Raw genomic sequence first — 50,264 nt, 5'->3', positions numbered from 1 at the left:
GGCACGGGCGCCGCCCTCGCCCCCGGCCGCGGGGGGGCCGGTGGCGAGGGCGGCGCGGGCCTGCGCCAGGGCGGCGGGGGCGCGGTCGAGGGCGGAGCGGGACCGCAGCCGGTCGGCCACGGCGACGCCGGTGGCGGCGGCGACCGCGGCGGCGCAGGCCAGCGCGCCGGCGAGCAACCAGCCGGACCCCAGGTCGGTGCCGGCGCCCAGGCCGTGCGCGAACGCCAGCGGCCAGAGGGCGTAGGACGTCAGGTGCACCGCCCGCCACGCCCGGACGGGCAGCCGGCCGCGGAGCAGGCTGGTGGCGACCACGACCAGCAGGACGTCGACGGCCAGCGTGCCCAGCCCCACCCACAGCGACTCGTAGCCGGCCACGAAGGGCACCACGGTGTCCAGCCAGCCGATGCTCACGTAGCCGTCCACGACGGCGCTGGCCACGTGCACGACCAGCAGCACCGTCGAGACCAGCGAGACGTTGCGGTGCAGGCCCACGACGCCGTAGCGGGCCAGCCCGGGCAGCCGGCCGCGGCGCCGGACGACGACGCCCAGCACGACGGTCAGGGTCATCAGCAGCAGGGCGACCAGGCCGGTGGAGCGGTTGAGGTACCAGAGGAACCCGCCGTCGGAGAGCACGCTCACGCCGGCCACCCCCCGGTGGTGAGGACGTCGCCGTGCTCGCTGACCAGCCGGGCCGGCAGGCCCAGCCGGCCCAACCACGGCACCGCGGCCTGCCCGAGGACGACGGCGGCGGTGCTCGCGGCGTTGGCGCCGGCGCAGCTGTCGGCCGCGACGCCCACGGTGCGCCAGAACGGTGCCGCGGGCAGCCCGGTCCGCGGGTCCAGCAGGTGGTGCACCTCGACGCCGCCGTGCAGCCAGCGCCGGGCGCGGGTGCCGGAGGTGGCCAGGCCGCCGTCGGTGAGGGACACCACCGCCGAACCGGGGGACCCGGGGTCGGTCGGGTCGCCGGCGACGTCCTCCACCCGGACCCGCCACCCGCCGACCGGGGCGGGCCCGGCCACGGCGACGTCCCCGCCGATGGAGACCAGGGCCCCGGCGCCGGCCGCCCGGGCGACGGCGGCCGCTGCCCGGTCGGCGGTCCACGCCTTGGCGGTCGCGCCCAGGTCGAGCCGGACGCCGTAGGGCACCCGTACCCGACCGGCGTCGACGTCCAGCTCCACGGTCTGCCACCCGGCCACCGGGGCGAGCACCGGCGGCACGGACCCGGGGTCGACGGCGTCCAGGTCCCGGTCGTAGCCGAGCGCCACCATCGCCCCGCCGACGGTGGGGTCGACGGCGCCGCCGGTCAGCCGGGCCGCCCGCAGCGCCACCGCCAACGCCTGCGCCAGCAGCGGGCCCACCGTCGTCCAGCGCCCGGCAGCGGCGTCGACGGCGGCGAGCTCGGAGTCGGGCCGGAACCGGCTGCAGGCCAGGTCCACCGCGTCGAGTTCGGCGCGGACGAGAGCCGTCGCGGGAGCCAGCGCTGCCGGGTCGGTGACGGCCAGCCGGACCCGGCAGGTCCAGGCGGTCCAGTCGGCGGTGGCGACGGCCCGCTCCCGGACCGCGGTCACGAGGCGCCGCTCGAGGCGTCGGCGTCCCCGGAGGCGTGCCCGAGCCCGCTGGGTGCGCCCGGGGCCGGCTCGACGGCGGAGGAGCCGCCGAACGCGGACTCCGCCGACGTGGCGGCGGCAGGGTGGGCCTGGGCGACCACGACGGTCAGCGCCGCGGTGCCCACCAGGGCGCTGCCGGCGACCGCGACGGTGGTCAGCCGCAGCCGGCGGATGCCGGTGCGGCGGGGGTCGATCGGGTCCACGGGTCCTCCTCGGGGTGAGGAGGAGGACTGTCCCGGCCGGGACCATTGGGGGCCGGTGCGCGGACTGTGCCGTCGCTGTGACCGGGGGAATGCAGGGAGGGTGTGGCCAGGGGCGGGGTCGAACCGCCGACCTCTCGCTTTTCAGGCGAGCGCTCGTACCGACTGAGCTACCTGGCCCGCTGCCGGCATCCCCGGGTGTGATCCGTGGACATCGGTCGGCGACCCTGACGGGACTCGAACCCGCGACCTCCGCCGTGACAGGGCGGCGCGCTAACCAACTGCGCTACAGGGCCTTGCTTGTGCTGCTGTGGTGCGTGCCCCCAACGGGGTTCGAACCCGTGCTACCGCCTTGAAAGGGCGGCGTCCTGGACCACTAGACGATGAGGGCTCGTGCTCGCTGGAGGCATGGAGAACCATACATGCCCGGTGCGGCCCCCCGTGACAGGGGGGCCGCGCGGGTCGCGGGGACGTCAGCCGTGGGTCACCGAGGTGGCCGCCACCGGGTGGTCGACCGGGTCGGCGACCGGGTGCGCCCGGTACTCCGCGATGTAGGCCTCGGGGTCCTTGTCGTAGGTGATCCCCTCGCCGGAGTCGTGCGCGTAGCGCCAGTCCAGCCAGCGCAGCGCCAGCTCCGCGCGCAGCTCGACGGAGGCGTTGCGGCGGAAGTCCGGCAGCGCGTCGTGCTCCTCCTCGGCCAGGTGGTCGTCGTTCTCCTCGCGGGCCTTGCGCACCGCTGTCCACCAGGCCTCGGTGCCCGGCTCCTCCTTGCCTGCAGCGGCCACGGCGTCCCGGATCTCGTCGTGGTCGCCGATCGCGTCGTCGGTCTCGTCGACGACGTCGCCCTCGGTGCTGTCGTCGTCGCCGGAGTCGCCGTACTTCAGCAGGTAGGGGTAGAACACCTCCTCCTCGCACGCGGCGTGCACGTCGAGCAGGCGGGCCAGGCCCTTCCAGACCAGGCCCAGCGCGCGCGGGTCGTCCCAGACGTCGTCGAGCAGGGCGAACTGGCGGCGCATGGTGTGGTGGTCCTCGAGGATGAAGTCGGTGACGTCGAGCACGGGGGACCTTCCGGTGGGCGGGCGGGACGCCGGGGGCACTCCCCGGTGGTGGCCCGGCCGAAACGGCAGGGCAGCCTCACCTGTCCGGGCGAGCCGACCGCGCGCCGGTCTCCCGTCCCGCGCGCCGGGGCTGCCACTGTGGGCGCATGCGCCGCTCCGCTCTGGCCCGAGGCATGGCCGCCGTCCCGCTGTCCGCCCTGGTCCTGCTGGCCGGGTGCGGCGGAGGGGACGCCGAGGAGGCCGGCGCCACGTCGTCGGCCGCGGCGACGTCGGCGACGTCGACCTCCGCACCGGGCACGGCGACGCCCAGCGGCAGCGACCCCGAGGGCGCCGGCGGTGCGCAGCCGTCGACCTTCCCGGCCGACACCTCCCCGGACACCGGCGAGGCGACCGCCGGCGAGGGACCGACCGTGGTCACCGCACTCCGGGTGGGGGACCAGGACGGCTTCGACCGGGTCGTGTTCGAGGTGTCGGGCAGCGCGGCCCCGGGCTGGGACGTCGCCTACGTCGACGCCGCGACGGCCGAGGGCAGCGGCGAGCCGGTCGACGTGCCCGGGACGACGTTCCTGCGGGTCACGTTGACCGGGATCACCAACCCCTACGAGGCGCCGGAGGTCACCGAGGTGGGCCGGGGCGCCTACCCGGGCCAGGGCGGTCCGGTGCAGGGCGTCTGGTTCGACTCGACGTTCGAGGGCCAGGCGCTGGCCTACGTCGGGCTGGACGCGGAGCGGCCGTTCCGGGTCTACGCGCTGACCGGCCCGAGCCGCATCGTCGTCGACGTGCAGGACTAGCCGAGGCTGGCGGTCAGCTCCACGCTGTCGTCCTCCACCGAGGTGCAGGTCAGCGACAGCGGGCCGGCGGTGACGGACTCCCCGGCCGCGCAGGAGACCTCGGCGTCGCCGACGGACAGCGTGGCCCGGCCGTCCTGCGTGCCGGCGAAGACCAGGGAGTTGCCCAGGATCGTCGCCTCGCTGCCCGAGCCGGTGAGGGTCGCCGTGCACTCGTTGCCCGAGCAGCTCACGTTGTTCGACGTGAGCGAGCAGCCGGCCACGGCGACGGCGGCGAGCAGCGGGACGGCGAACCGGGCGGCGCGGAGGGGCGTCATGCCCGGCAGCGTAGGGGTCAGCCGGTCGGCTGCGCGGGACCTTGCGTGGGCCCGTCCGAGGGCGTGGGCTCGCCGTCCTCGTCCCCGCCGTCCTCGTCGTCGCCGGTGGGCAGGGGGTCGACGTAGGTCCGCTGGATGGTGACCTCGGACTGGCCGAGCCCACCGAGGGTGATCTCGTCGTAGGCGGTGAGCTCGCCGGTGGCCGGGTCCAGGTACAGCACGGTGCACGACAGCGGCGTCGGGTCCTCGCCCTGCAGGCCGCGCAGCCCCGCACCGCCGGTGGAGCCCTCGACCATCAGCCGGGTGCCGTCGTCGAGCACCGAGACCTCGCGCTCGTGGGTGTGCCCGGCCAGCACCAGGTCGACCAGGCCGTCCAGCGGCGGGGCCTGCTTCGGGTCGTGGACCAGCGCGATCGACGGCGGCTCGTCGAGGGTGTCGACGAGGTCGGCGAGCTGCTCGCCGGACTCCTCGAGCGTCTCGGTGGCCCCGGTGGCGTCCTTGTCCGGGGTGAACCGGGGGTCCGGTGCGCCCACGACCTCGATGCCGGCGACGGTGGTCGCGGTGTCGTCGAGGACCACGGCGTTCGGCTGGGCCGCGACCGCGGCGGCGGTCACGGCGGAGTCGTGGTTGCCCCGGATGTAGACGTAGGGGACGTCGAGGTCGCCGATCCAGCCGAAGGTCTGGTTCTCCGCGGGGCTGCCCCAGTCGACGATGTCGCCGGTGTCCAGCACGCCGTCGACGTCGAACTGGGTGACGACCTGGCTGATCAGGTCGGCCCCGGCCGGGTTCAGGTGGATGTCGGAGACGTGCAGCAGGGCGACGCTCTCGCCGGTGCCGCTGGGGTCGGGCAGCGTGGAGACTGCGGAGTACAGCGTGCTGACGTTGGTGACCAGGTCCTCCAGGGAGGCTCGGTAGGCGTCGTAGCGGGCCACGATGTCCTGGGCGCTCCCGATCAGGCTGTTCGCGTTGACCAGCAGGCCGGTGTAGGTCGGCTGGCTGAGCGCCTCGGGCCGCCAGGTCGCGGCGCCCAGCCCGGCGGTGCCGGCCAGCAGGACGGTGGACATGCCGACGGCGATCAGCGGCTCCCGTCGGCGGCGCAGGGCCACCAGGGAGAACAGCGCAGCTCCGCCGATCCCGGCGGCGGCGGTCCGCCACGCCAGCTCGGTGACGGCGTCCCTCAGGTCCGCGCTGACCCGGTCGACCACGCCGTCGAGCTGGCTGGGGTCGGTGGCCAGCGCCTGCGCCCGCAGCTGGTCCACCCGGCGCAGCTGGACGTCGAGGCGGAGCGGGCCGTCGTAGGCGTCGACGGCCAGGGCGCCCAGCGGGGGGATCTCCAGCTCGGCGCCGCCGGTGGTCGCCGGGGTGAAGGCGACGGTGGCGTCGAAGGGACCGATGGGCGCCTCGACGCGACCCAGCAGCAGCACGCCGAGGGTGGCGCCGACCAGCGCCACGACGATGCGCTGCAACCAGCGGACCGTGGTCCGCAGCGCGGTGCGCGGACGGCGCTCGACGGTCTCGACCGGGGTCTCGTCCGCGTCCTCGTCCGGGGTGGCGGGCGTCGGGTCGGTCACCGGGGAGACGGTAGCGAGGCCCCGGTGGGGCCGCGCATCAGCTGTGGCGCAGCTGGCGGGAGGTGAAGACCCAGGCCCGCAGGGCGACGAACCGGACGGCGCCGATGGCCCCGGTGACGGCGCCGATCAGCAGCACCTGCACCTGCCAGGACGCCTCGCCGACCAGGTGGTCCAGGCCGGCCAGCGCGAGGGAGGTGGCCACCAGGCCGACGACGGCCAGGCCGCCGCCCTCCCACTGGGCGGTGAACCAGCCGACGCGGTCGCCGGCGTGGAAGGTGAGCCGGCGGTGCAGCTCGTTGGCCAGCAGGGTGGAGGCGATCGCGCCGACGAGGTTGGCCGGCTGGTCGCCGATGCCGTCGAAGGCGACGAACAGGGCGGCGTAGAGCACGCTGGACAGCAGGCCGACGAAGGCGAACCGGACGAACTGGGCGCTGCCCTGGTCGCCGTCCCGCAGCCGCTGCACCAGCCGGGCGGCGCGGTGCTCCGACTGCGCCCGGAGACCCTCGGCCGCCTCGGAGACGACCTCCACCGCGGGGTGGCGGCGGAGCAGGCTCGGGCAGGTCACGGTGACTCCAGGTTCGCGGTGGTGGTGCGGAGAACTCTTCGCACTCCGTTCGTGGGTAACCCAGGAGACGGATGTGCATTCCCCGTGCGGGACGGTAGTCCGGTGATGGTTGTCACAGGCAACCGACACGGCGCTCTAGGGTGCGCGGCATGAGGTCCGGGCTGCCTTCCCTCGCCGTCCTCCTGGTGGTGCTGGCGGGGTGCTCGGCACCGGCCGACGCGCCGGCCGCCGCGCCGACGACGGACACCCCCGCGGTGACCCTGCCCGCGGTGCCCGGCGTCGAGGGCGAGGTGGTGCTGCTGCGCACCGACGCCGCGGTCGGCGGGCAGGTCCACGTGCGGCTGACCGACACCGGGGACGCCGGCTTCACCCTGACCTCGGTGGCCCTGTCCAGCCCGGCCTTCGCGCCGCAGCCGGCGAGCGCGCAGACGGCGGTCTACGCCCCGCGGCGGACGATCGACCTGCCGGTGCCGTTCGGCGCCGTCGACTGCGCCGCCGCCGTCCAGCCGGTCGCCGCGGTGGTCGAGCTCGACCGGGGGAGCGGGCCGGAGCAGGTCACGGTGCCGCTGGCCGGGGACGACCTGGAGCTGGTGTTCGACGCGGAGTGCGCCGCCCAGCGGCTGGCCGAGCACGTCACGCTCTCCGTCGAGGGCCTCGTGCCCGACGGCGACCGGGTCAGCGGGTCCGTCGTCCTCACCCGGGTGGACGACGGCGGGGACGTCGTCGTCTCGTCGGTGGGGCGCAGCGTGCTGCTGGAGCCGGCGGTGCCCGACCTGCCGGCGACGCTGGCCGACGGGGACGACGAGTTGACCCTGCCGCTCACGGTCGGGCTGGCCACCTGCGACCCGCACGTGCTGGCCGAGACCAAGAAGCCGTTCGTGTTCGCCGTGGCCGTCGAGGCGGCGGGGGAGTCCGCGGTGGTGGACCTGCCGCTGTCCGACGACCAACGGGCGCAGCTGCAGGAGCTGGTGGACCGGGTCTGCGGCTAGTGGGGAGGGGGGCCGGAGGGGGAGCCGGCCACCCCGGATCAGGGGGTGCGNTCTTCCGACTGTGCCCTCCATCGCCTACGTGTCCTACTCCTTCTTACGCTGCGGGCTCAGGTCCCCAGATCTGTCTGCTGTGTTTGTTTGTGTATGTGTGCCACGCCCCCAGAGTGCTGCGAAGAGAGGGGGGTAAGAAGCGGGAGAAGGATAGGAGAGACAGGGTGCGGGGACGGCCGCGGAGCACCTGCAGCCAGGCGCCGGCGGTGCCGGTGACCCGCAGCCAGAAGTCCAGCTCCGCCGGGACCAGCAGCAGCCCGCCGAGGACGTCGGCGACGGTGCGGTGCGGCGCCCGCAGTGCCCGGACGGTCCCGGCGACCGCGCCGACGGCCAGCGGCAGCGCCCAGGACCACGGCGCGAACGGGACCACCCCGACCAGCGCGCCGAGCACGACGAGCCGGACGGCGAGGCCGGCCAGCAGGGTCAGCTGGGGTCGGTGCAGCCCGGCCGCGGTGCTGCGCCGGAAGCGGGTGCGCAGCGCGAGGGCGGTCCGCACCTCGCCGGCCCGCCGGTGGCCGGCGAGGGTGCGCAGGGTGAGCACCGGACCGGCGTGCGCCCGGGCGCCCGCGGAGGTGCGGGGGTCGCGGCCGGCCCGGCGCAGGGCGCGGACCAGCTGGTCGTCGGTGCCGGTCCAGGGTCCCGGGGTGCCCTGCTCGGCGGTCAGGTCGCGGAGGGCCTGGGCGTCGAGCACGGCGACCTGCCCGCCGAGGGCGTGGTCGGACCGGTCGCCGGCCAGCCCACGGGTGATCCAGGCGGTGTGCTCGCGGTGGTGGCGGCGGACGAGCAGGCGGGCGACGGGGGTCGAGCCCAGGCCCTGGTCGAACCCGAAGCGGGCGGTCGCGGCACCCGGTCGGGGCGCGGTGGCCAGGTCGGCGACGAGCAGCTCGAGGCAGTCGGGGGCCAGCACGGTGTCGGCGTCGACGACGGCGACCAGGTCGTGGCCGGTCTGCCAGCGGCGCCAGCCCTGGGTCAGCGCGCCGGCGCGACCGCCGGTGTTCTCGACGGTGCGCATGACCGTGACCCCGGGGAACCGGCGGGCGACCTGCTCGGTGTCGTCGGTGCAGCCGTCGGCGAGCAGGACGACGCGGTGCGGCACCCGGGTCTGCGCCTGCAGCGAGGCGAGGGTGTCGGCGACGGTCGCAGCGGCGTCGTGCGCGGGGACGAGCACCAGCAGCTTCGGGCCCGAGGGCGCCGGGGCGGGACGGCGACGGCGCAGGCGGGCGCGCAGCGGTCGGCCCCCGGTGCGCTGGGGCAGCACGCTGCCGCGGACGAGCGGCCGGGTCGTGACGACCTGGTCCTTGCCGGTCATGGCGTGCTCGCTTCCTGCAGGGTGCACCGGGACTCCGCCGACGCTAGGTGACCCTGCGTGGTCGCGGCATCCCTCGATCGGTGCCGACCGGGCCCTGAACGGGTGACCACCGACCCCGGCGGCTGCGTTCGGTCACCGCGGCCGCAGTCGGTCACCCGGCAGGGATCCGGTCACGGCACGCGGTGACCGGATCCCTCCCCGGTGACCGGGCGCGGCACGGGATCGCCGGGCCGTCGCGCCGCGGGACCGTAGGCTCGTCGGGCGGCGATCCGTCGCGGGCCTCTAGCTCAACTGGCAGAGCAGCGGACTTTTAATCCGCGGGTTGTGGGTTCGATCCCCACGGGGCCCACTCCCGTCGCGGCGTCCCCCGGTCGAGCTCTACGCCGATCGCGCGTCGTGGTCGATGATCACCCCGTGACCACGTCCGGACCGGATGCCGCCCGACCGGACGACCGCCCACCGTCGGGGGTGCGGGCGGTGGTCCGCCTGGTCGTCGCCGGCACGATCGCGTCGGTCGTCATCACGCACCTGGCCTACCTCGCGCTCGGGCTCACCTTCGACGCGCTGCCGGTGAAGCTGGTCGCGCACGGGCTGCCGTTCCTGATGCCGCTGGTCATCGCGCCGATCACGGCCATCCCGTGGGTCCGGCTGCAGAACCGGTTGGCCGCCGCGAACGCGCGCCTGGCGCAGGAGGTGGACCGGCGCACCGCGCTGCAGGACGAGCTGGAGCACCAGGCACGCACCGACCCGCTGACCGCGATCGCCAACCGGCGCGGGTTCTTCGAGGCCGCCGAGGCGATCGCGGTCGAGGGCGCCGTCGTCGTGCTGCTGGACCTGGACGACTTCAAGTCCGTCAACGACACCCTGGGCCACGCCGCCGGGGACGTCGTCCTGCAGGCGGTGGTCCGGGTCGTGGAGGGCGTGTGCCGGCCGCCCGGCGGGGTCGTCGGCCGGCTGGGCGGCGACGAGTTCGTCGCGCTGCTCCCGCCGGGCTGCGGACCCGTGGCCGCCCGGCTGCGGCAGCGGTTGGCCCGGCTGGAGGTGCCCGTCCCCGGACGCGGGACGGCGATCACCTCGGCCTCGGTCGGCGTGGTGGTCATGGCCGCCGGCCAGTCGGTCGACGAGGCGCTGGCCGTCGTCGACACCGGGATGTACGAGCGCAAGCGGGCCGTGCGCGGCCTCGCCTGACCAGCATCGGCTGATCACCCGGCCGTGGCGTCGGCCAGCGGTTCCGGGCACTCGCCGCCGCGCGAGGTCGCCAGCTCGACGTGCCACGCCTCGTTGGCGTAGGTGCGGCACAGCCCGTAGTCCGACCCGAACCGGCTCAACCAGTCCATCGCCTCGTAGGGCGCGACGTCGACGGCGCGGCCGGTGACGTGCTGGGAGTGCTCGGGGCTCAGCACGAACCGGCGGGCCTCCTCCACGCTGCCGTGCTCGGCCACGGCCTGGTCGAACAGCGACTGCTGCAGCGCGGCGCTGCGCCAGCCGCTGGTCACCTGCACCTGGACGCCGTCCCCGGCCGCCGCGGTGGTGGCGTCCTGCAGGGCGTCCAGCAGCGCCCGCTCCAGGTTCGACACCGCGGCCTGGCTGGTGTCGAACGGCGACAGCGAGGTGCCGTCGGGCAGGTAGCCGTCCTCGGGGCCGATCACCGTGCCCTCCGGGGTGGTCATGGTGGGGGACGGCGAACCGGCCACGGCGGTGCTGGCGCAGGCGGCCAGCACCAGCGACGACAGGAGCAGGGCCAGGGGACGGCGGGTGCGGGGCATGCAGCCACGCTCGCCGCCCAGGGCCCCGGCCACCTCCACCCGCGGTGCCGGGATCGGGCCGCCGGTGCCGACCGACCGGTACCCCAGGGGGATGTCCGATCGGCCGCGGGCAGCGATGCTCGTGCTGTGCAGCCACCCCCGGACGGCCCCGCCCCCCGCGGCTGGCTGGTCGACGCCCTGCCGGCGCTGGTCGTCGCCGGTGTCGGGCTGGTCGACGTCGTCCGGCTGTTGCCGTTCCTGCCCGGCCAGGGGGCGCAGCTGGCCGCCGTGGTGCTGGGCACCGTGGCCGCCGTCCTCACCTGGCGGCGGCTGCCGTCGCTGGGCATCGGGCTGGCCTGGCTGACCTGCGCGCTGCAGGTGGTCACCTACGTGCCGCCGCTGGTCACCCAGGTCGCCCTGGCCCTCGTCGCGTTCGGCGCGGCCCGCTGGGGCCGGCCGGCCACCGTCGCGGTCGCCGGCATCTCGTTGCCGCTGGGCGTGCTGATCGGCCTGCTGCTGTTCCGCGACGGCTGGTTCCCCGGCAGCGGCGGCAGCTTCCGCGAGGCCCTGGCCCCGCTCATCTCCAGCAGCACCACGCTGCAGGTCGGCGTCGTCGGTCTCGGGCTGGGCACGCTGGCGCTGCCGTGGCTGGCCGGGCTCGCCGTCCGGTTCCTGGTGCGGGCGCGGACCTCGCAGCAGCAGCAGCTGGCCGCCGAGGCCCGCGAGCAGGAGAGCGCCGAGGTCGCCCGGCTGCGCAGCGACCAGGCCCGGCTGGCCGCCGACGTGCACGACGTCGTCGGGCACTCCCTGGCGGTGATCCTGGCCCAGGCCGAGTCCGGCCAGTACCTGCCCGACGACGACCCGGCCCGCCTCAAGCAGACCCTGGCGGTGATCGCGACGTCGGCCCGCAGCTCGCTGCAGGACGTGCGCACCGTGCTGCAGGCCACCCGGTCCGACGGCCGGACGCCGGACGTCGTGCTCGCCGACCTCGACGACCTGGTGGAGGGCGTGCGGCGCAGCGGCCGGGAGGTCGTCGACGCGCAGACCGGGCGGCCGCAGCCGTTGCCGCCGGAGCTGGCGCAGGTGGCCTACCGGGTGCTGCAGGAGATGGTCACCAACGCCCTGCGGCACGGCCGGCGGGACGCCCCGGTGCAGGTCGACCGGATCTGGGACGACGGCCTGTGCCTGCGGGTGGCCAACGGCACCGACGGCGCCGCGCCGTCCCCGGGTGGGCGCGGCCTGGTCGGCATGCGGGACCGCCTCGCCTCGGTCGGCGGCCGGCTGGACGTCGAGCCCGGACCCGACCGCTTCGCCGTCACCGCCCGGCTGCCGGTCCGCCGGTGACGCAGGATGCCGGTGTGGACGACGACATCCGGGTGCTGCTCGTCGACGACCAGGAGCTCTTCCGCGCCGGCGTGCAGGTGATCGTCGATGCCCAGGAGGGCATGCGCGTGGTCGGCGTGGCCGGCGACGGCCACGAGGCGGTCCGCGCGGTCGAGGAGCTGGCGCCCGACGTCGTCCTGATGGACCTGCGGATGCCCGAGCTGGACGGCGTGGAGGCCACCCGCCGGATCCTGGCCCCGGACGCGGTGGCCGCCCGGGCCCGCCCGGTCCGGGTGGTGGTGCTGACCACCTTCGACCTGGACGACCGGGCGGCGACGGCGATCCGGCACGGCGCCAGCGGGTTCCTGCTCAAGGACACGACGCCGCTGCAGCTGCGCGACGCGATCCGTACGGTGCACGCCGGCAACGCCGTGCTGGCCCCGCGCGACCTGGCCACCCTGCTGGACAGCCGGCCGCCGGCGCGGTCGCCGGTGCCGCGGGTGTTCGGTGATCTGACGGAGAAGGAGCGCGAGGTGTTCGCCGCGGTGGCGCAGGGGTTGTCCAACGGCGAGATCGCGCGGGCGGCCTACCTGTCGGAGTCCACCGTGAAGACCCACGTCGGCGCGGTGCTGCGCAAGCTCGGCCTGCGCGACCGGGTGCAGGTCGTCGTCTTCGCCCACGAGCACGGCCTGGTCTGACCCACCCGGGCGACACGGGTGGGAAGCGATTGACTTTCGATAGGTATCTATCGAGACTCGATGCATGTCGCGCCGTGTCGGGGTCGTCCCGCTGCTCCGGATCGCCCTCGTCCTGCTGTTCGTCCTGCTGGTGTTCCTGCAGACCTTCGCCTTCCCGGGCCAGTTCGCCGCCCTGGCCCGCGAGGACGCCGACCTGGCCTGGGCGCGCTGGCCGCTGACCGCGGTCGCCGTGGGCACCCTGCTCGGGTTCGAGGTGGTCGTGGTGGCCACCTGGAAGCTGCTGGGCATGGTCGAGCGCGACCGCATCTTCACCACCGACGCCCTGCCCTGGGTGGACCTCATCGTGCGGGCCACCGCCGCCGGGGGTGCGGTCTTCGCGGTCGGCTTCGTGCTCGTCGGGTTCGCCGCCGAGGACCCCGGCCTGCCGCTGCTGCTCTTCCTGGTGCTCGTCGGCATCGTGGTCGTCGAGCTTGTCGTGCTGGTGCTGCGCTCGCTGCTGCGCCAGGCCACCGCGCTGCGCAGCGACCTGGACGGGGTCATCTGATGCCGATCCGGGTGCGCATCGACGTGGCGCTGGCGCAGCGCGGGCTGGGGGTGACCGAGTTCGCCGAGCTGGTCGGCCTGACCCCGGCCAACGTGGCGGTGCTGAAGAACGGCCGGGCCAAGGCGGTGCGGTTCAGCACCCTGGAGGCGATGTGCCGGGTGCTGGACTGCCAGCCCGGCGACCTGCTCGAGTGGGTCCCCGACACCGCCGACCGCACGTGACCGCCGTCGACGTCCTCGTGGTCGGTGCCGGCCTGGCCGGGCTGCACACCGCCACCGGGCTGGCCCGGCAGGGGCACGACGTCGTGCTGGTGGACCGGCGGGCCGCCCTGGACGGCGCGATCCGCACCACCGGCATCTTCGTGGCCAAGACCCTGGCCGACTTCGACCTGCCCGAGGACTGCCTCGGCCCACCGATCCACCGGGTGGTGCTCTACCCGCCGGGGCTGCGCGGTCCGGTGACGCTGGACAGCCCGCGGGAGGAGTTCCGGGTCGGTGACATGGGCCCGCTCTACCTCGCCGCCGCCCGCGACGCCGTCGACGCCGGCGTGCTGCTCGCCCTGGGCACCCGCTACGACGGGTGGGACGACGGCACCGCCACCCTGGTCGGCCCGGGCGGCACCAGCCGGGTCCGGGCCCGCTTCCTGGTCGGTGCCGACGGCGCCCGCTCCCGGGTCGCCGCGGACCTCGGGCTGGACCGCAACCGGCTGCTGCTGGCCGGCGCCGAGGAGGTCTACCCGGTGCCGCGGCACGACCGGCCGCCGACCTTCCACTGCGTGCTGGACCCCACGGTGGCGCCGGGCTACCTGGCCTGGGTGGTCGACGACGGCGAGCACGCCCACGTCGGGGTCGCCGGGCACGCCGACCGCTTCCCGCGCGGCATGCGGGCGGCGCTGCAGGAGTTCGCCGCCACCGCGCCGGGGCTCGCCGACGTCCCGCGCCCGGACGACGTGGAGAAGCGCGGCGGCCCGATCCCGGTCGGCGGGCTGCTCCGCCGGATCGCCGGGCCGGCCGGGCTGCTGGTCGGCGACGCCGCCGGGGCGGTCTCCCCGCTCACCGCCGGTGGCCTGGACCCCTGCCTGCGGCAGGCCGCGCTGGCCGTCGAGGTGCTGGACCGCGCGCTGCGCACGTCGTCCCGGGAGGTGCTGGCCGGCTACGACGGCGCGGCGCTGCCGGAGCGGTTCCGCGGCCGCCTGCTGCTGCGCCGGGGCCTGTCCGCGGTCCGCTCGCCGGCGCTGGTGAGCGCCGGGTTCCCGCTGCTGCGGACCCCGCCGGGGCGGGCGGTGGCCCGCGCCGTCCTCTTCGGGGACCGGTCGTTCCCCGACCGGGTCAGCGGCGGCCGCGGAGCCGGGGAGCCAGCACGACGCCCAGCAGGACCAGCGCGACGACCAGGATGACGATGTCGCCCCAGGGCCAGATCGAGCCGGTGTCGCCCTGCGCCAGCCCGTAGACCGCGTAGGCGCCCACGAGCACCGGGACCGCCGTCCACCAGACGGGGGTCTTCGGCTTCTCGGGGGTCGCGCCGGGGTCGGGATCGGCCACGCGGTCGGGGTCGGGAGCGGGGTCGGTCATGCCTGCACGGTAGTCAGCCCAGGACCGCCGACACGCGATCGGCGGCGGACACCAGCACCGGGCCGATCTGGCCGTCGTCCACGGCCTGGTCCACGAAGATGACGGCCAGCGCACCGGCGGCCGAGCCGTCGGGACGTCGCACCGGCGCGGCCACCGACCGCATGCCGGCGATGACCTCGCCCAGCGACGACACCCAGCCCCGCTCGCGCGCGGCCAGCAGCACCGGCCGGTCGTCGTCGCCGGGGGGCTCGGGGATGAGCAGGGCCAGCCCGGTCGCGCCCAGGTGGACCGGGTGCCGGTTGCCGGGGCGGAACGCCACGTGCGCGGGGGAGTCGCGGGGTTCCACGGCGTTCACCGTCACCGCCTCGTCGCCGTCCCGGACCACCAGGAACGCGGTCATGCCGAGCTCCCGCACCAGGCGGGCGAGCTCGGGGGTAGCGGCGGCCTGCAGGGTGCGCCGCACCGACCGGGACAGCCCGACGACGCCCAGGCCGACCCCGTAGCTGCCCTCGGCGTCCCGCTCGACCAGCCGGTGCGCCTCCAGCGTGCGCAGCAGCCGGTAGGCGATCGAGCGGTGCACGCCCACGGCGGCGGCCACGGTGGCGATGGACTGCGGTTCGCGGGTCGCCGCCAGGTGCTCGAGCACCCGGATGCCGCGGTCCAGCGTCTGGGACGCCGGGACCGCGTCGCTGTCCTCGCTCACCCGCCACCCTCCACGCCCGTGCCTGTTCGGGGATCAAACCATCCCGGACCCGTCCGGACGGCGTCGGCCGCGCGGTGATCGGATGCACACTGGGCAACGTTGCACAGTGTGCAGCGAAGGTGTCTGATGTCGTCGGTGACCACCACCGGGCTCCGCGAGCGCAAGAAGGCCGACACCCGGGCCGCGCTGGCGGCCGCGGTGCTCCGGCTGTCCTCCGAGCGCGGCTTCGACCACGTCACCGTCGAGGACGTCACCCGGGCCGCCGACGTGTCCTACCGGACGTTCTTCAACCACTTCGCCTCCAAGGAGGAGGCGCTGCTGCAGCCCGAGGGCGCCGGCCGGCCGGGCCTGGCGGAGCGGCTGGCCGAGCAGGACCCGGCGCTGCACCTGCTGGACGCCGTCCGGGCCGCGCTGCGCACCGAGCTCGAGCGGTTCGAGGCCGACGCCGGCACCTGGCGCGCGCGGTTCGCCGTCTTCGCCGCGACCCCGGCGCTGCTGCCCCGGCTGGTCGAGCTGTCGGCCAGCGACGAGCGGTCGATCGCCGGCGCGGTCGCGGCCCGCACGGGCACCGACGTCGACGCCGACCTCTACCCGGCCCTCGTCGCGGCCGTGCTGACCGCGGCGACCCGGGTGGCCGTCATGCGCTGGCACCGGATGCCCGACACCCCGCTGGCCGCCGTCGTCGACGAGGCGCTGGACGCCCTCGCCGCCGGCCTGCCCACCCCCTGACCCACCCCGTCGCGAACCAGAACAGGAAGGCACACCCGTGACCACCACCCAGGACCCGGCCGCCGGGACCGCTGCCAGCACCCGGGCGGTGATGGACCGCCGCCAGGTGCTGCAGGCCCTGTCCGGCCTGATGATGGGCGTGTTCGTGGCGATCCTCGCCGGGACCGTCGTGTCCAACGCGCTGCCCACGATCATCGCCGACCTCGGCGGCAGCCAGTCCGTCTACACCTGGGTGGTCACCGCCGAGCTGCTGGCGATGACCACGACCGTCCCGCTGTGGGGCAAGCTCGCCGACCTGTTCAGCCAGAAGCTGCTGGTGCAGTCCTCGCTGGGCCTGTTCGTCGTCGGCTCGCTGGCCTCGGGCCTCGCTCAGGACACCACCATGCTCATCGCCGCCCGGGTGGTGCAGGGCATCGGCGCCGGTGGTCTGACCGCGCTGGTGCAGATCGTGATGGCCGCGATGATCCCGCCGCGCGAGCTGGGCCGGTACGCCGGCATCTTCGGCGCCGTCTTCGCCGTCGGCACCGTCGCCGGACCGCTGATCGGCGGCGTCCTGGTGGACACCTCCTGGCTGGGCTGGCGCTGGTGCTTCTTCATCGGCGTGCCGTTCGCGCTGCTGGCGATCGTGCTGCTGCAGAAGACGCTGAAGCTCACCCAGGTCACGCGCGAGGGCGTCCGGGTCGACTGGCTCGGCGCGCTGCTGATCACCGCCGGCGTCTCGACGCTGCTGATCTGGGTGACCCTGGCGGGGAACAGCTACGACTGGGTGTCGGTGCCCAGTGCGCTGCTGGTGGCCGGCGGCCTGGTCGTGCTGGCCCTCGCCGTCTGGGTCGAGTCCCGGGTGTCGGACCCCGTCGTGCCGCTCACGATCTTCCGCAACCGCACCGTCGCCCTCACCGTCGTCGCCAGCGCCCTGGTCGGCATCGCGCTGTTCGGCGGGACGGTGTTCCTGAGCCAGTACTTCCAGATCTCGCTGGGCTACTCGCCGACCGCCGCCGGGCTGCTCTCGCTGCCGATGATCTTCGGTCTGCTGGTCTCCTCCACCGTCGCCGGCCAGCTGATCACCCGGACCGCCGTCTGGAAGCGCTACCTGGTCGTCGGCGCCGCGCTGATGACGCTGGGCTTCGGGGCGCTGGCCACCATCTCGGCGGACACCTCGATCGTGCTCATCGGGGTCTACATGCTGGTCATGGGCGCCGGGGTCGGCATGCTCATGCAGAACCTGGTGCTCGCCGCGCAGAACGACGTCCCCGCCGCGCAGCTGGGCTCGGCCACCTCGGTGCTGAGCTTCTTCCGCAGCCTGGGCGGCACCATCGGCGTCAGCGTCCTCGGCGCCGTGCTGGCCGCCCGGGTCGCCTCCGACCTGGGTGCCCTCGGTGGCGGATCGGGCTCCGGCGAGGCCGCGGTCCCGGACGTCTCCACGCTGCCGGCCGAGGTGCGCACCCTGGTGCAGGACGCCTACGGCAACGCCACCGCCGAGCTGTTCCTCATCGCGACCCCGCTGGCCGCGCTGGCCCTGATCGTCGTCCTGTTCATCAAGGAGAAGGCGCTCAAGACCACCACCGGCGCCCAGCGGCTGGAGGAGGAGCGCACCGCTCCCTGAGCGGCATGGTCTGATCACAGGGCCCCGGCAGAGCTGCCGGGGCCCTGTCCCGTGGAGGTACGAGTGCCCGAGGTCCTGCTCGAGGTCGCCGACGGCGTCGCCGTGGTCACCCTCAACGCGCCCGACCGGCGCAACGCCCTGACCCCGGCGATGGCCGCGGAGTTCATCGCGGTGCTGGACGAGGTCGACGGCCGGTCCGACGTCGGCGCGCTGGTGCTGACCGCGGTCGGCAAGAGCTTCTGCGCCGGCGGCGACGTGCAGACCCTGCTGGACGCCGGCCAGGACCCCGCCGCCGAGGCCGCCTGGGACGGCATGGGCGCGATCTACGACTCGTTCTACCGGCTGGGCCAGGTCGCCGTCCCGACCGTGGCCGCGGTCCGGGGGTCCGCCGTGGGTGCCGGGATGAACATGCTGCTGGCCGCGGACCTGCGGGTCGTGGCCACCGACGCCCGGCTGATCTGCGGGTTCCTCAAGCGCGGGCTGCACCCCGGTGGCGGTCACTTCGTGCTGCTGTCCCGGCTGGTCGGGCGCGAGGCCGCCGCCGCGATGGCGCTGTTCGGCGAGGAGGTCAGCGGTGCGCGGGCGGCCGAGCTCGGCCTGGCCTGGGCCGCGCTGCCGGCCGAGGACGTCGAGCCCCGCGCGCGGGAGCTGGCCGCCCGGGTCGCCGCCGACCCCGCACTGGCCCGGGTCGCCGTCGGCAACTTCCGCAAGGAGACCGGCCCGCCGCACGTCAGCTGGGAGATCGCCACCCAGTTCGAGCGGCCGGCGCAGATGTGGTCGATGCGCCGGTCCGCCGAACAGGGCTGACCCTCAGGTCGTCTTCTGCTCCTCGGGCTCCGCGCGGGCGTCGAGCTGGATCTCCTTGTCCGCGCGGGGCACGCCCTCGCGCAGCTCGATGGTCCGCTCGCGCTCGGCGTCGAGCTCCAGGCCGATCAGCAGGACCAGGTTGGTGATCCACAGCCAGACCAGGAAGACCACGACGCCGGCCAGCGCGCCGTAGGTCTTGTTGTAGCTGCCGAAGTTGGCCACGTAGAAGGCGAACAGCGCCGAAGCGACGATCCAGACGACCAGCGCGAACGCCGCACCCGGGGAGACCCAGCGGAAGCCGCGCAGCCGGACGTTGGGCGTCGACCAGTACAGGACGGCGATCATGATCGCGACGATGACCACCATCACCGGCCACTTGGCGATGTCCCAGACCGTGGTCGCGGTGCTGCCCAGGCCCAGGGCGTTGCCGATGGCGTCGGTGAGCGGGCCGGTCGCCACCACCGACAGCGCGATGAGCACCACGAAGAGGATGCCGATCAGGGTGATCAGCAGCTGCAGCGGCTTGAGGACGTAGAACTTCCGTCCCTCGGGCGTCTCCCAGATGACGTTGGCCGCGCGGGTGAACGCCCCGACGTAGCCCGAGGCCGACCACAGCGCCCCGGCCAGGCCGACGACCAGGCCGATGCCGGCGGTCGACGTGCTGCCGGCGACCTGCTCGATGACCCCGCTGAAGGTGTCCGCCGCGGTCCCGGGCGCCACCTGGTTCAGCACCTGGGTCAGCGCGTCGGTGACCTGCTGCGGGTCGAACACCAGCCCGACGATCGAGACCAGCGCGATCAGCGCCGGGAACATCGCCAGCACGAAGTAGTAGGTGAGCGAGGCGGCCCAGTCGGTGAGGTTGTCCTCGCTGGTCTCGCTGAGCAGCCGGCGGAAGGTGCCACCGGTGGTGGCCTTCCCCGGTGCGCCGGTCGGGGCGTGGTCGGCCCGGCCGCCGGCGGAGATCTGCTCGTCGCCGGGGGCCGGGTCGGCGGTGCGGGGTCGGCCGGTGTGTGCGCTGCTGGACATCGGTGCTCCGGGCGGTCGGTGTGGGCGGTGGTCTGCTTCCCCGTCCATGCCGCCGTGCCCCGCCCGTGCGCCCGGGAACCACGGACCGGTCCGGCGGGGGACGCAGCCCCCGCCGGGACCGGTCAGGCCGCCTGGCGGACCGAGGTCAGCCGGCGGCCGTGCTCGGCGGCCTCGACCTCGGCGGCCTCCTTGAGCTCGGCGGCCATCTCGGTGAAGTCGTCCAGCGCCGGGTTGACCCCGACCAGGGTGAACTCCCGGGTGACCACGGTGAGGTCGAGCTGCCAGACGTCGGCCAGGATGCGGCGCAGCCAGCCGGTGGCGTGGTCCCAGTCCTCGCGCGGGGTGCCGGCGCTGTAGTTGCCGCCGTGCACGGTCACCAGGACGGCGGGCTTGCCGGCCAGTGCGGGCTCGGCCCGCGGGCCCATGCGGGGGTCGGTGATGACCAGGTCGACCCAGGTCTTCACGTGCTGGGAGACGCCGAAGTTGTACAGCGGGACGGCGAGCAGCAGTGCCTCGGCGTCGACCAGCTCGTCGGTCAGCGTGGCAGCCAGGGCGAGGGCCCCGGCCTGCTCAGGGGTGCGCTGGTCGGCCGGCAGGTAGGAGCCGGCGACCGCGGCGCCCCAGGCGTCGGCCGGGAGCGGCTCGGTGCCCACGTGCCGGCGGGTGACGGGGGCGTCGGCGTTCCCGGCCTGCCACTTCGCCTCCACGATGTCGGCGATGGCGCGGCTGGCGGAGCCCTCGGTGCGGATGCTGGCGTCCAGGCGGAACAGGGACATGGCTACCTCGCTAGGTTCGTAGAGGTCGCTAGGAAAAACAGAGCGACGCCGCAGAAGCTAGCACGAGTACGCTCCACCCGTGGTCGACGACGTGCAGCACGAGCCCCGCGCCTGCGACGCGGCGCTGGCGCACGCGTTCGGCTTCCTGGGCAAGCGCTGGAACGGCATGGTGCTGGGGGTGCTCAGCGGCGGCCCCGCCACGTTCAGCGAGCTGCGCCGGGCGGTGGGCGGCATCAGCGACTCGGTGCTGTCCGACCGGCTCTCCGAGCTGGCGACGGCCGGTCTGGTGCAGCGCACGGTGGACGAGGGCCCTCCGGTCGGGGTGACCTACGCGCTCACCGCGACGGGCAGCTCGTTGACCCCGGTGCTGGACCAGCTGGCCGGGTGGGCGGCGCAGAACCTGCCCCCGCGCTGCCCGTCGGCGGGCTGACCCGCCTCAGCGGATCCCGCTGACCGGGGACCACTCCCCGGCGCACGCGGTGGCCCGCTCGACGTCCTCGAGCTCATCGGGTCGCCGTCCCCCGGCGCGCCGCTCGCCGGCCCGGCCCCACAGCGCCGCGGCTGCGGTGACCAGCGCGCTGCCGCCGCCGAGGATCGCCACCACGGTGAAGGACCCGCTGCTGGGCAACCCGGTGGCGTCGGCCGACCCGGCGACCACGGTGATGATCAGCGCGCTGGCCAGGGCGCTGCCCACCGAGCGGGTGATCGAGTTGACCCCGTTGGCCACGCCGGTCTCCGCCGGCTCCACGGCCTGCACGACCAGGGCCGGCAGCGCGGCGAAGGCCACGGTGACCGCGAGCTGGGTGAGCAGGCCGACCAGCACGACCACCCAGGGCGTGGCCCGCGCGGTGGCGAACAGGGTGAACCCGACCAGCCCGGACCCGGCGCCGATCAGCAGCGTGGTCAACCCGCCGATCCGGGCGACCACCTGCCCGGCGAACGGGGCCAGCACGATGCCCGCGACGCCGCCGGGCAGCAGGTAGACCACGGCCGCCTCGAGCGTCGACGCCCCGAACCCGTAACCCGCGGCGGCCGGCACCTGGACGAACTGGGTGACCGCGAGGAAGGAGGCGAACAGCCCGAACCCGGTCATCAGCCCGGCGATGTTGGGCACCAGCATCCGCCGGTCGGTGAGCAGCTGCGGGCGCACGAGCGGGTGGGTCCGGCGGCGCTGCAGCACGACCCAGCCGGCCAGCACGACGACCGCGCCGACCAGGCAGCCGATGGTGCCGGGGGAGCCCCAGCCCCAGGTGTGGCCCTGGGACAGCGGCAGCAGGAGCAGCACGAGCCCGGCCCCGAGGACGACGGCGCCCCACCAGTCGACGCCGCCGGTGGCGCTGGCCGGCCGGTCGGGCAGGGCCCAGGCGGCCAGCGCGAGGGCCACCAGGGCGATGCCCAGCCCCAGCCAGAACGGGCGGTGGTAGTCCCCGCCGTCGGAGGTGAGCAGGCCGGTGACCACCAGGCCGATGACGCCGCCGACGGCCAGCGTGCTCGACACGATCGACATGGCCACGGTCAGCCGGGCGGCGGGCAGCTCGCGGCGCAGGATCGAGATGGACAGCGGGAACAGCCCGTAGGAGGCCCCCTGCAGCACCCGGGCGACCAGCAGCAGCGGCAGCGAGGTGGTCAGGACGGCCAGCAGCGTGCCGACGCTGATGACGACGAGGACGCCGAGCACGACCCGGCGCTCGCCGAGCGTGTCGCCCAGCCGGCCGATCACCGGGGTGAGCACCGCCGCGGCCAGCAGGTTCGCCGTCAGCACCCACCCGGCGGCGCCGGCGCCCACCCCCAGCTGCTCGGCGATGACCGGCAGCATCGGGACGACGAGGGACTGCAGCAGGGACAGCGTGGTGACGGCGAGTGCCAGCGTGAGCACCAGCAGCCCGGCCGCGGGGGTGCGGGTGCGCACGGGTCCTCCTGGGGGTGGGTCGACGACGGAGACGGTTGCATCAGACCACGACCGCGCGGGCCGTGAGGAGCGTTACCCAACGTTCACCTGGGTTCCTGCAGGAACGGGGTTCAGATGCCGAAGATGCGGGCAGGACGGTTTCGGACGTCGCGCCGGTGACTGCTGGTGCTTGTTCGACAGGATGGGGAGACAGACCCGATGGTGTTGTGGCCGCTCGTGACCCTCGTGGGGTTCCTGCTGCTGACCGGAGTGGTGATCATGATGGGGACCCACTCGACCTCCCGCTACGAGGCCGAGAAGCGCACCGCCTCCGCCCCCCGGGCCCGGCACGCCGCCGAGCCCGCCTCGGCCCCGGTCTCGGCCTAGCTCAGAACCAGCCGGGCTGCGCCTCCAGCGTCGTCCGGTCCAGGCTGGCCAGCAGGTCCAGCTGCGGCCCCGTGCGGGGCAGCTCGTACCGCTGGAAGTACCGCGCCGCGGCGCGCTTGCCGGCGTAGAAGTCACCGGTCGCGTCACCCGCGGCCAGCACCTGCTCCAGCCAGAGCCAGGCCACGACGACGTGCCCCACGGCCTCCAGGTAGACCGTCGCGTTGGCGAGGGTGACGTCGGGGTCGCCGGCCGCCCAGAGCGCCGCCGTCACCTCGCCCACCCGGGTCACCGCGGCGTCGACCTCCGCGGCGAACCCCGCCCACTCGGTGCCGGCCGCCCGGGCCGTCGTCGCGGTGATGGTCTCGGCCAGCACCCGCAGCCCCTCGCCGCCGCCGGCCACCACCTTGCGGCCGAGCAGGTCCAGGCCCTGGATGCCGACGGTGCCCTCGTGGATGGGGTTGAGCCGGTTGTCCCGGTAGAACTGCTCGACCGGGAAGTCGCGGGTGTAGCCGTAGCCGCCGTGCACCTGGATGGCCAGGTCGTTGGCGACCAGCCCCCACTGGGACGGCCAGCTCTTGGCGATCGGGGTGAGCACCTCGAGCAGCGTGTGCGCCCGGGCCCGCGCGTCCTCGGTGTCGGCGGTCGTCTCCTCGTCCACCAGCTTGGCGCAGTAGAGGCCCAACGCCAGGCCGCCCTCGACGTAGCTCTTGGCGGCCAGCAGCATCCGGCGCACGTCGCTGTGCTCGACGATCGGCACCGGGGGAGCGGCCGGGTCCTTGCCCGCCGGCGGGCGGCCCTGCGTGCGGGTGCGGGCGTACTCCACGGCGTGCAGGTAGCCGGTGTAGCCCAGCGCCGTCGCGCCCAGGCCGACGCCGACCCGGGCCTCGTTCATCATGTGGAACATGGCCGCCAGGCCGCGGTTCTCGCTGCCGACCAGCCAGCCGACTGCACCGGGGGCGCCACCGGGGGTGTGCACGCCCTCGCCGAAGTTCAGCAGGGTGTTCGTCGTCCCGCGGTAGCCCATCTTGTGGTTCAGGCCGGCCAGCACGACGTCGTTGCGCTCGCCCAGGCCGTCCCCCTCGGGCAGGAACTTCGGGACGACGAACAGCGAGATGCCCTTCACCCCGGCCGGTCCGCCCGGGACCTTGGCCAGCACCAGGTGGACGATGTTCTCGCTGAGCTCGTGGTCCCCGCCGGAGATCCACATCTTGGTGCCGGTGAGCCGGTAGGTGCCGTCGTCCTGGGGCACGGCCTTGGTGGTGATGTCGGCCAGCGAGGAGCCCGCCTGCGGCTCGGACAGCGCCATCGTGCCGAACCAGCGGCCCTCGGCCATCGGCCGGACGTAGGTGTCGATCTGCTCCTGGCTGCCGTGGGCGAGCAGCAGGTGGGCGTTGGCCATGGTGAGGAACGGGTAGGCCGAACTGCCCACGTTGGCCGCCTGGAACCACGCGGTGGCGGCCTTGCTGACCACCTGGGGCAGCTGCATGCCGCCGAGCTCCTCGGGCAGCGTGCCCGCGGCCAGCCCGGCCTCGCCGAACACCTTGAGCGCCGCGGCCACCTCGGGGATCAACACCACCTTGCCGTCGACGACGTGCGGCTCGTTCTCGTCGGCCTTGCGGTTGTGCGGCGCGAAGTGCTCCGTGGCGATCTCGGCGGCCAGGTCCAGGACGGCGTCGAAGGTCTCCCGGTCGTGCCCGGCGAACCGCTCCCGCTCCGTCAGGGTCTCCACCTGCAGCCACTCGTGCAGCAGGAAGTCCAGGTCGCGACGGGACAGGATCAGGGAGTCGGCCACGCCCGCCACGGTAGGCCGGGCGTCAGAGGAAGGCGCGCAGGGCGGCCACGGTCTCGGCCGGGCGCTCGTCGACCAGGAAGTGCCCGGCGTCGACGGCCTGGCCGGTCACGTCGTCGGCGCGCTCCCGCCAGACCGCCAGGACGTCGTCCGGGCCGGTGCCGACGACGCCCTTCGACCCCCACAGCACCAGCAGCGGGCAGGTGACCCGGCGCCCGGCGGCGGCGTCGGCCTCGTCGTGCTCCAGGTCGACCGAGGCGCCGGCCCGGTAGTCCTCGAGCATGGCGTGCCGGGTGGCGGGGTCGGCGAAGCAGCGTTCGTACTCGGCGGGCTGGGCCGGGGAGTAGGCGTCCAGCGCCGCGCTGCCCCAGCCGCCGAGCAGGCTGTGCAGGTAGCCGACCGGGTCGCCGGCGATCAGCCGCTCGGGCACCGGCTCGGGCTGCAGGTAGAAGAACCAGTGGTAGTAGGCGGTGGCCAGCCGGCGGTCGACGTGGCCGTAGACGTGGGTGGTCGGCAGCACGTCGAGGACGGCGGCCCGCTCGACGGCACCCGCGTGGTCCAGGGCCAGCCGATGGGTGACCCGGGCGCCGCGGTCGTGGCCCACCACGGCGTAGCGCTCGTGGCCCAGCTCCCGCATCAGCGCGGCGACGTCGGCGGCCATCGCGCGGAAGGAGTGCCCGGCGTGGCCCTCGCCGTCGGCGGGCTTGCCGGAGTCGCCGTAGCCGCGCAGGTCCGGGACCACCAGGGTGTGGTCGCGGGCCAGGTCCGGGGCGACCGAGGACCACATGACGTGGGTCTGCGGGTAGCCGTGCAGCAGCAGGAGCGGCGGCCCCTCGCCCAAGGTGACCGCGTGCACCGTCGTCCCGCCGTGCTCGTGCTCCACGTCGGTGTGCACGACGGCGGAGCCGGGGAACAGCGGGTCGGTGGCCATGCGCCCACCCTGCCCCTCCGGGCCCGTGCACGCACGAGGCCCCCGGCCGCGGGGTGCGGTCGGGGGCCTCGGTGCGGTGCTGGTCGATCAGCTGTCGCGGCGGTCACCGGGCAGGTGGTCGGCCGGGATGCTGGCCAGGCCGGTCGGGGTGTCGCCGTCCCCCTCGTGCTTGCCGTGGTCGGCCGCGGCGGTGTCCTCGTGCCGGCCCAGCGGCTGGTCGGCCACCCGGGCGTGCCGACCGGTGTCGGTCAGCGTGTCCGTGTCCTGCGCGGGGTCCGCGGTCGGGGCGCCGTCCTGGGAGGGAGCGCCCGTGGCGGCGGCCGAGGTGGGTGCCGCGGCGCCGGCGGCGTTGGCCGACCGGGTGGCGGCGTCCGCGGAACCCTCGCCCTCGGCCTGGCCCTGCATGCCCGAGGTGGTGCGCAGCTCGAGCTGGGGCAGGAAGACCAGGACCAGGAAGCCCAGGGCGACGACGCCCGCGGCGATGAGGAACACCAGGTCGATGGAGCTGGAGAACCCGTCCTTGAACGGGGCCGCCAGCGTCGCGTCGATGCGCTGGAAGATCGACGTGTCGGCCAGGTCCGTGCCCGCACCCTGCAGCTGCGCCGCCTGGTCCGGGTTCGCGGCCGCCGCGGCCTGGAAGGCCTCGGTGCCCTGTGCCTGGGCGTAGGCCGCCGGCACCTTGTCGCCCAGCGCGGAGAACAGCACCGACAGGAACGCCGCGGTGCCCAGGGTCCCGCCCATCTGGCGGAAGAAGGTCACCGAGGAGGTGGCCACGCCGATCTCGCGGGGGCTGACGGCGTTCTGCACGGCCAGGATGATCGGCTGGAAGTTCCAGCCCAGGCCGACGCCCAGCAGGACCATGAACGGCACCAGCGACCACACCGAGGTGTCGGAGTCGACGATGAACGACAGGCTCACCAGCGCGATCACCATGAGCACGACGCCGACCATGGGGAACAGCCGGTACTTGCCGGTGCGGGCGATGATCTGGCCGGCCGAGATCGAGCCGAGCATGATGCCGCCGACCAGCGGGATCATCTGCAGGCCGGCCACGGTCGGGCTGGAGCCGTGCACGATCTGCAGGTACTGCGGGAGCAGCAGGATGCCGCCGAACATGCCGGCGCCCAGCACGATCGAGGACAGCGCGCTGATCGTGAAGGTGCGGTTCTTGAACATCCGGATGGGCAGCAGGGCGTCGTCGCCGTAGGAGCGCTCGGCGAGGAAGAACCAGACGAAGCCCAGGGCGCCGACGACGTAGGCGATCAGGGCCTTCGGGTCGGTCCAGCCCCAGGTGCGGCCCTGCTCGGCGACGATCAGCAGCGGGACCAGGAAGACGATCAGGCCCAGCGCACCCGGCCAGTCGATCTTGTGCCGGTTGCTGCGCACGGGCAGGTGCAGGTTCTTGAAGACGACGGCCAGCGCGATGGCGCCCAGCGGGACGTTGACCCAGAAGATCCAGCGCCAGCCGGCGAGGCCCAGGATCGAGTCCTGACCGGCGAGGAAGCCGCCGATGACCGGGCCCAGCACCGAGGAGGTGCCGAAGACGGCCATGAAGTAGCCCTGGTACTTGGCGCGCTGCCGGGGCGGCACGATGTCGGCGATGATCGTCAGCGCCAGCGACATCAGGCCACCGGCGCCGATGCCCTGCAGGGCGCGGAACGCGGCGAGCTCGTACATCGAGGTCGAGATGCCGCAGAGGAACGACCCGACGACGAAGACGCTGATCGCGAAGATGAAGAACGGCCGGCGGCCGTACATGTCGCTCAGCTTGCCGTAGAGCGGCGTGGCGATCGTCGAGGTGATGAGGAAGGCGGTCGTCGCCCAGGCCTGCAGGTCGTAGCCCTGCAGGTCGTCGGCGATGGTCCGGATGGCCGTGGAGACCACGGTCTGGTCCAGTGCGGCCAGGAACATGCCCAGCAGCAGGCCGACCAGGATGGTCATGATCTGCCGGTGGGTGAAGGCCCCGGAGGCGTCCGGTGCCGCGGCGGCCGCGCGGGCGTCGCGCTTGTCGGCTGCCGCGCCTGCGCGGTCGGTGGTCTGGGTCATCGGTCCTTCTCGGGGGTGGGGAGGGAGGGATCGGGCTGGGCGATCGTGGTCAGCTCGGGGAGGACGGCGGTGAGGTCGTCGACGAACCGGTGCAGGTGGCTGGTGAAGGTGCCCAGCTCCTCGGCGGTCCAGTCGTTGGTGACCCGGTCGAAGAGGGCTTCGCGCTCGGCGCGCATCGTGGCGGTCACGGCCTCGCCGGCGTCGGTGACGACGAGGTTGCTGGCCCGGCCGTCGGTGGCGTCGGCGACGCGCCGGACGAGGCCGCGCTCGACGAGCAGCGCGACGTGCCGGCTGACGGTGGAGGGGTCGGCGTGCACCATCTCGGCCAGCGCGCTCTGCCGCTGCGGGCCGTAGCGGACCAGCGGGAAGAGCAGCACGTGCGCGGCGCGCTCGCGGGCGGCGTCGTCCTGGCCGGCGATGGTGGTCTTCAGGGCGTGCACCACGCGCATGAGGCGGGACACCTCGTCGGACAGTGCGTGGGCACCCGCGTCGTGCACCTGGCAGGGCGCCATGGTGAGGGAGTCGGTCATGCGGTCCTCGGGGAGGGAGGTACGGCTCCGCGGTGGCGGAACGGTTGGACGATACAACTCGTTGCGCGGTACATGCAATCAGTTGCAGGGTGCATGTTGATGTGATGTGCGCAACCCGTTGCGCGGCGCAACCGGGACGACCGGGTGGCCGGCGGGTGGGACCCTGGGGGAGCGACCCCGGTACCGGCGGGTCGCGATCCCCGCACGAGAGGACGACGGCACCGCCGTGAGCACCGAGCACGACGAGCTGCGGTCCCGGCTGCCCGCGCTGACCCTCGAGGACGAGCACCGGCTGCGCCGCCGTCTGGACCAGCTCCGCGGGGTGCGCGACCCGGCGGCCCGCGCCCGCAAGCACGAGCAGATCGCCGCCGACGTCGTCCGCGCCGAGGCCCGGATCGCGGCGCGCGCGGCCGCCGTCCCGGTGGTCACCTACCCCGAGCAGCTGCCGGTCAGCCAGCGCAAGGACGACATCGCCGATGCGATCCGCGACGCCCAGGTCGTCGTGGTCGCCGGCGAGACCGGGTCGGGCAAGACCACCCAGCTGCCCAAGATCCTGCTGGAGCTCGGCCGCGGCGTGCGTGGCCGGATCGGGCACACCCAGCCGCGCCGGATCGCCGCCCGCACCGTGGCCGAGCGGATCGCCGAGGAGCTGGGTTCCTCGCTGGGCGAGGTGGTCGGCTACAAGGTGCGCTTCACCGACCAGGTGAGCGACACCAGCCTGGTCAAGCTGATGACCGACGGCGTGCTGCTGGCCGAGGTGCAGCGCGACCGGCTGCTGCGCCAGTACGACACGATCATCGTCGACGAGGCGCACGAGCGGTCGCTGAACATCGACTTCCTGCTCGGCTACCTGGCCCAGCTGCTGCCCCGCCGTCCCGACCTGAAGATCATCATCACGTCAGCGACGATCGACGTCGACCGGATCGCCAAGCACTTCGGCGACGCACCCGTCGTCGAGGTCTCGGGCCGGACCTTCCCCGTCGAGGTCCGCTACCGGCCGGTCGTGGACCCCGACGACCCCGAGGCAGACCCCGACCGGGACCAGACGACGGCGATCGTCGACGCCTGCCGCGAGCTCGTGGCCGAGGGGCCGGGCGACGTGCTGGTGTTCCTGGCCGGCGAGCGGGACATCCGGGACACCGCCGACGCCCTCGGCGAGGCGGCCCTGGGCAGCACCGAGATCCTGCCGCTCTACTCGCGGCTGTCCGCGGCCGACCAGCACAAGGTCTTCCAGGCGCACACCGGACGGCGGATCGTGCTGGCCACCAACGTGGCCGAGACGTCGCTGACCGTGCCCGGCATCCGCTACGTGGTGGACCCCGGGACGGCGCGGATCAGCCGCTACAGCCATCGCACCAAGGTGCAGCGGCTGCCGATCGAGGCGATCAGCCAGGCCTCGGCCCGGCAGCGCTCGGGCCGCTGCGGGCGCACCTCGGACGGCATCGCCATCCGGCTGTACTCGCAGGAGGACTTCGAGGGCCGCCCGGAGTTCACCGACCCGGAGATCCTGCGCACCAACCTGGCCTCGGTGCTGCTGCAGATGGCCTCGCTGGGCCTGGGCGAGGTCGAGGACTTCCCGTTCCTCGACCCGCCGGACCGCCGCTCGGTCGCCGACGGCATCGCGCTGCTGGAGGAGCTCGGCGCGCTGACGCCCGAGGGGAAGCTGACCGAGACCGGGCGGGCGCTGGCCGCGCTGCCGCTGGACCCGCGGTTGGCCCGGATGGTCGTGGAGGCCGACCGGCGCGGGGTGCTGGAGGAGGTGCTGGTCATCGCCGCCGGGCTCACCGTGCAGGACGTGCGCGAGCGGCCCGCCGACGCGCAGGCCGCCGCCGACCAGAGCCACGCCCGCTTCGCCGCCGAGGACTCCGACTTCACCTCGATCCTCAACCTGTGGCGCTACCTCGGCGAGAAGCAGGCCGAGCTGTCGGGCAACCAGTTCCGCCGGACCGTCAAGCGCGAGTACCTGCACTGGCTGCGGATCCGGGAGTGGCAGGACCTGCACGGCCAGCTGCGCGGCACCGCCCGCCGGCTGGGCATGACCACCGGCGAGCTGGCCGCCGAGCCCGACGAGCGCGGGGTGCACACCGCGCTGCTGTCCGGGCTGCTGTCCCAGGTGGGGCTGCAGCAGGACCTGGGGAAGGACGCCTCGCCCGGGGACAAGCGGCGGGGCTCCCGGGAGTACCTGGGTGCCCGCGGCGCGAGGTTCGTCATCGCGCCCGGGTCGGTGCTGACCCGCAGGCCGCCGCGGTGGGTGGTCGCCGGGGAGCTGGTCGAGACCAGCCGGCTCTTCGCCCGCCGGGTGGCCCGGGTCGACCCGGAGACCATCGAGAAGCTGGCCGACCACCTGGTCAAGCGGCAGTACAGCGAGCCGCGGTGGGACGCCAAGCGCGGTTCCGTCGTCGCCACCGAGGGGGTCACGCTCTACGGGATCCCGCTGGTGGTCGGCCGCCGGGTGCAGTACGGCTCGATCGACCCCGTCGTGAGCCGGGAGCTGTTCATCCGGCACGCGCTGGTGCAGGGGGAGTGGCAGACCAACCACCGGTTCTGGGCGCACAACCAGGCGGTGATCTCCCAGGTCACCGAGCTGGAGGAGCGGGCCCGCCGGCGCGACCTGCGGGTCGACGACGAGACGGTGTTCGAGCTGTACGACGCCCGGGTCGGCGCCGAGGTGGTCAGCGCCCGGCACTTCGACACCTGGTGGAAGCAGGCCCGCCGCCAGCACCCGCACCTGCTGGACTTCACCCCGGCGATGGTCACCGACGCCGCGGTCGCCGAGCAGGTCGCGGCCGGCGACTTCCCCGACGAGGTGCACCTGACCCAGGGCCTGGTGCTGCCGCTGAGCTACGCCTTCGACCCGGGTGCGGCCGAGGACGGCGTCACCGTCGACGTCCCGCTCGGCGTGCTGGACACCGTGGCCGAGCAGACCTCGGGCGCCTCGCTGGCCTGGACGGTGCCCGGCCAGCGCGAGGAGCTGGTGACCGCGCTGCTGCGCGGGCTGCCCAAGCAGCTGCGCCGCGGACTGGTGCCCATCCCGGACCGGGTGCGCGAGGTGCTGCCGCACGTCGAGCCCACCGAGCCGCTGCTGCCGGCGCTGGAGCGGGAGATCCGCCGCGCGGTGGCGGTGCAGGTGCCGCACGACGCGTGGGCGCCGGACAGCGTGCCCGACCACCTGCGGGCCACGTTCCGGGTGCTCGACGACCGGGACCGGCCGCTGGCCACCGGCAAGGACCTGGCGGCGCTGCGTCGCCAGGTGGCCGGGGAGTCCCGGAGGTCGCTGGCCCGGGCGTCGGCCGACGTGTCCCGCACCGGGCTGACCTCGTGGACGCTGGGCACGCTGCCCGAGACCGTGCAGGTCGACCGGCAGGGCCACCTGGTGACGGCGTACCCGGCGCTGGTCGACGAGGGCGCCACGGTCGGCGTCCGGGTGGTGCCGACCGCGGCCGAGGCCTCCCGGCTGACCTGGCTGGGCGCCCGCCGGATGCTGCTGCTGGCCGTCGGGTCGCCGGCGACCAAGGTGGTCAAGTCCCTGCAGCCGCGCACCCGGTTGGCGCTGCAGTTCAACCCCGACGGCGAGATCCCCGCGCTGGTGGCCGACTGCGTGGACGCGTCGGCCGACGAGCTGATCGCGCTGCACGGCGGTCCGCCGCGGACATCGGAGGCGTTCGCCGCGCTGGTGGAGGCCTCGCGGACCCAGCTGCACACGCTCACCGCCGAGACCGTGCGCCGGGTCGAGGCCGTGCTGACCCAGGCGCGCGAGACCGCGATCGCGATCGGTGCGGCACCGGGTCGCGGCGTGCCGGCCGCGGTGGTGGCCGACCTGCGGGCGCAGATGACCGGGCTGCTGCACCGTGGCTTCGTGGCCACCCTCGGCCACCGGCGGCTGCGCGACGCCGTCCGGTACCTGGCGGCGATGGCCGTGCGGCTGGAGAAGCTGCCGGCCAACGCCGGGCGGGACGCGGTCTGGCAGGCCCAGGTGGAGGCGGCCGCCGACGAGTACCGCCGGCTGCGCACCCGGGTGCCCTCGGTCGGCGGGCCCGACGACCCGGTCGCCCGGATCCGGTGGATGGTGGAGGAGCTGCGGGTGTCGCTGTTCGCACCGTCGGTGGGCACACCCCGCTCCATCAGCGAGCAGCGCATCCACAAGGCGATCGACGCCCTCGGCTGACCGGGACTGTTTGTGATCGCCCGACTTCGGGGACGGCACACGGGACCGTCCATCGACGAAGGGTCCAGAACACGATGAGCAAGCACAGTGCCGAGGGCCAGCTCGAGTCGCACACCGAGGCGGCCGGCGAGGGCCTCAGCGACCGCGAGATGGTCGAGACCGTCGCGGAGCAGACCGACAGTGCGTCGGAGAACGCCCAGAACGCGGGCAAGGACTGGGACGGCGACCCCTCGGACGCCCCGAAGCCGACCGAGTAGGGCTCAGGCCCGCGACGGCTCCGGCAGGACGACGTCGCGGGCCGCCCCCCACCCCGCCCACGCCATGGGCACCAGCAGCACGAGCAGCAGGCCCAGCGACCACGACCAGCCACCGGTGAGGTCGTGCAGCGCACCCAGCACGACCGGGCCGGTGGCGGCCACCAGGTAGCCCAGGCACTGCGCCACCCCGCCCAGCCGGGCCGCGGTCAGCGGCGTCGCGCTGCGCAGCACGATCAGCGTCAGGGCCAGGGCGAACCCGCCGCCCTGGGCCACCCCGAACAGCGACACCCACACCAGGGTCCCGGTCGCCGGCAGCACCAGCAGCCCGGCCAGCCCCGCGGCGTAGCAGGCCAGCAGCAGCACCACGAGCGGCCGCTGCCCCCGGGAGCCCTGCTGCAGCCGCCCGGCCAGCGTCGGCGCCAGGAACGCGCCCACGGCGCCGGTCACCGTGGCCACGGCCAGCAGCAGCCCGCCCTCCGCGGTCGGCAGGCCGGCGTCGGTCAGCAGCGTCGGCAGCCAGGCGGACAGGCCGTAGAACTGCGTGCTCTGCATGCCCAGGAACAGCGTCACCCGCCGGCCCAGGTCGTGCCGGAGCAGGCCCCACGACGCACCGGGGGCGGCCACCGCACCGCGGGCGGCCCGGCCGGTCCCGGCGACCGGCAGCCAGACCGCCAGGGCCAGGACGGCCAGCACGCCCCACATGGCCAGCGCGTCCCGCCAGTCCAGGCCCAGCGCCCGGCCCAGCGGCACGGTGAGCCCGGCGGCCAGCGCCGCGCCGATGTTCAGCGCGGCGGAGTAGACGCCCATCACCAGACCGGGCTGGGCGAACTCGCGCTTGACGTAGGCGGGCACCAGGACGTTGGCCACCGCGATCGCGCCGCCGGCGACCACGGTGCCGCCGTAGAGCGCGCCGACCGGGGTGAGCAGCCGCAGCGCCGTCCCGACGGCCAGCAGCACCAGCGAGGCGGCCACGGCGGTCTCCAGGCCGACCTTGCGGGCCAGCCGCGGCGCGACCGGGGCGAAGGCGCCGAAGCACAGCACGGGCAGGGAGGTCAGCAGCCCGCCGAGCGCGCTGGACAGGCCGGTGTCGGCCCGCAGGTCGCCGAGCAGGGGGGCCACGCCCACCACCGCCGGCCGCTGGTTCAGCGCGACGACGACCACCGCCACCACCAGCAACCAGGGTGCGACCCGGGCCGTCGTGGACGTCGCGACCGGACCCTGTGCACCCACCCGGCCAGCAGACCACGCCGCCCGGGCGGGGACGTCGACCGGGGTCGGTGGCACTCGGTGCCCACAGGGGTGGTCCCGCTCACACGCGCCGTGCGACAGTGACCGGGAGCACCCCGTCCGAGCTGTCGGTCGGGGCGCGTTCCACCCCCTCGTCCAGCAGCGGAAGCGAGCGCATGAGCATCCTCGGCACCAGGGTCGTCCGCACGGAGGACCCCCTCTTCCTCACCCGTGGGGCGGTCTACACCGACGACCTCACCGACCCCCGTCTCGCCGGCGCGGTGCACGCCACGTTCGTGCGCTCCACCGTCGCGCACGGCACCGTCACCTCCGTGGACACCTCGGCGGCCGCCGAGGCCCCCGGTGTGGTCGGCGTCTACACCGCCGCCGAGCTGGGCGACCTGCCCCCGGTGGCCCCGCCGCTGCCCTTCCTCGACGCCGGCTTCTCCCGGCCGTGGCTGGTCGGGGTCGGCGAGCGCGTGCACTTCGTCGGCGACCTGGTGGCCGTCGTCCTCACCGAGGAGCGCTACCAGGGCGAGGACGCCGCCGAGATGGTGGTCGTCGACATCGACCCGCTGCCGGCCGTCGTCGGCACCGCCGCGGCCAAGACCGACGGCACGATCCTGTTCCCCGCGGTCGGCACCAACAAGGTCGCCGCGTTCGGCGAGCCGGCGCCCGAGGACTTCTTCGCCGACTGCGAGGTCGTCGTCCGCCGCGAGATCGTCAACCAGCGGGTGGCCGCCGCGCCGCTGGAGACCCGGGCCGCCTCGGCCGCCTGGGGCGAGGACGGCCGGGTGACCATCTGGTGCACCAACCAGGGCGCCCAGCAGGCCAAGGGCCAGATCGCCGGCTGGCTGGGCCTGGACCCCGCGCTGGTGCACCTGATCACCCCCGACGTGGGTGGTGGCTTCGGCGCGAAGATCGGCGCCGACCAGGAGTACGCCTTCGTGGCCTGGCTGGCCCAGCAGTCCGGTCGGCCGGTCCGCTGGACCGAGAGCCGCTCGGAGAACATGACCGGGATGCTTCAGGGCCGCGCGCAGGACCAGGTCGTCACCATCGGCGGCAGCCGCGACGGCCGGGTGCAGGCCTACAGCCTCGAGGTGTCGCAGGACTGCGGCGCCTACCCGCGGATCGGGACCGTGCTGCCGACGCTGACCATGCTGATGGCCGCCGCGGTCTACGACATCCCCAAGGTGCACGCGCAGGCCACCTGCTACGTCACCAACGGCACCTCGATCGGGGCCTACCGCGGCGCCGGCCGGCCCGAGGCGACCGCCGCCGTCGAGCGGGCCATGGACCTGTTCGCCGCCGAGATCGGCATGGACCCCGCCGACGTCCGCCGGAAGAACTTCATCCCGACGTTCACCGAGCCCACCCAGACCTCCTCGGGCGCCACCTACGACAGCGGCGACTACGAGGCCGCCCTGGACCGGGTGCTGCAGGCGGCCGGGTACGACGAGCTGCGGGCCGAGCAGGCCCGCCGCCGCGAGCGCGGCGACACCCGCCAGCTGGGCATCGGCGTCTCGGCCTACGTCGAGATCACCGGGGCCGACTCCGGCCACGGGACGTCGGAGAACGCCGAGCTCGAGGTGCACGCCGACGGCACGGCGACCGTGCTCACCGGCACGTCGCCGCACGGCCAGGGTCACGCCACGACCTGGGCGATGCTGGCCAGCGAGCAGCTGGGCATCCCGGTGGAGAAGATCACCGTGCTGCACGGCGACACCGACCGGATCCCCGACGGCGGCGGGACCATGGGCTCCCGCTCGCTGCAGCAGGGCGGGGCCGCGGTGCACCAGGCCGCCGTCGAGCTGGTCGAGGTGGCCCGCAAGCGGGCCGCCGAGCTGCTGGAGGCCAACCCCGACGACCTCGAGGTCGACCTGGCCAACGCCGGTCTGTCGGTCAAGGGCACGCCCGGGGTCGGGGTGACCTGGGCGCAGCTGGCCGCCGACGAGCAGCTCATCGTGCAGACCACGTTCACCGCGAACGCCCCGACGTTCCCCTTCGGCGCGCACGTGGCCGTCGTGGAGACCGACGTCGAGTCCGGCAAGGCGGTCGTCACCCGGTTGGTCACCGTCGACGACGCCGGCACGATCATCAACCCGCTGCTGGCCGAGGGCCAGCGGCACGGCGGGATCGCGCAGGGCGTCGGGCAGGCGCTGCTGGAGGAGATCCTCTACGACGAGGACGGCAACCCGCAGACGTCGACCTTCGCCGACTACCCGTTCGTCTCGGCGACCGAGCTGCCGAGCTTCGAGCTGGTCGAGATGGCCACGCCCACCCCGATGAACCCGCTGGGTGCCAAGGGGATCGGCGAGGCCGGGACCATCGGGTCCACCCCGGCCGTGCAGTCCGCGGTCGTCGACTCGGTCGCCCACCTCGGCGTCCGACACGTCGACATGCCCGCCACCTCCATGCGCGTCTGGCGCGCGATCCAGGAAGCCCAGAAGGGGAGCACCAACTGATGCAGGTCTCGATGACCGTCAACGGGCAGCAGCGGACCGACGAGGTCGAGCCGCGGATGCTGCTGGCGCACCACCTGCGCGACAACCTGGGGCTGACCGCCACCAACATCGGCTGCGACTCGACGTCCTGCGGTGCGTGCACCGTGATCGTCGACGGGCTGACCGTGAAGAGCTGCACGGTGCTCGCCCTGCAGGCCGAGGGGTCGGAGGTCACCACGCTGGAGGGGCTGTCCACCGACGGCGAGATGCACCCGGTGCAGGCCGCCTTCCGCTCCGAGCACGGCCTGCAGTGCGGGTTCTGCACCTCGGGCATGGTCATGGCCTCGATCGGGGTGCTGGCCGACAACCCGAACCCGACCGACCGCGAGGTCCGCGAGGGCCTGGAGGGCAACCTCTGCCGCTGCACCGGCTACCACAACATCGTGCAGGCGGTCCTCAAGGCCGCCGAGGCCGGTCCGGCCGCGGGCCAGGTCCCCTCGTCGCAGCAGGAGGTCAGCGCGTGATCCCGTCGCAGTTCGACTACGTGCGGGTGTCCACCGTCGACGAGGCAGTAGCGGCCCTGGCCGAGCACGGCGAGGACGCGAAGATCCTGGCCGGCGGGCACTCGCTGCTGCCGATCATGAAGCTGCGGCTGGCCGTGCCGACCGTGCTGATCGACATCTCCGGGGCGCAGGAGCTGAACTACGTCCGCGTGGACGGCGACCAGGTCGCCATCGGGGCGGGCACCCGGCACCACGACCTGGAGAAGTCCGAGGTCGCGCAGGCCGAGGTCCCGCTGCTGCCGCACGTGGCCTCCCGGGTCGGCGACCCGCAGGTCCGGCACCGCGGCACCCTGGGCGGCACCGTCGCGCACTGCGACCCCGCCTCGGACCTGCCGACCGCGCTGCTCGCGCTCGGTGCCACCGTGGTGGTCGCAGGGCCGAACGGGCGCCGGGAGATCCCGATCACCGCGTTCTTCCTCGGCTTCTTCGAGACCGCGATGGAGGAGGGGGAGCTGATCGTCGAGCTGCGGGTGCCGCGCACCGGCAGCGCCGGCTGGGGCTACGAGAAGTTCACCCGCCGGGAGAACGACTGGCCGATCGTGGCCGCCGCGGCGGTGCACCTGCCCGACGGCTCCGTGGGCGTGGCGCTGGCCAACATGGGCGGCGTCGTCCTGCGGGCCGAGGCCGTCGAGGCCGCGCTGGCCGAGGGGAAGAGCATCGAGGAGGCCGCCGCGCTGGCCGCCGAGGGCACCTCGCCCTCGTCGGACATGCACGCCGACGTCGAGTACCGCTCCCACCTGGCCCGCCTGCTCACCCAGCGGGCGCTGAAGGTGGCCGCCGGCGAGACCGAGGCGAGCACCGCGGAGTCCACCGCCGCGTAGCACTGCGGACCACGCTCCTGGCCTCGTCGCGAGGCCGGGAGCGTGACCACGGTGACCGCGAGGAGGGGGCCCGGAGGCAGAAGGACCCGACTGCCTCCCGCGACGTGCTCCGCACGCCGCGGGTCCCTGCAGCCGGGCCGGACGAGCCGGTGCTACAGCATGCCGGCGCCGACCGTGGCGTTGGTGGCCTCGTCGACCAGGATGAAGCGGCCGGTGGCGCGGTTGCGGGCGTAGTCGTCGACGAACAGCGGCTGTGTGGTGCGCAGGGTGACCCGGCCGATGTCGTTGAGCCCGAGCTGGTCGGCCTCGACGTCGTGGTCCAGGGTGTTCACGTCCAGCCAGTGGTGCACCGACTTCACGACCGCCCGCACGGAGCGGGTGGTGTGCTTGAGCACCAGCTTCTGCCGGACCCGCAGCGGCTCGTCGGTCATCCAGGCCACCACCGCCTCGACGTCCTGGGTGACCGTGGGCGCGCCATCCGGGCGGCAGAGCAGGTCGCCGCGGGAGACGTCGACGTCGTCGGCCAGCCGGATCGTCACCGCCATGGGCGGGAACGCGGCTTCGACGGGGCCGGACGGTCCGTCGATCGCGGACACGGTCGTGGTGAGACCGCTGGGCAGCACCTGCACCTCGTCGCCGACCCGGAACACCCCGCCGGCGACGGTGCCGGCGTAGCCGCGGTAGTCGCGGTGCGCGTCGGACTGCGGCCGGATGACGTACTGCACCGGGAACCGGGCGTCGTCGAGGTTCACGTCGCTGGCCACCTCGACGTGCTCGAGGTGGTGCAGCAGGCAGGGCCCGTCGTACCAGGGCATCCGCCCCGACGGCGTGACCACGTTGTCCCCGGCCAGCGCGGAGATCGGGACGACGGTCAGGTCGGGGACGTCGAGCTTGGAGGCGAACGCGGTGAACTCGTCGCGGATCGCGGTGAACACGTCCTCCGACCAGTCGACCAGGTCCATCTTGTTCACCGCGACCACCAGGTGCGGCACCCGCAGCAGCGAGGCCAGGAACGCGTGCCGGCGGGACTGCTCGAGCATCCCCTTGCGGGCGTCGACCAGCACGATCGCCAGGTCGGCGGTGGAGGCGCCGGTGACCATGTTCCGGGTGTACTGCACGTGCCCGGGGGTGTCGGCCAGGATGAAGGTGCGCCGCGGGGTGGTGAAGTACCGGTAGGCGACGTCGATGGTGATGCCCTGCTCCCGCTCGGCGCGCAGGCCGTCGGTGAGCAGCGACAGGTCGACGTGGTCGCCCCGGCTGGCCCGGGAGATCGCCTCGTACTGGTCCTCGAAGACCGCCTTGGAGTCGTAGAGCAGCCGGCCGATCAGCGTGGACTTGCCGTCGTCCACGGAGCCGGCGGTGGCGATCCGCAGCATGTCCTTGCGGGCGGTGGCGATCTCGGCGGCCGCGGCGGCCAGCTCGTCGTGGATCTCGGGGGCGCTCACGCGGCCACCTCCTGGGAGTCGGGTTGGCGGGCGAGGTGCAACGGGCGGACGCTCACCGGGTGTTCTTCGCCCCGCTGGTCCCCGGACTGCTGGTCGTCCTGGTGGGCTACCTGGTCGGCTACGGCCTCACCGTGCTGCTCAGCCGGGGGCTGGACGCCGCGTTCGGTGCCCCGCTGGGCGCCGGCGTCCCGGAGGTCGTGGGCTGGCTGCTCGGGGTGGCCCTGCTGGTCGCCCTGGTGCGCTGGCTCGTGGTCCGCCGCCGCAGGCGCCATCAGAAGTAGCCCTCCTTCTTGCGGTCCTCCATGGCGGCGTCGCTGACCTTGTCGTCGCCCCGGGTGGCGCCGCGCTCGGTCAGCCGGGTCACCGCGATCTCGGCGATGACCTCCTCGACCGTCGAGGCGGTGGACGGCACCGCCGCGGTGAGGTTGGCGTCGCCGACGGTCCGGTAGCGCACCGACCGGCGCTCGACCTGCTCGCCGTCCTTGGGGGTGATGAACTCGTTGACCGCGTAGAGCATGCCGCCGCGGTCGACGACGTCGCGCTCGGCGGCCAGGTACAGGTCGGGGATCGCGATCTGCTCCTGGGCGATGTAGGACCAGATGTCCAGCTCGGTCCAGTTCGACAGCGGGAACACCCGGATCGACTCACCGAGGTGGATGCGGCCGTTGTAGAGGTCCCAGAGCTCGGGGCGCTGGTTCTTCGGGTCCCACTGGCCGAACTCGTCGCGGAAGCTGAACACCCGCTCCTTGGCCCGCGCCTTGTCCTCGTCCCGGCGGGCCCCGCCGAACAGCGCGGTGAAGCCGTGCTCCTCGACGGCGTCCAGCAGCACCGGGGTCTGGATCCGGTTGCGCGAGCCGTTGGGCTCCTGCTTCACCGTCCCCGCGGCGATCGCGTCGGGCACCGAGGCGATCACCAGCTCGACGCCGAGCTCGGCGACCCGCCGGTCGCGGAAGGCCAGCACCTCGGGGAAGTTCAGCCCGGTGTCCACGTGCATCACCGGGAACGGGATGCGGGCCGGCGCGAACGCCTTGCGGGCCAGCTCCAGCATGACGATGGAGTCCTTGCCGCCGCTGAACAGCAGCACCGGGCGCTCCAGCTCGGCGGCGACCTCCCGCAGCACGTGCACGGACTCGGCCTCGAGCGTCTGCAGCTGGGTCAGGTGCAGGTCGGGGGTGCTCACGCGCGGGTGCTCCGGGGTGCTCGGCGACGGCGGTCGAACCGCCCAACCACACCGGTGTGGTGGGGATTCCGGCGACCAGTCTCCGCCATGCCGGTCAGCGGACCGCAGCCAGCACCCGTCCGGCCAGCTCGGGGCGGCAGACGACCAGGTCGGGCAGCCAGGTGTCGGCCGCGTTGTAGACCAGCGGGGACCCGTCCAGCCGCGAGGTGAACAGGCCTGCGGCCCGGGCGACGGCGACCGGCGCGGCCGAGTCCCACTGGTACATGCCGCCGGCGTGCACGTAGGCGTCGGCCTCGCCGCGGACGACGGCCAGCGTCTTGTAGCCCGCCGACCCCATCGGGACCAGGACGGCGTCCAGCGCGGCCGCGGCGGCCCGGGCGACCTCCGGTGGGCGGGACCGGGACACCGCGACCCGCAGCGGCCCGGCGGGCACCGGCGGGACGACGGGTGCGGGATGCGTGGTCAGCACCTCGCCCAGCGCCGGCAACCCCACCGCCCCGACGGTGAGGTCGCCGGCTGCGCGCTCCCACAGCGCGACGTGCACCGCCCAGTCGTGCCGGTCGCCGGCCCGGTACTCCTTGGTGCCGTCCAGCGGGTCGACGATCCAGACCCGGTCGGCGCCCAGCCGCTGAGCGGTGTCGGTCGCCTCCTCGCTGAGCACGGCGTCCCCGGGCCGGTGCTCGGCGAGCAGCGCGGCGATCGCCCGCTGCGCCGCGGCGTCCCCGGCGTCCCCGAGCGCGCCGTCGCGCAGCTGACCGCCGCGGAGGGGGAGCAGCACGTCGGCGGCGGCCCGGGCGGCCGCGGCGGCGAGCTGGACGTCGTCCACTACCGGTCCTCGTGCAGCGCGGTGGCGTCGGTGGCGCGGCCCGGCGGGCGGTGCTGCCCGGAGGCGTCGACGACGTCGCCGAAGTAGGTGGCCAGCGTGTCCTCGCGCGGGGTGACGAAGACGCCGGTCACCTCGACCAGCACCCGCTCCGGCTCGGCGGCCAGCGCGATCGAGCCGGCCATCGTCGTCCGGCGGCCGTGCTCCTCGGCGACCCAGCCGCGCAGCACGACCGGGGTGTCCAGCGGCACCGGCCCGCGGTAGTCCAGCTCCAGGTGGGCGGTCATGCCCCACCGGCCGGCGCGGATGGCCGCCGTCCCCAGCATCTGGTCCATGAGCAGGCCGCTCATCCCGCCGTGCAGGAACCCGGGCGGCCCCTCGTACTGCAGCCCGAAGGATGCCTCGGCCACGACGCCCGGCCCGTCGGCGTCCGGCCGGATCTGCAGGGGCGGGGCGACCGCGCTGCCCACCCCGGTGACCGGCGAGTACACCCGGCGGAAGGCGATCGGGTCGTCCAGCTCCGGCAGCTGGTGCCGCTCGCGGGTCCGGGTGCCCAGCCGCTCGGCGAGCTCCCGGGCGGTCGCGGCGACCTGCACCAGCTCCGCCGGCGGCACGGTGGTGCGCACGGAGGCGGCCACCAACCCGCGCAGCGCACTCCCGAGCTCGGTCACCGCGGCCATCAACTCCGGGTCGTACCCGGTCTCCGTGCTCACCCGCGGACCGTAACCCGCGGCCGGTCAGTCCTGACCGGCCGGACCCGACCGGGGCAGCCGGACGGCGAAGGCGGCCCCCTCGCCGGGTGCCGTCGTCAGCGTGACCGTGCCGTGGTGCGCGGCGACCAGCGACGAGACGATCGACAGGCCCAGGCCGGTGCCGCCGGCCGCACGGGTGCGCGAGGCGTCGGCCCGGTAGAAGCGCTCGAACACCCGCTCGGCGTCCTCGGCGGACATGCCCGGGCCCTGGTCGGCGACGGTGACGGTGACGGCGTCCGGGTCGCCGGGCTCCTCGGAGAGCCGCACGGTGACCGGCGTGCCGGGCGGGGTGTGGGTGAGGGCGTTGGTGACCAGGTTGCCGATGACCTGCCGCAGCCGGCCCTCGTCGCCCAGCACGACCGGGACGTCGGTCAGGGAGTCGGTGAGGTCCAGCTCGACGGACCGGTCGGGCTGCACGGCACGGGCGTCGTGCACGGCGTCGGCGGCCAGCTCGCCCAGGTCGACGGGCAGCGACTCCACCGGGCGGTGCTGGTCCAGGCGGGCCAGCTGCAGGAGGTCCTCGACCAGGGCGCCCATGCGGGTGGCCTCGGCCTCGATCCGGCCCATCATCCGGCCGGTCTCCGGATTGTCCCCACCCGCCCCGCCGGAGGCCCCGTGCCGGTAGAGCTCGGCGAACCCGCGGATGGAGGTCAGCGGGGTGCGCAGCTCGTGGCTGGCGTCGGCGACGAAGCGGCGCATCCGGCCCTCGGACGTGCGGGCCTGCTCCTCGGAGGCGGCCTGCGCCTGGAAGGCCCCCTCGATCCGGGCGAGCATGCCGTTCAGCGCCCGGCCCAGCCGGCCGACCTCGGTGCGGTCGTCGCCCTCGGGCACGCGGCGGGAGAGGTCACCGGCCGCGATCGCCGCCGCGGTGTGCTCGACCTCGACGAGGGGCTGCAGGGAGTTGCGCACCAGCACGTAGCCGGCGACGCCGAGCAGCACCAGGACCAGCGCGCCGACGACCAGCTGCACCAGGATGAGGCGGGCCAGGATGCGCTGGTCGTCGGACAGGTCGATGCCGACCGTGATGACCGTGCTGTCGGTCAGGTCGGCGGAGATCAGCAGCCAGGACGTCGTGCCGTCGCGCGAGGGCAGGGTGAAGGGTGCGTCGTCGTAGGAGCCGATGGAGGACGGCGTGATCCCGGAGACGTCGGGGAGCGATCCGTCCCCGCCCCCGCCCTGGACGATCGCCGAGGTGTCGTCGTTCGCGCAGGCGATCAGGGTGGGCCCGGGGTACCGGATGTCGGTGTTGCACAGCTGGATCGTGTTGGCGATCCGCTCGCCCAGCGAGCGCACCTGGTCCTGCAGCTGGGTCTGCTGCTGCCCGATGAGGTACTGGCGCAGCTGCGACGTGGCCACGTAGCCGGTGACCGCCAGCGCCACCGCGACGAGCACGACCAGCAGCGCGACCAGCCGCAGCCGCAGCGGGACCCGGGGCTGGGACCTCCTGGACGCCGGGACGGGCGGGGAGGTGTCCTCCCCGCCCGTCGGCGACGTCGTCGTGTCGGTGCTGGAGATGTCAGCTCCCGCGCGGCAGCCGGAGCGAGTAGCCCACGCCGCGCAGGGTGTGCAGCAGGCGGGGCTCGGTGGTGTCGATCTTGCGGCGCAGGTAGGAGATGTAGGACTCCACGACGTTGGCCTCGCCGTTGAAGTCGTAGTTCCAGACGTGGTCCAGGATCTGCGCCTTGGACAGCACCCGGCCCGGGTTGCTCATCAGGTAGCGCAGCAGCTTGAACTCCGTGGGCGACAGGCTGATCAGCTCACCGGCCTTGAGGACCTCGTGCGACTCCTCGTCGAGCTCGATGTCGGCGAAGGTCAGCCGCGGGGCCTCCTCCACCTTCCGGGCGCCCTGGGTGCGGCGGAGCACCGCGCGGATGCGGGCCAGCACCTCGTCGAGGCTGAACGGCTTGGTGACGTAGTCGTCGCCGCCCAGCGTCAGCCCGGAGACCTTGTCCTCGGCCGCGTCGCGCGCGGTCAGGAACAGCACCGGGGTGTGGGTCCCGTTCTGGCGCAGCCGGCGGACGACGCCGAAGCCGTCCAGCCCCGGCATCATCACGTCGAGCACCAGCAGGTCGGGGCGGAACTGGGCGGCCGCGGCGAGGGCCTGCTGGCCGTCGGCCGCGGTGGCCACCTCGAAGCCGGCATAGCGCAGGCTGGCCGACAGCAGCTCGCGGATGTTGGGCTCGTCGTCCACGACCAGGAGTCGTGCCTCGGGCGCTCGCTGCCCCGTGCTGCCGGACATCTGTCCTCCCAGGGACCGCTCGGGCGCCGTCGTCGTCATGGTGCACACGATCGGGACAGCTGCTGAGGTCGCCCTGGACGCTACCTGTGAGGTCGCTGCGAAGACCTCACCCGGCGGGTGACATCGCGCGGCCGCGCCGCCAGTACCCGATCGCGTGGTGCTGGGTGCGGCCCAGCCCCCAGCGCCCGCGGAGGTCGGCGCGCACGGCCCGGACGGCGGCGGACTCCGCGCCGACCCAGGCGAAGACGTCGTCGGTGCCCGGGTGGTCCAGGCCGGCGACCGCGTCGACCAGCAGGGTGGAGGCGCCGGGCTCGACGTCGCCGCGGTGCAGCCAGCGCACCTCGACACCGGGCGGCGCGACCAGCGGCTGCTCCTCCGCCGGCCCGGCGACCTCGAGCAGGGCCAGCCCCCGGGTGCCGGGGTCGGCCGCGGCCAGGATGCGGGCGACGGCGGGGACGGCGGTCTCGTCCGCGACCAGCAGCAGCCAGCCGGCCGTGGCGGCCCCCAGCGGGGCGGTGCTGGCCACCCCGAGCACCGCACCGGGCGCCGCCGCGGTCGCCCACGCAGCGGCCGGGCCGTCCCCGTGCAGCACGAAGTCGACGTCCACCTCGCCGGTGACCGGGTCCTGCCGGCGGGCGGTGTAGCTGCGCAGGCTGACCCCGTGGCTGCCCTGCGGCCAGACGATCCGGCCGTCCCGGGCGACGTCGGGCCAGCGCGGGGCGGTGTCGTCGACCCGGGGGACCAGCAGGGCCAGCGTCGGGCCGGCGGCCGCGACCACCTCCGGCGCCCCGCGCAGGGTGACCCGCCGGACGGCCGGGGTCACGGACGCGGCGGACACGACGGTCAGCACGTCGACGGGGCGGGTTCCCTGCGGGGCGGTCACGACCAGCCAGCCTAGGGAGAGCCGACCCGGACGGCCCCGGGGGAGGGGACCGACCGGGTCGACCGATGATCACCGTAGGGGCGCCCCGGCCGGACCGGAACGGCTGCGCGGCCCGGCTCACCACGACGGGGGAGACCCGCCCGCGCGCACCCAGGTGTGCAGCCGGGGGCGGCGGGGGTAGCGCTGGATCCCGACCCCTGGAGGACCCGTGAGCGACGACCTGAAGAAGGGTGACGACGTCACCTGGAAGACCCACGGCACCGAGACCGAGGGCACCGTGACCAAGAAGATCACCTCGGAGACCGAGGCGGCCGGCCGCAAGGTCAAGGCCAGCCCGGACGAGCCGCAGTACGAGGTGGAGAGCGACAAGTCGGGCAAGACGGCGGTGCACAAGCCCGACGCCCTGGACAAGAAGTGAGCGCCGACGGCGGGGACGTCTCCGCCGAGCGCAGCACGACCCACAGCCCGCGCCTGGACGACGAGATGGCGTCCGAGGTCGAGGGCCTGGTGCGGGCCGGCCGGTCCACGCACGCCGAGGAGTTCACCGACCCCGAGCCCTCGGGCGAGGACGAGCCCGGCGTCGACCGGTCGGCCGGGGGCGCCCTGCTGGGCGGCACCCCCGAGGGCGTCGACCCCGACACCGTGCGGCTGCGGGCCGAGCTGGCCCGCTGGCTGGACCGGGCCGACTTCCCGGCCACCGGGCCCGAGCTGGTCGAGGCCGCCCGGGACCACCGGGCACCCGACGCCGTGGCCGACGAGCTGTCCCGGCTCCCCGAGGGGGAGACCTACACCCGGGTCGGCGAGGTCGTCCGGGCGCTGGGGTACGAGACCGAGGCGCCGCCCCCGGCGTGAGCCCCGGGCGCGGCCGGCTCAGCGCCGGCCGCGCTCCTCGGCCTCCTCCTCGGCGATCTCCTCCGCGCCCCGGCGGCGGAAGAGCTTCGAGCCGGGGAAGCCCTTGGCGAGCTCGCGCAGGTCCTGCACGGTGTCCAGCAGGGCGTGCACGTCGGGCGCCACGTTGTCCAGCGTCGCGAGCACGGGGAGCACGTCCTCGTCGAGGTGGGTGACCAGGGTGGGCAGCCGGTCCACCAGCTTCACCAGGGCCTCGACCTCGGCGGGGTCCAGGTCATCGGCGAAGCGGGCGAGCAGCGGGGCCAGCTTCTCCAGCGTCGGCTCGTAGGCGGCCACCAGCGGCGTCGCGGTGTCCAGCAGCCCGGACGCCCGGCCCACCAACTGGTCGGCGGCGGCCCGGGTGCCGTCCACGCCGGCGATCGCGGCGTCGGCCGCCGCCCGGGTGCCGGCGACCCCGGCGATGGCTTCGTCGGCCGCGTGCCGGGTGGACTGCACGCCGGCGATGGCCGCGTCGGCGGCGTCCTTGGTGGTCTGCACCCCGGCGATGGCGGCGTCGGCCCGGTGCTTGGTCTGCTCCACCCCGGTGATCGCGGCGTCGGCGCGGTCCTTGACGACGGCGACCCCCGCGACGGCGTCCTCGGCGCGGTCGACCACGGCCTCGACCCGGGCCAGCAGCACCGACACCCGGTCCAGCAGCAGCTCGGCCTGGCCGACGGCGGTGACCACGCGCGGCACCAGGGCGAGGGACTCGGTGACCAGGTCGCGCAGCCCCTCGGCGGCGGACACCAGGTCGGCCGGGCCGGGCAGCAGAGGGATCTTCACGGTCGCGACGCTACGCAGCGGATCGGTGGTGCGCGATCGGACCGCCGGCGACGTGACTCCCTGTCGATCTGTCGACGGCAGGGCGTGGGAATCCCACAGCTGTAGTTCGATCCGTACTCTGTAGGCGAACGGTGACGCTGCGGGAGCGTCCACGCGGGGCGTCTCGGCACGGGACCCCTCGACCGGGAACCACGACGACGAGGGTGTCCACACCGGTGGCGGACGACGGCAGGCTCGGCGGACCCGACGAGGGTCCCGAGGTCGACGCGGCTGCCCCGGCGCCCGCCCGCGGTGCCACCACCGACGCGCAGTTGACCGTCGACGCGCTGCTGGCCCGGTCCTGGGCCGCCGTCGCTGCCGGGTCCGGTGGGCGCCGGCGCGCCGATCGACGGGCCCCCTCGAGCGCCCCGCCGTCCCGCCCGGCGCCGTCGTCCTCGCCCCGTCCGAACACGACCACCCCGCCGCCGTCGNATGCGAGGTTGTTCTTGATGATGCGCGGACGACGGACTGCACGACGCCGGGGCGTTCCGGCGCCGGGCTCAGAGGTGGATGCGCGGGCACCGCAGACCAGCGCGGTGCCCGCGCAGACCGCCGGACCCCGGCCGACGTTGCCCCCGGTGCCGGTCGCGCCGCCGGTAGAGCCGGAGCGGGCGCCGGCCCCGATGCGCACCTCGGCCCCGGTGCCGCCGCTGCCGGGCACCGAGCGCGCCCGGCAGCACTCCGCCCCGGTGCCGCCGCTGCCGGGCACCGAGCGCGCCGTCCGGAACTCCGCCCCGGTGCCCCCGCTGCCCGGGCTGCGGCCGGCCACCCCGCTGCCGCCCATCCCGGGCCGGGACCTGCCCGCGGAGCCGCCGGCCCCGTTGAGCCGGGCCGACCGCCGGGCCGCGATGAGCCCGCTGCGCCGTCGGCTGGTGCGGGCCGCGGTGGTCGTCGGCGTGCTGGTCGGGCTGGTCGGCGGCTTCTACGTCGGGCTGTACTTCTACGCCGACCGCTCGACCGACCGGGTCGCCGCGTTGTCGCCGGGTGGGCCCGAGGTGCTCGCCCCGCAGCTGCAGGTGGGGGTGACGACCTGGCTGGTGCTGGGCACCGGCGCCCCGGGCGCCGACGGCCCCGGCGCGGTCACCGCCCAGCTGCTCCGGGTGGCCGCCGACGAGGAGTCCGCGCTGCTGCTCGACGTCCCCGCCACCGCGCTGGTCGACACCCCTGTGTGCCGCGCCGCCGACGGCGAGCTGCGGCAGCCGACGACCGAGCCGCTGGCCGACGCGCTGCTGCAGGGCGGGCCCTCCTGCCTGGTGCGCGCGGTGCAGCAGCTGTCCGGCCTGCGCATCGACCACCTGCTCGACGTCGACCTCGGCCGCGACGGGGCCGGCAGCCCGGCCTGCCCGACCGACGCATTGCCCACCGTGGACGTCGGCCTGCTGGCCAACCCGGTCCGCGCCACCTCCACGCTGCTGGCCGCGGCCGACGCGGTCACCCTCGACGAGGACACCTCGCTGGCCGACCTCCGGGCCCTGGAGGGCACGCTGCGCGACCTGCCGGCCGGGGCCGTCCAGCGCGCCTCGCTCCCGGTGGCCCGGGTGGGCTACGTGCCGGTCGGCGGCGGCACCGCCCAGCTCCTGCTCGACGGTCCCGGCACCCGGGACCTCTTCGAGGCCGTGATCCGGACCGGCGAGCTGCCCGAGGCCGGCGAGGCCACGGAGGCAGCGACCGTCCCGGCCTCGGACGACGCCGGCGTGCCCGTCGCCCCCGGTGCCGTCACGGTGACGGTCCTGGACGCCACCGGCGACAGCACCGCCCCGACCACCGGCGCGGGCGCCACCACCGCCGCGGCGCTGGCGGCGCAGGGCTTCGTCGTCGGCCAGGGCGCGCCGGAGCCCGCGGTGACGTCCACCAGCGTGGTCCGCTACGCCCCCGAGGCGGTCGAGCAGGCCCACACGGTGGCCGCCGCCGTCCCCGGTGCCGTGCTGGAGTCGAGCACCGCGGTGGGCGGTGGCGTGCAGCTCGTCGTCGCCGCGCCGGACCTGGCGGTGCAGCAGGTGGCCGTCGGCGCCGCCGTCCCCACCACCGCGGCCCCCGCGACGGTCCCCACCGCCACCTGCGGCTGATCCCCCCGGGCCTTCCGGCGCAGGGAGGTCCCCGAACGCGCAGGACCCCCGCCGACCGGGGTCGACGGGGGTCCTGGGTGGTCGCGGATCAGCCGAAGCGGCCCGAGATGTAGTCCTCGGTGGCCTTCTGGTCCGGGTTGGAGAAGATCTTCTCGGTCGGGTTGAACTCGATCAGCCGACCGGGCTGACCCACCCCGTTGAGGTTGAAGAAGCCGGTCTGCTCGCTGACGCGGGCGGCCTGCTGCATGTTGTGCGTGACGATGACGATGGTGAAGCGGTCCTTCAGCTCCGTCATCAGGTCCTCGATGGCCAGCGTCGAGATGGGGTCCAGGGCCGAGCAGGGCTCGTCCATGAGCAGCACCTCGGGCTGGACGGCGATCGCGCGGGCGATGCACAGCCGCTGCTGCTGACCACCGGACAGGCCCGAGCCCGGCCGGTTCAGGCGGTCCTTGACCTCGTTCCAGAGGTTGGCGCCCTTGAGGGAGGACTCGACCAGGTCGTCGAGGTCGCTCTTCTTCATCTTCTTGGCGTTCAGCCGGACGCCGGCCACGACGTTGTCGTAGATCGACATCGTCGGGAACGGGTTGGGGCGCTGGAAGACCATGCCGATCTGGCGGCGGACGTCGACCGGGTCGACGTCGGAGCCGTAGAGGTCCTGGCCGTCGATGACGACCTTGCCCTCGACGCGGGCGCCGGGGATGACCTCGTGCATGCGGTTCAGCGACCGCAGGAACGTGGACTTGCCGCAGCCCGAGGGACCGATCAGCGCGGTCACGCTGCGGGGCTCGATGGAGACGTTGACGCCCTCCACGGCCTTGAAGTTGCCGTAGAAGATGTCCAGGTCCGAGACGTCGATGCGCTTGGCCATGTCGAGTTCTCTCCAGGTCTCTCGGTCAGCGACCGGTCTTGGGGGCGAAGAAGCGGCTGATCAGGCGGGCCACGACGTTGAGGGCCATGACGATGATGATCAGGACGAGCGCTGCTGTCCAGGCCCGGTCGATCCCGAACTGCGGCGGGACACCCGGCTGGGTCAGCTGGTAGTAGGCGTAGACCGGCAGGGTGGCCATGCGCCCGTCGAACGGGTCGAAGTTCGTCGCCGCGGTGATGCCGACGATGACGAGCAGGGGAGCGGTCTCGCCGATGACCCGGGCGATGGACAGCGTCACGCTGGTGCCCAGGCCGGCGATGGCGGTGGGCAGCACGATCTTGGTGATCGTGCGCCACTTGGGCACGCCCAGGGCGTAGCTGGCCTCGCGCAGCTCGTTGGGCACGAGCTTGAGGACCTCCTCCGAGGACCGGACGACGACCGGGATCATCAGCACCGACAGGGCCACGGCCCCGCCGAGCCCGAAGCGCACCCCGGGGCCGAAGAAGAGCGCGAACAGCGCGTAGGCGAACAGACCGGCGACGATCGAGGGGATGCCGGTCATCACGTCGACGAAGAAGGTGAGCGCCTTCTTCAGCTTGCCCCGGCCGTACTCCACCAGGTAGATGGCGGCCAGCAGGCCCACCGGCACCGAGATCAGCGTGGCCAGGGCGGTGATGATCAGCGTGCCCATGATCGCGTGGTAGGCACCGCCGCCCTCGCCGACGACGCCGACCATGGAGTTGGAGAAGAAGGTGCCGTCCAGCCGGGTCACGCCCTTGCTGACCACCGTGTAGATCAGGGAGACCAGCGGCACCATCGCGATGGCGAACGCCGAGCTGACCAGTGCGGTGACCAGCCGGTCGGTGGCCTTGCGGGAGCCCTCGACGACGCGGGAGCCGACGTAGGTGGCCAGGGTGCCCAGGACCAGGCCGTAGAAGGCGAACAGGCCCCAGGACCAGCCCGACAGCAGGGTGAGCGCGGCGGCGACGACCAGGCCGGCGGCGTAGAGCCCGACCCCGCCGTAGCGGGGCAGCTTGCGGCGGGGGGCGGCGGCGGGGGGGGGGGGGGGGGGGGGGGGCGGGGGGGGGGTCTCTTTTTCACACCTGACGCCGGCGGCGGAACCCCCTTTGTGGGTATCTGGGGGGGGCCGGGCTTTTTAAAAAAAAAAAAATCTCGAAGACAACAGTGGCGAGGATCAATCTAGGAGTACACAAGAAGAATACGAGGATACGAGACCTTAACTCATGCATAGCGCCGAGTGACATAGCTA

Annotated in this window: 51 protein-coding genes and 4 tRNA genes; 23 read left to right on the top strand and 32 right to left on the bottom strand. The window is 74.5% G+C overall.

Annotated features, from left to right (window positions below; all coding sequences use genetic code 11):
- The 7 genes from LFA75_RS07935 to LFA75_RS07905 all read right to left on the bottom strand — a co-directional run.
- Positions 1-639 (bottom strand): ferric reductase-like transmembrane domain-containing protein (locus LFA75_RS07935; protein ID WP_225233102.1); only part of this gene is annotated, 639 nt, incomplete at its 3' end.
- A complete protein-coding gene (locus LFA75_RS07930; RefSeq protein ID WP_225233101.1) occupies positions 636-1,568 on the bottom strand; it encodes an FAD:protein FMN transferase in 933 nt (310 codons plus the stop codon). The genes LFA75_RS07930 and LFA75_RS07935, both read right to left, overlap by 4 nt.
- Positions 1,565-1,810, bottom strand: a complete 246-nt coding sequence (locus tag LFA75_RS07925; protein WP_225233100.1) for a hypothetical protein — start codon at positions 1,808-1,810, stop codon at positions 1,565-1,567. The genes LFA75_RS07930 and LFA75_RS07925 overlap by 4 nt, the downstream gene beginning before the upstream one ends.
- 103 nt (positions 1,811-1,913) lie before the next feature.
- Positions 1,914-1,987: transfer RNA gene (locus tag LFA75_RS07920), tRNA-Phe, on the bottom strand.
- A gap of 42 nt (positions 1,988-2,029) precedes the next feature.
- Positions 2,030-2,103 (bottom strand) — tRNA-Asp (locus LFA75_RS07915).
- Positions 2,104-2,125: 22 nt separating this feature from the next.
- Positions 2,126-2,198, bottom strand: a tRNA-Glu gene (locus LFA75_RS07910).
- An 82-nt stretch (positions 2,199-2,280) separates the two neighbouring features.
- The gene (locus tag LFA75_RS07905) at positions 2,281-2,865 is read right to left on the bottom strand and encodes a hemerythrin domain-containing protein (RefSeq protein ID WP_225233099.1); all 585 of its coding nucleotides are present in this window, start codon (positions 2,863-2,865) and stop codon (positions 2,281-2,283) included.
- Positions 2,866-3,011: 146 nt separating this feature from the next.
- Here LFA75_RS07905 and LFA75_RS07900 point away from each other — a divergent pair, with 146 nt between their 5' ends.
- Positions 3,012-3,656 (top strand): AMIN-like domain-containing (lipo)protein, encoded by a 645-nt coding sequence (locus LFA75_RS07900; RefSeq protein WP_225233098.1) that lies wholly within the window; start codon positions 3,012-3,014, stop codon positions 3,654-3,656.
- On the opposite strand, the gene LFA75_RS07895 is transcribed toward LFA75_RS07900, so the two are convergent.
- Genes LFA75_RS07895 through LFA75_RS07885 form a run of 3 tightly spaced genes read right to left on the bottom strand, consistent with a single transcriptional unit; the run spans position 3,653 to position 6,106 of the window.
- Positions 3,653-3,970: a hypothetical protein gene (locus LFA75_RS07895; RefSeq protein WP_225233097.1), complete on the bottom strand. Its 318-nt coding sequence runs from the start codon at positions 3,968-3,970 to the stop codon at positions 3,653-3,655. The two genes, LFA75_RS07900 and LFA75_RS07895, sit on opposite strands and share 4 nt — an antisense overlap.
- 17 nt (positions 3,971-3,987) lie before the next feature.
- Positions 3,988-5,541 (bottom strand): metallophosphoesterase family protein, encoded by a 1,554-nt coding sequence (locus LFA75_RS07890; RefSeq protein WP_225233096.1) that lies wholly within the window; start codon positions 5,539-5,541, stop codon positions 3,988-3,990.
- A gap of 37 nt (positions 5,542-5,578) precedes the next feature.
- On the bottom strand, positions 5,579-6,106 hold the full coding sequence (locus tag LFA75_RS07885) for a GtrA family protein (RefSeq protein ID WP_225233095.1): 528 nt from the start codon (positions 6,104-6,106) through the stop codon (positions 5,579-5,581).
- A 149-nt stretch (positions 6,107-6,255) separates the two neighbouring features.
- Between LFA75_RS07885 and LFA75_RS07880 the strand changes: the two genes are divergently transcribed.
- Positions 6,256-7,095 (top strand): hypothetical protein, encoded by an 840-nt coding sequence (locus LFA75_RS07880; RefSeq protein WP_225233094.1) that lies wholly within the window; start codon positions 6,256-6,258, stop codon positions 7,093-7,095.
- A gap of 94 nt (positions 7,096-7,189) precedes the next feature.
- On the opposite strand, the gene LFA75_RS07875 is transcribed toward LFA75_RS07880, so the two are convergent.
- Complete coding sequence (locus tag LFA75_RS07875) at positions 7,190-8,455, bottom strand: glycosyltransferase family 2 protein (protein ID WP_225233093.1); 1,266 nt, start codon at positions 8,453-8,455, stop codon at positions 7,190-7,192.
- Positions 8,456-8,731: 276 nt separating this feature from the next.
- Between LFA75_RS07875 and LFA75_RS07870 the strand changes: the two genes are divergently transcribed.
- Positions 8,732-8,804, top strand: a tRNA-Lys gene (locus tag LFA75_RS07870).
- A gap of 65 nt (positions 8,805-8,869) precedes the next feature.
- Positions 8,870-9,643, top strand: coding sequence for a GGDEF domain-containing protein (locus LFA75_RS07865; RefSeq protein ID WP_225233092.1), 774 nt, complete (start codon positions 8,870-8,872; stop codon positions 9,641-9,643).
- A gap of 14 nt (positions 9,644-9,657) precedes the next feature.
- On the opposite strand, the gene LFA75_RS07860 is transcribed toward LFA75_RS07865, so the two are convergent.
- The gene (locus LFA75_RS07860; RefSeq protein ID WP_225233091.1) at positions 9,658-10,221 is read right to left on the bottom strand and encodes a M15 family metallopeptidase; all 564 of its coding nucleotides are present in this window, start codon (positions 10,219-10,221) and stop codon (positions 9,658-9,660) included.
- A 126-nt stretch (positions 10,222-10,347) separates the two neighbouring features.
- On the opposite strand from LFA75_RS07860, the gene LFA75_RS07855 reads away from it, so the two are divergent.
- The 5 genes from LFA75_RS07855 to LFA75_RS07835 all read left to right on the top strand — a co-directional run bounded on the left by LFA75_RS07855 (position 10,348) and on the right by LFA75_RS07835 (position 14,161).
- Positions 10,348-11,544 (top strand): sensor histidine kinase, encoded by a 1,197-nt coding sequence (locus LFA75_RS07855; RefSeq protein WP_225233090.1) that lies wholly within the window; start codon positions 10,348-10,350, stop codon positions 11,542-11,544.
- A gap of 14 nt (positions 11,545-11,558) precedes the next feature.
- Complete coding sequence (locus LFA75_RS07850) at positions 11,559-12,221, top strand: response regulator (RefSeq protein WP_225233089.1); 663 nt, start codon at positions 11,559-11,561, stop codon at positions 12,219-12,221.
- A gap of 64 nt (positions 12,222-12,285) precedes the next feature.
- A complete protein-coding gene (locus LFA75_RS07845) occupies positions 12,286-12,765 on the top strand; it encodes a DUF2975 domain-containing protein (RefSeq protein ID WP_225233088.1) in 480 nt (159 codons plus the stop codon).
- The gene (locus tag LFA75_RS07840) at positions 12,765-12,986 is read left to right on the top strand and encodes a helix-turn-helix domain-containing protein (RefSeq protein WP_225233087.1); all 222 of its coding nucleotides are present in this window, start codon (positions 12,765-12,767) and stop codon (positions 12,984-12,986) included. Before LFA75_RS07845 ends, LFA75_RS07840 begins: the two co-directional genes overlap by 1 nt.
- A complete protein-coding gene (locus LFA75_RS07835) occupies positions 12,983-14,161 on the top strand; it encodes an NAD(P)/FAD-dependent oxidoreductase (protein WP_225233086.1) in 1,179 nt (392 codons plus the stop codon). The genes LFA75_RS07840 and LFA75_RS07835 overlap by 4 nt, the downstream gene beginning before the upstream one ends.
- Here the strand turns inward: LFA75_RS07835 and LFA75_RS07830 are convergent.
- Positions 14,094-14,336, bottom strand: coding sequence for a hypothetical protein (locus LFA75_RS07830; protein WP_225233085.1), 243 nt, complete (start codon positions 14,334-14,336; stop codon positions 14,094-14,096). The genes LFA75_RS07835 and LFA75_RS07830 overlap by 68 nt on opposite strands.
- A 13-nt stretch (positions 14,337-14,349) precedes the next feature.
- Positions 14,350-15,039 carry an IclR family transcriptional regulator gene (locus LFA75_RS23805; RefSeq protein ID WP_263639363.1) on the bottom strand — a complete coding sequence of 230 codons (690 nt, stop codon included), beginning with the start codon at positions 15,037-15,039 and terminating at the stop codon, positions 14,350-14,352.
- A 135-nt stretch (positions 15,040-15,174) separates the two neighbouring features.
- On the opposite strand from LFA75_RS23805, the gene LFA75_RS07815 reads away from it, so the two are divergent.
- The 3 genes from LFA75_RS07815 to LFA75_RS07805 all read left to right on the top strand — a co-directional run bounded on the left by LFA75_RS07815 (position 15,175) and on the right by LFA75_RS07805 (position 18,178).
- Positions 15,175-15,768 (top strand): acyl-CoA-like ligand-binding transcription factor, encoded by a 594-nt coding sequence (locus LFA75_RS07815; protein ID WP_225233084.1) that lies wholly within the window; start codon positions 15,175-15,177, stop codon positions 15,766-15,768.
- A 37-nt stretch (positions 15,769-15,805) separates the two neighbouring features.
- Positions 15,806-17,371 carry an MFS transporter gene (locus LFA75_RS07810; RefSeq protein ID WP_225233083.1) on the top strand — a complete coding sequence of 522 codons (1,566 nt, stop codon included), beginning with the start codon at positions 15,806-15,808 and terminating at the stop codon, positions 17,369-17,371.
- 63 nt (positions 17,372-17,434) lie between these two features.
- Positions 17,435-18,178, top strand: a complete 744-nt coding sequence (locus LFA75_RS07805) for an enoyl-CoA hydratase/isomerase family protein (protein WP_225233082.1) — start codon at positions 17,435-17,437, stop codon at positions 18,176-18,178.
- A 3-nt stretch (positions 18,179-18,181) separates the two neighbouring features.
- On the opposite strand, the gene LFA75_RS07800 is transcribed toward LFA75_RS07805, so the two are convergent.
- Together LFA75_RS07800 and LFA75_RS07795 are read right to left on the bottom strand one after the other, a co-directional pair.
- On the bottom strand, positions 18,182-19,204 hold the full coding sequence (locus LFA75_RS07800; RefSeq protein WP_225233081.1) for a YihY/virulence factor BrkB family protein: 1,023 nt from the start codon (positions 19,202-19,204) through the stop codon (positions 18,182-18,184).
- 122 nt (positions 19,205-19,326) lie between these two features.
- On the bottom strand, positions 19,327-19,980 hold the full coding sequence (locus LFA75_RS07795; protein WP_225233080.1) for an FMN-dependent NADH-azoreductase: 654 nt from the start codon (positions 19,978-19,980) through the stop codon (positions 19,327-19,329).
- Positions 19,981-20,059: 79 nt separating this feature from the next.
- On the opposite strand from LFA75_RS07795, the gene LFA75_RS07790 reads away from it, so the two are divergent.
- Positions 20,060-20,410, top strand: a complete 351-nt coding sequence (locus tag LFA75_RS07790; protein WP_225233079.1) for a winged helix-turn-helix transcriptional regulator — start codon at positions 20,060-20,062, stop codon at positions 20,408-20,410.
- Between the two features lie 6 nt (positions 20,411-20,416).
- Here LFA75_RS07790 and LFA75_RS07785 read toward each other — a convergent pair whose 3' ends face one another.
- Positions 20,417-21,889 carry an MFS transporter gene (locus LFA75_RS07785; RefSeq protein WP_225233078.1) on the bottom strand — a complete coding sequence of 491 codons (1,473 nt, stop codon included), beginning with the start codon at positions 21,887-21,889 and terminating at the stop codon, positions 20,417-20,419.
- Positions 21,890-22,105: 216 nt separating this feature from the next.
- On the opposite strand from LFA75_RS07785, the gene LFA75_RS07780 reads away from it, so the two are divergent.
- Entirely contained in the window at positions 22,106-22,255 is a 150-nt protein-coding gene (locus LFA75_RS07780; RefSeq protein ID WP_225233077.1) for a hypothetical protein, read from the top strand.
- Position 22,256: 1 nt separating this feature from the next.
- Here the strand turns inward: LFA75_RS07780 and LFA75_RS07775 are convergent, their stop codons facing one another.
- From LFA75_RS07775 to LFA75_RS07760, 4 genes are all read right to left on the bottom strand, one after another.
- The gene (locus tag LFA75_RS07775; protein WP_225233076.1) at positions 22,257-24,047 is read right to left on the bottom strand and encodes an acyl-CoA dehydrogenase; all 1,791 of its coding nucleotides are present in this window, start codon (positions 24,045-24,047) and stop codon (positions 22,257-22,259) included.
- A gap of 22 nt (positions 24,048-24,069) precedes the next feature.
- Positions 24,070-24,975, bottom strand: a complete 906-nt coding sequence (locus LFA75_RS07770; RefSeq protein ID WP_225233075.1) for an alpha/beta fold hydrolase — start codon at positions 24,973-24,975, stop codon at positions 24,070-24,072.
- Positions 24,976-25,062: 87 nt separating this feature from the next.
- A complete protein-coding gene (locus LFA75_RS07765; protein ID WP_225233074.1) occupies positions 25,063-27,021 on the bottom strand; it encodes an MDR family MFS transporter in 1,959 nt (652 codons plus the stop codon).
- Positions 27,018-27,551, bottom strand: a complete 534-nt coding sequence (locus LFA75_RS07760; protein WP_225233073.1) for a MarR family winged helix-turn-helix transcriptional regulator — start codon at positions 27,549-27,551, stop codon at positions 27,018-27,020. The genes LFA75_RS07765 and LFA75_RS07760 overlap by 4 nt, the downstream gene beginning before the upstream one ends.
- Before the next feature lie 226 nt (positions 27,552-27,777).
- Between LFA75_RS07760 and hrpA the strand changes: the two genes are divergently transcribed.
- Positions 27,778-31,716: an ATP-dependent RNA helicase HrpA gene (gene hrpA, locus LFA75_RS07755; RefSeq protein ID WP_225233072.1), complete on the top strand. Its 3,939-nt coding sequence runs from the start codon at positions 27,778-27,780 to the stop codon at positions 31,714-31,716.
- A gap of 74 nt (positions 31,717-31,790) precedes the next feature.
- Positions 31,791-31,973, top strand: a complete 183-nt coding sequence (locus LFA75_RS07750) for a hypothetical protein (protein ID WP_225233071.1) — start codon at positions 31,791-31,793, stop codon at positions 31,971-31,973.
- A 3-nt stretch (positions 31,974-31,976) separates the two neighbouring features.
- On the opposite strand, the gene LFA75_RS07745 is transcribed toward LFA75_RS07750, so the two are convergent.
- Positions 31,977-33,203 (bottom strand): CynX/NimT family MFS transporter, encoded by a 1,227-nt coding sequence (locus tag LFA75_RS07745; protein WP_225233070.1) that lies wholly within the window; start codon positions 33,201-33,203, stop codon positions 31,977-31,979.
- Positions 33,204-33,376: 173 nt separating this feature from the next.
- Here LFA75_RS07745 and LFA75_RS07740 point away from each other — a divergent pair, with 173 nt between their 5' ends.
- Genes LFA75_RS07740 through LFA75_RS07730 form a run of 3 tightly spaced genes read left to right on the top strand, consistent with a single transcriptional unit; the run spans position 33,377 to position 37,028 of the window.
- Entirely contained in the window at positions 33,377-35,665 is a 2,289-nt protein-coding gene (locus LFA75_RS07740; RefSeq protein ID WP_225233069.1) for a xanthine dehydrogenase family protein molybdopterin-binding subunit, read from the top strand.
- Positions 35,665-36,168: a (2Fe-2S)-binding protein gene (locus LFA75_RS07735; protein WP_225233068.1), complete on the top strand. Its 504-nt coding sequence runs from the start codon at positions 35,665-35,667 to the stop codon at positions 36,166-36,168. Before LFA75_RS07740 ends, LFA75_RS07735 begins: the two co-directional genes overlap by 1 nt.
- Positions 36,165-37,028, top strand: a complete 864-nt coding sequence (locus LFA75_RS07730) for an FAD binding domain-containing protein (RefSeq protein ID WP_225233067.1) — start codon at positions 36,165-36,167, stop codon at positions 37,026-37,028. The genes LFA75_RS07735 and LFA75_RS07730 overlap by 4 nt, the downstream gene beginning before the upstream one ends.
- A gap of 152 nt (positions 37,029-37,180) precedes the next feature.
- On the opposite strand, the gene LFA75_RS07725 is transcribed toward LFA75_RS07730, so the two are convergent.
- Positions 37,181-38,473 carry a sulfate adenylyltransferase subunit 1 gene (locus tag LFA75_RS07725; RefSeq protein ID WP_225233066.1) on the bottom strand — a complete coding sequence of 431 codons (1,293 nt, stop codon included), beginning with the start codon at positions 38,471-38,473 and terminating at the stop codon, positions 37,181-37,183.
- Positions 38,474-38,532: 59 nt separating this feature from the next.
- Here LFA75_RS07725 and LFA75_RS07720 point away from each other — a divergent pair, with 59 nt between their 5' ends.
- Positions 38,533-38,754 carry a hypothetical protein gene (locus LFA75_RS07720; RefSeq protein ID WP_225233065.1) on the top strand — a complete coding sequence of 74 codons (222 nt, stop codon included), beginning with the start codon at positions 38,533-38,535 and terminating at the stop codon, positions 38,752-38,754.
- Here the strand turns inward: LFA75_RS07720 and cysD are convergent.
- The 6 genes from cysD to LFA75_RS07690 form a co-directional block, all read right to left on the bottom strand.
- The gene (cysD, locus tag LFA75_RS07715; protein WP_225233064.1) at positions 38,745-39,653 is read right to left on the bottom strand and encodes a sulfate adenylyltransferase subunit CysD; all 909 of its coding nucleotides are present in this window, start codon (positions 39,651-39,653) and stop codon (positions 38,745-38,747) included. The genes LFA75_RS07720 and cysD overlap by 10 nt on opposite strands.
- Positions 39,654-39,747: 94 nt before the next feature.
- Positions 39,748-40,479, bottom strand: a complete 732-nt coding sequence (locus tag LFA75_RS07710) for an inositol monophosphatase family protein (protein WP_225233063.1) — start codon at positions 40,477-40,479, stop codon at positions 39,748-39,750.
- Positions 40,479-41,189, bottom strand: coding sequence for a PaaI family thioesterase (locus LFA75_RS07705; RefSeq protein WP_225233062.1), 711 nt, complete (start codon positions 41,187-41,189; stop codon positions 40,479-40,481). Before LFA75_RS07705 ends, LFA75_RS07710 begins: the two co-directional genes overlap by 1 nt.
- Before the next feature lie 24 nt (positions 41,190-41,213).
- The gene (locus tag LFA75_RS07700; RefSeq protein ID WP_225233061.1) at positions 41,214-42,620 is read right to left on the bottom strand and encodes a sensor histidine kinase; all 1,407 of its coding nucleotides are present in this window, start codon (positions 42,618-42,620) and stop codon (positions 41,214-41,216) included.
- A 124-nt stretch (positions 42,621-42,744) separates the two neighbouring features.
- Entirely contained in the window at positions 42,745-43,467 is a 723-nt protein-coding gene (locus LFA75_RS07695; protein WP_225233060.1) for a response regulator transcription factor, read from the bottom strand.
- A 106-nt stretch (positions 43,468-43,573) separates the two neighbouring features.
- A complete protein-coding gene (locus LFA75_RS07690) occupies positions 43,574-44,350 on the bottom strand; it encodes a siderophore-interacting protein (RefSeq protein WP_225233059.1) in 777 nt (258 codons plus the stop codon).
- Positions 44,351-44,558: 208 nt separating this feature from the next.
- On the opposite strand from LFA75_RS07690, the gene LFA75_RS07685 reads away from it, so the two are divergent.
- Complete coding sequence (locus LFA75_RS07685; protein WP_225233058.1) at positions 44,559-44,768, top strand: hypervirulence associated TUDOR domain-containing protein; 210 nt, start codon at positions 44,559-44,561, stop codon at positions 44,766-44,768.
- On the top strand, positions 44,765-45,202 hold the full coding sequence (locus LFA75_RS07680; protein ID WP_225233057.1) for a DUF2795 domain-containing protein: 438 nt from the start codon (positions 44,765-44,767) through the stop codon (positions 45,200-45,202). Before LFA75_RS07685 ends, LFA75_RS07680 begins: the two co-directional genes overlap by 4 nt.
- 18 nt (positions 45,203-45,220) lie before the next feature.
- Here the strand turns inward: LFA75_RS07680 and LFA75_RS07675 are convergent, their stop codons facing one another.
- Positions 45,221-46,021: a hypothetical protein gene (locus LFA75_RS07675; RefSeq protein ID WP_225233056.1), complete on the bottom strand. Its 801-nt coding sequence runs from the start codon at positions 46,019-46,021 to the stop codon at positions 45,221-45,223.
- A 575-nt stretch (positions 46,022-46,596) separates the two neighbouring features.
- Between LFA75_RS07675 and LFA75_RS07670 the strand changes: the two genes are divergently transcribed.
- Positions 46,597-48,126 (top strand): LytR C-terminal domain-containing protein, encoded by a 1,530-nt coding sequence (locus LFA75_RS07670; RefSeq protein ID WP_225233055.1) that lies wholly within the window; start codon positions 46,597-46,599, stop codon positions 48,124-48,126.
- 88 nt (positions 48,127-48,214) lie between these two features.
- On the opposite strand, the gene pstB is transcribed toward LFA75_RS07670, so the two are convergent.
- Complete coding sequence (gene pstB / locus LFA75_RS07665) at positions 48,215-48,994, bottom strand: phosphate ABC transporter ATP-binding protein PstB (protein ID WP_091250199.1); 780 nt, start codon at positions 48,992-48,994, stop codon at positions 48,215-48,217.
- A 25-nt stretch (positions 48,995-49,019) separates the two neighbouring features.
- On the bottom strand, positions 49,020-49,850 hold the full coding sequence (pstA, locus tag LFA75_RS07660) for a phosphate ABC transporter permease PstA (RefSeq protein WP_263639426.1): 831 nt from the start codon (positions 49,848-49,850) through the stop codon (positions 49,020-49,022).
- Positions 49,851-50,264 lie beyond the last annotated feature (414 nt).

Source organism: Klenkia terrae, assembly GCF_900491935.1.
GTDB classification, from domain to species: domain Bacteria; phylum Actinomycetota; class Actinomycetes; order Mycobacteriales; family Geodermatophilaceae; genus Klenkia; species Klenkia terrae.
The sequence above is the reverse complement of the archived record's forward strand: the minus strand, read 5'-3'. Positions and strand labels throughout refer to the sequence as shown.

What these genes read in the sequence shown, in the direction of transcription:
- pstB (WP_091250199.1), bottom strand. Translation starts at nt 48,994, where the DNA reads ATGGCCAAGCGCATCGACGTCTCGGACCTGGACATCTTCTACGGCAAC.
- LFA75_RS07765 (WP_225233074.1), bottom strand. Translation starts at nt 27,021, where the DNA reads ATGACCCAGACCACCGACCGCGCAGGCGCGGCAGCCGACAAGCGCGAC.
- LFA75_RS07695 (WP_225233060.1), bottom strand. Translation starts at nt 43,467, where the DNA reads ATGTCCGGCAGCACGGGGCAGCGAGCGCCCGAGGCACGACTCCTGGTC.
- LFA75_RS07750 (WP_225233071.1), top strand. Translation starts at nt 31,791, where the DNA reads ATGAGCAAGCACAGTGCCGAGGGCCAGCTCGAGTCGCACACCGAGGCG.
- LFA75_RS07760 (WP_225233073.1), bottom strand. Translation starts at nt 27,551, where the DNA reads ATGACCGACTCCCTCACCATGGCGCCCTGCCAGGTGCACGACGCGGGT.
- LFA75_RS07895 (WP_225233097.1), bottom strand. Translation starts at nt 3,970, where the DNA reads ATGACGCCCCTCCGCGCCGCCCGGTTCGCCGTCCCGCTGCTCGCCGCC.
- LFA75_RS07845 (WP_225233088.1), top strand. Translation starts at nt 12,286, where the DNA reads ATGTCGCGCCGTGTCGGGGTCGTCCCGCTGCTCCGGATCGCCCTCGTC.
- LFA75_RS07875 (WP_225233093.1), bottom strand. Translation starts at nt 8,455, where the DNA reads ATGACCGGCAAGGACCAGGTCGTCACGACCCGGCCGCTCGTCCGCGGC.
- LFA75_RS07800 (WP_225233081.1), bottom strand. Translation starts at nt 19,204, where the DNA reads ATGTCCAGCAGCGCACACACCGGCCGACCCCGCACCGCCGACCCGGCC.
- LFA75_RS07770 (WP_225233075.1), bottom strand. Translation starts at nt 24,975, where the DNA reads ATGGCCACCGACCCGCTGTTCCCCGGCTCCGCCGTCGTGCACACCGAC.
- LFA75_RS07900 (WP_225233098.1), top strand. Translation starts at nt 3,012, where the DNA reads ATGCGCCGCTCCGCTCTGGCCCGAGGCATGGCCGCCGTCCCGCTGTCC.
- LFA75_RS07830 (WP_225233085.1), bottom strand. Translation starts at nt 14,336, where the DNA reads ATGACCGACCCCGCTCCCGACCCCGACCGCGTGGCCGATCCCGACCCC.
- LFA75_RS07880 (WP_225233094.1), top strand. Translation starts at nt 6,256, where the DNA reads ATGAGGTCCGGGCTGCCTTCCCTCGCCGTCCTCCTGGTGGTGCTGGCG.
- LFA75_RS07795 (WP_225233080.1), bottom strand. Translation starts at nt 19,980, where the DNA reads ATGTCCCTGTTCCGCCTGGACGCCAGCATCCGCACCGAGGGCTCCGCC.
- LFA75_RS07840 (WP_225233087.1), top strand. Translation starts at nt 12,765, where the DNA reads ATGCCGATCCGGGTGCGCATCGACGTGGCGCTGGCGCAGCGCGGGCTG.
- LFA75_RS07860 (WP_225233091.1), bottom strand. Translation starts at nt 10,221, where the DNA reads ATGCCCCGCACCCGCCGTCCCCTGGCCCTGCTCCTGTCGTCGCTGGTG.
- LFA75_RS07735 (WP_225233068.1), top strand. Translation starts at nt 35,665, where the DNA reads ATGCAGGTCTCGATGACCGTCAACGGGCAGCAGCGGACCGACGAGGTC.
- LFA75_RS07740 (WP_225233069.1), top strand. Translation starts at nt 33,377, where the DNA reads ATGAGCATCCTCGGCACCAGGGTCGTCCGCACGGAGGACCCCCTCTTC.